Here is a 56,465-nt window from a genome sequence, read left to right on the forward strand (position 1 = left end):
CCGGAACCCGAGCTTCGCAGCTCACGTAGGAAAACAACCCTTCGCTCCGGTAATCGCCGCCCCGCATCTCAAATCCTTCAACCTCAGTTGAAGGCGTCTGAATCACCTCAAGCGGCTCAAGGAAAGAGCCTTTTTCCGCAACCTGTTAGATCAGAAGCGGAAGCCCAGACCCGCCGACCAGCTGCTATAATCCTTCGCCTTGGTCAGGCCCAGATTCAGACGAATGAGGTCGCGGGCATTGCGCGCCGATTCCTCACGCCCACGCAGGCCCAGCGACAGGCCGAATTCGTGGAACTTGTTGAAATACAGGTCGTCACCCGCATAGTTGGTGAAAGTATAGCTGGCGCGCATCGACGTATTGCGGCCAAGGCCCCGGAATTTGAGCGGCAGATCATAGGCCAGCCCGTTGCGGAACGCCCAGTTCTTCAGGCCCGGATTGATGTTGTAGCCGGCAAAACCGGTGCCCAGCGTCTGGGTATAGCCCACCATATTGCCGATGACGATGCGGCCACGACCGACATTGCCGACCACGAAGCGGCTGGCGACCGTGGTGGACAGCATATGGCCCAGCGATCCGATCTGGTCGGACGCGGTGATGCCATAGCCCACGCGCGGTTCCAGCGACCAACGCTGCGCGATCACGGGCACTTCCACCCCGACGCCGAACTGGGCGGTGACGGCGCGCGCGCCGTTCACTTCGGAATAGCTGACCGGCGAATCGATTTTCAGCAGTGCGCGGCCACCTTCGCCCAGGCGGAAGCTGCGGGCGACGCGCGCATCGATCCGCTTGATGTCGTAACGGCCGCCATTGGACGAACCCCAGCCATAATTGGCGCCGACGATCCACGGGTCGCCTGCGGTATTGCTGCCGCCGCTCGCCGCATCCTGTTCGATCGCCGAATCGCCCGACGACAGGTCCATGCTGGCGCGGACCAGCGATCCCTGTACCGACCCCGGATTGCCCGCCAGCGGGTCGATCGGCGACGTGCGCGCCAGCGCGCGCAGCATGGCGCGGACCAGCCGTTCGGCGTCCGGCCCGTCGATATCGTCCAGATAGCTGTCGAACTGCGCATAGGCTTCGTCGCGGGTCCGGCCGGTAAAGACGCTGGTATAGCGCTCGCCCGCCTCATCCAGCGCGGGGATGCGGATGGTGAAGCTGGTGCTGTTGGCGGCGTAGGCGCCCTGGATCAGAAGGCCACGGAAATCCATGACGCCGGACACCGCTGCCCGATCATTATACAGCGACACGCCGTTGCGGACATAGCGTTCGCGCAGCCGGGCCGGGTCCATGAATTCATAGCTGCGCGATGCGATGTTCAGCCCATAGGTATCATAGAGCGGCACGCCGCCTGCGGTGGTCAGTTGGACGCTGATCCGGAACAGGCTGGACAGATGATCGATTTCCGCCTGGGTCGGTGGCGTGACCGTGGTCTGCGCCCCGGCCGCACCGGCAATGACCATCCCCATGGCCGCCGTCGCACCCAGCAAAATTCCCCTGTAAAAACGCATAAGTCGGATTCCCCCCAAAGATGTCCGGAGCCGCAGCCCCCGGCCGGGCTTTAGGAAAAGGGAGAAATCCGCGCATACCCTGTTCGGGTTATGCGGCGCCCCGAATGATCGGCAGCTTGAATGTCGGGGCCGCATCGTCCACATAGTCGCCAAGTGATGCTTTTGTGCAACAGGTAAGAAAATGGCCGATCCCTATTCCCTATTGGGTGTGACCCGCAGCGCGACCGAGGCGGAAATCAAGTCCGCCTATCGCAAGCTCGCCAAGGAGCTGCATCCGGACAAGAACAAGGACAACCCAAAGGCGGCGGATAAATTCTCCGCCGTGACCAACGCCTATGACCTGCTGTCCGACAAGGATAAGCGCGCCCGGTTCGACCGCGGCGAAATCGACGGCGACGGCAATCCGGCCGCGCCCTTCGGCTTTGGCGGCGGTGGCGGTGGGCGGGGTCCGTCCGGCGGCGGCTTCGAATCCGGCGGCGCGGATTTCGGCGATATCTTCGAAGGCCTGTTCGGCGGCGCTGGTCGCCGCGCGGGTGGCGGCTTTGGCGGTGGCGGTTTCGGCCGGCAGGCGCCGCCGCAAAAGGGCGCCAATGTCGCCTATCGCCTGGCCGTCCAGTTCGTCGATGCCGCGACCCTGGCGCCGCAGCGCATCACCTTGCAGGACGGCAAGACGATCGACCTCAAACTGTCCGCCGGCGTTGAGACGGGCACGCAGATGCGCCTGTCCGGCAAGGGGCAGGCCGGCCCCGGCGGCGCGGGCGACGCGATCGTCACGGTCGAGGTGAAATCGCATCCCTTCTTCCGGCGGGATGGCGACAATGTGCTGCTTGACCTGCCCATCACCCTGGATGAGGCGGTGAAGGGCGGCAAGGTCAAGGTGCCGACCGTCGATGGCCCGGTGATGCTGGGCGTGACGGCGGGCGCGACCTCCGGCAAGACGCTGCGCCTGCGCGGGCGGGGCTTTACCGGCAAGGATGGCCAGCGCGGCGACCAGTTGGTCACGCTCCAGATCGACGTGCCGGCGGATGATCCAGCGATCCAGGCGCTGGTCGAAAGCTGGCAGGACCAGCGGGCCGTGCGCGCCCATCTGGGCGTCTGATGCGTTAGGCGGCGCAGATGCCGATGCCTTCGCCCCTGTCGCCCGAGCAACGCCGTGAAATGGCGCAGGAGGCGCGCGCCCGTTTCCATCGGCAGATGGATCGGGTGCGGCCGGGCACGCAGCCGTTCGAAGTCGTCAAGCGCGTCGCGGTCGGCACCTATAGCGACGGCTTCATCCATGCGGGAAACCTCGCCTATCTGTCGCTGATGACGCTGTTTCCCTTCTTCATCGTCGCAGCAGCGGTGGCCAGCATCTTCGGCCGCACCGACGATGGCGTGCAGGCGGTCAACGCCTTTCTCTATACCGTGCCGCGCGGCGTGGCCGATGTGGTGCGCCAGCCGATCAACGATGTGCTGACCGCACGTAGCGGCCCCTTGCTCTGGCTGGGCGGCGTCGTGGGTCTGTGGACCGTGGGCAGCCTGATCGAAACGATCCGCGACATATTGCGCCGCGCCTACGGCACCAAAAGCACCAAGCCCTTCTGGCGCTATCGCCTGGGTGCGATCGGCATCACCTTGGTCAGCGTTTTCCTGGTCATGTTCGCCTTCTCGCTTCAGGTCGCGATCACCGGCGTCGACCAGTTCCTGCATCAGATCCTTCCCTGGGCGGACGATGCGATCGCGCTGGTCGCCTCGGCAAAGCTGGTGCCGATGGGCATATTGTGCCTCGCCCTCTGGTCGCTGTTCGTGGCCCTGACCCCCACCGCCTACAAGTCGCGCCGCTTCCCCAAATGGCCCGGCGCAGTCGCGACGTCGCTCTGGTGGTATGGTACGACCTTGCTGCTGCCGCCCACTTTGTCGCTGCTGGGCGGCTATGGCCGGACCTATGGCAGCTTGGCCGGTGTCATGATCACCCTCATTTTTTTCTTTCTCGTCGGGCTCGGCGTGGTAATTGGCGCGGAATTGAACGCGGCGCTGGCGGAATTCCCCGAAGAGGATGAGCAGCCGATCGCGCAGGACGAAGGGAACGGAATAAGATTATGACAGGCTTGATGGCAGGAAAGCGTGGGCTCATCATGGGGCTGGCGAATGACAAGTCGCTGGCTTGGGGTATCGCCCAGCAACTGCACGCACAGGGCGCGGAACTCGCCTTTTCCTATCAGGGCGATGCCCTTGCCAAGCGCGTCCGTCCGCTGGCGGAGCAGGTCGGGTCGGATTTTCTGATCGATTGCGACGTGTCCGACATGGACAAGCTGGACGCCGCCTTCGCCGAGATCGAAGCGCGCTGGGGCAAGCTGGACTTCGTGGTCCACGCCATCGGTTTCTCCGACAAGAATGAGCTGCGCGGCCTCTATGCCGACACCAGCCTCGACAATTTCCTGCTGACCATGAACATTTCGGTCTACAGCTTCGTCGCCGTCACGGCACGCGCGCGCAAGCTGATGAAGGATGGCGGCAGCCTGCTGACGCTCAGCTATTATGGCGCGGAAAAGGTCATACCCCATTATAACGTCATGGGCGTGGCCAAGGCGGCGCTGGAAACCAGCGTCAAATATCTGGCGATGGACCTGGGGCCTGAAAATATCCGCGTCAACGCCATCTCGGCCGGCCCGATCAAGACGCTGGCCGCCAGCGGCATCGGCGACTTCCGCTATATCCTGAAATGGAACGAGCTGAACTCGCCGCTGCGCCGCAACGTGACGATCGAGGATGTCGGCGGCGCGGGCCTGTATCTGTTGTCGGATCTGGCGTCCGGCGTGACCGGCGAAATCCACCATGTCGACGCGGGCTACAACGTCATCGGCATGAAGGCCGAAGACGCACCGGATATCGCACTGGATAAGTAAGCTATAACCCCTCTCCCCTTTGGGGGAGAGGGAGGGGCCCGCCGCGAAGCGGTGGGAGGGTGAGGGGGCTATGCGACGACCCGATCCTGATAAACCAGACTCGCTGAACCGAGTCCGCGCCATGCGACGCGATCCGACCGAGCCGGAAAAACGGCTCTGGTCGAAACTGTGCGACCGTCAGTTGGGCGGCATCAAATTTCGCCGCCAGGTATGGCTGGCCGGCTACATCGCGGATTTTTACGCCGCTGAGGTCAAGTTGGTGATCGAAGTTGACGGCGACGACCATGCCGTTAGGGAAGCCGGCGACCGACATCGCACCGGAATTCTGGAAAGAGAGGGATTCCGTATTCTGCGTTTCGGCAATGCGGATGTGATGGACACTCTGGAAGGGGTGTTGGAGGCAATTTTGATGACGGTGCGCGAAATCCCCTCACCCTCCCACTCGGCTGCGCCGAGCGGGCCCCTCCCTCTCCCCCGTGGGGAGAGGGGCGCATGAGTTTCAACAGTTTCGGTCGCGTTTTCCGCTTCACCACCTGGGGCGAGAGCCATGGTCCTGCCATCGGCGCGGTGGTGGATGGCTGTCCTCCGGGGCTGGACTTGAGCGAGGCGGATATTCAGCCCTGGCTAGACCTGCGCAAGCCCGGCACCTCCAAATTCACCACCCAGCGGCGCGAGGCGGACGAGGTGCGCATCCTGTCGGGCGTGTTCGAAGGGCGCACCACGGGTACGCCGATCAGCCTGATGATCGAGAATACCGACCAGCGCTCGAAGGATTATTCGGACGTTGCCAAGGCCTATCGCCCCGGCCATGCCGACTATGCCTATGATGCCAAATATGGCTTTCGCGATTATCGCGGGGGCGGGCGCTCCTCGGCGCGCGAAACCGCCAGCCGGGTTGCGGCCGGCGCGGTCGCCCGTGCGGTCATCCCCGAAGTCGATATCTTCGCCTATGTCAGCGAAATCGGCGGCGACGCCATCGACTACGCCAATTTCGACGCCTCGCAGATCGGCCAGAATCCGTTCTTCTGCCCCGATCCCGCTGCCGCTGCGCGTTGGGAGGTGCTGGTCGACGGCGCGCGCAAGGACGGCTCCTCCATCGGCGCGGTCGTGGAATGCGTCGCCAGCGGAGTCCCGGCCGGCTGGGGCGCGCCGCTCTATGCCAAGCTGGACAGCGAACTCGCCGCAGCTATGATGAGCATCAACGCGGTCAAGGGCGTGGAAATCGGCGACGGTTTCGCCGCCGCTCGTCTGCGCGGGGAGCAGAATGCGGACCCGATGCGGCCCGGTAAAGATGGCCCGGTCTTCCTGGCCAACCACGCTGGCGGCATCGCTGGCGGCATTGCCACCGGCCAGCCGATCAAGGTTCGTATCGCCTTCAAGCCGACCAGCTCCATCCTGATCCCGGTCGAAACCGTCACCCGCGAAGGCGAAGCGTCGGAGATCATCACCAAGGGGCGCCACGACCCCTGCGTCGGCATCCGCGGCGTGCCCGTGGTCGAAGCGATGATGGCGCTGGTGCTGGCCGACCAGAAGCTGCTCCACCGCGCCCAATGTGGCGAGCGGGCCGGGGACTGACACGCCGAACCGCGCCAATCGCGCGCCCAATCTCTTCCGGCGGCGAGACGACTCGCCCCTGTTACGCTATGATGACGCTCATCGCCCGCGGGAGGGCGAGCGGCAGAGCGTAAGCCTGGGGAGCGTCACCACGCGTCGCAGCGTTTTTCTTGCAAAAACGCTGCGATTTAAAAGCGCGGATTGACGGTCAAAACGTCCCCTCAAAGCCGCGACACGGGCCAGCCATGGCGACATGGCTGGCCCATTTTATATCTGGCGAACGGGCAGGCCATTGCCACGCCTGCGGCCCTGTCTCCCTGACGACAGGCGGGGCATCACGGGGCATCACAGCCGACAGGATATGCCCATGACCAGCCTGCCCTTTACCCAGGTCGATGCTTTTGCCGACGCGCCCTTCACCGGCAATCCCGCTGCGGTCATTCCGCTGGATGCCTGGCTGGACGATGCCGTGCTGCAATCCATCGCCGAAGAAAACAACCTGTCCGAAACCGCCTTCACCGTGCCGACGCCGGAAGACCCGGAGGCCGATTACGCATTGCGCTGGTTCACGCCCACGGTGGAGGTGAAGCTATGCGGCCATGCCACGCTGGCCAGCGGTCATGTCCTGATCAACGGCGATTCGATCCGCTTCCGCACCCGCCAGTCCGGCATCCTGACCGTAACCCGCGACGGCAATGGCTATGCCCTCTCGCTGCCTGCCTGGCCCATGGCGCCCAAAGCGTTGCCGGATCTTGCCGCCGGCCTTGGTGGTCAGCCGATCGAATCCCACTGGCGCGATGGTGGCTACAGCCTCTTCCTCTTCCCCGACGCCGCAGCGGTCCGCGCCCTGACGCCCAACTTCGCCGCGCTGAAACCGCTGGGCGATGTCATGCTGATCGCCACCGCGCCGGGCGACGACAGCGACATCCTCAGCCGCGTCTTCGTGCCGGGTGGGGGCGTGGATGAAGATCCCGTCACCGGCTCCGCCCATAGCCTGCTCGTCCCCTTCTGGGCAGAGCGCCTCGGCCGCACGCAGATCAGCGCCTATCAGGCCTCGGCCCGTGGCGGACGCCTTGGCTGCACGCTGGCGGGCGACCGCGTCATCCTCACCGGCCAATGCCGCACGGTGATCGAGGGGCGCTTCTTCCTCTGACCCGAAGCATCGTGCAGGATACCATTGTTCCCCGGCGCAGGCCGGGGTCCAGTCCCGCCCGTTGACCTAACCCGGAAACAGCCCGATCAATTTCGCCAGCGCGCCGCGCACGGCGGCGCGCTGTTCCTTGTGCGGCGACATGCCGATCCGCACGACCGTCAGCCGCTGCGAGGGCGAGATCAATATATATTGCCCGTTATGCCCGACGCAGCCAAACAGGCTGGCGGGCGCCTGCCCCGGCATCAGCGCGCTGTCGCTGCTATCGCGGTTCAGCCACAGATGCGCGCCATAGGCCGGATTGCGCGGGGAGGGCGCCCGCATGAAATCGACCCATTTTTCCGGCAAGATCTGATGGCCGTTGGGCGACCGCCCGTCATTGCGCAGCAATTCGCCAAAGCGCCCATAATCGCGCGCGGTCATGTGCAGCATGCTGCCGCCGATCATCGTGCCGGCCGCATCATATTCGGGCGTCAGGCTGGGCAGATTGCCCGGCGCCTTCAACCGCCCGTCGATGAACATCTGCATCGCCCGTCGCCGCACGTCCGGATCGCTGCTGTTGGTCAGCATCCGCGTCATCAGATCGGACAATATGATGCTGCTGCCGGTGGAATAGGAGAAAACGGCGCCGGGCGGATGCGCCAAAGGTTTGGATTCGGCATAGGCGCGCATGTCCTGCGCGCCCGTCGTAAACAGCATCCGCACCGTGTCGCCGTTGGTGATTGGCTCGCCATCCTCGACATGGTCCAGACCTGACCGCATCTGAAGCAATTGCCGCAGTGTGATCTTGCCGCGTGGATCGCCCGGCTGGCTCCAGGCCGCGACCGGCACCGGCATGTCGAGCGCCAGCCGCCCGTCCGACACCATCAGGCCGACCAGCACCGCCGTCACGCTCTTGGCGATCGACCAGGACAGCAGCTTCGTGTCCGGCCCGAAACCGGGCGCATAACGCTCGGCAATCACTTTCCCGTCGCGCATCACCAGCAGGGCGCGGGTCTGCCCCATGGCATCCGCATCGAACAAAGGATCGATCGCCCCGCGCAGGGCGTTTTCGCCCACTACCGCATCGCTGGACACGCGGTAGACGGGGTCGGCCATAGGCGCGGCGCGGCTGGCCAGCGTGCCCGCCACGACGACACCGGCCACCCCCAGCGCCAGCCCAAGGCGCTTTACGATTCGACTGTCGATCTGCATAAGCCGCGCCCTTACAGAAGGGATTCGAAAAGGGCCATGCTGGTTCGACGCAAATGGTGGATATTGGGCGGGCTGCTCGTTCTGGCGCTGCTGGGCGCGCTCGCCTGGCACTGGACGGCGCTGAGCGCCCGCGCCCGGCTCGGCGCCGCCTATGGCGCGCGCCTCGGCTGCTCCTGCCGCTATGTCGAAGGCCGCGCCATGGGCAGCTGCAACGCCGACAAGGAACCGGGCATGGGTCTGGTAAGCCTCACCGACCTCCCGGATGAGCGCGCGGTACAGGCCAGCGTCCCCTTGCTGGCAAGCCGCACCGCGCGGTTCAAACCCGGCTGGGGCTGCCTGCTCGACCCTGTGGGGTGATGGATTGAGGCGGCCGTGATCCTCCCCTGTCAGGGGAGAAGTGACGACGATCCGCTTGCGATCAGAAGCGGACCATCCTTCTCCCCCGGAGGGAGAAGGATACGAAGCCTTACCGCGTAGCGGTTAGGCGAAGTTGGATGAGGGGGACTGGCGCAAGATTGGCGTATGACCGTGAGGCTGTCCCCCTCACCCAGCTCAGACTAGGCAGCAAGCTGCCAAGTCTACGCAGCCCTCTCCCCCTCGGGGAAGAGGGGTAAGAAACGTCCACTTCCCACCCATCCCCACCCTTCGATCACCCTATAGTCCTCAACCCCCTAGCCCCGTCGCCCTGCACCCGCTAAGGCCGCCCGATGGCGCGCGACATCCCCACGCTTCTCCACGATATTTTCGGTTTCACCGCCTTTCGGGGCGTGCAGGAACAGGTGGTGGGCCGCGTCATGGCGGGGCGGCCGACGCTGGCGATCATGCCGACCGGCGCGGGCAAGTCGCTATGCTATCAGCTGCCGTCCGCCGCGCTCGACGGCTGCTGCATCGTCGTGTCGCCGCTGATCGCGCTGATGCACGACCAGTTGCGCGCCGCCAATGCGGTGGGCCTGCGCGCCGCCAGCCTGACCAGCGTGGACGCCGACTGGCGCGAAACGCAGGATCGCCTGCGCAATGGCGATCTCGATCTGCTCTATGTCGCGCCCGAACGCGCCAGTCAGGAAAATTTCCGCAACCTGCTGCGCGCGACGAAGATCGCCCTCTTCGCCATCGACGAAGCCCATTGCGTGTCCGAATGGGGCCATGATTTTCGCCCCGACTATCGCCTGCTGCGCCCGTTGCTGGACGAATTTCCCGATGTCCCGCGCCTGGCGCTCACCGCCACCGCGGACGCGCACACGCGCGAGGATATCCTCGTCCAGCTCGGCATCCCGCGCGACGGCCTCATCATCTCCGGCTTCGACCGGCCCAATATCCGCTATGCCGTCCATCCGCGCGATGGCCTGACCCGCCAGCTGGCGGACCTCGTCGCCGCCAATCCCGGTCCCGGCGTCGTCTATGCCCAGACCCGCGCCGCGACGGAGAAGCTCGCCGAAACGCTGGGGCGGGGCGGGCGGGCCGTGCGCGCCTATCATGCCGGCATGGAGCCAGCGGTGCGCGCCGCCAATCAGGCCGCCTTCATCGCCAGCGAAGATATGGTGATGGTCGCCACCGTCGCCTTCGGCATGGGTATCGACAAGCCCGACGTGCGCTTCGTCGCCCATGCCGGCCTGCCCAAGTCGATCGAGGGCTATTATCAGGAATCGGGCCGCGCCGGCCGCGATGGCGAGCCGGCGGTCGCGCATCTCTTCTGGGGAGCGGAGGATTTCGCCCGTGCCCGCATGCGCATCGCCGAACTGGAGCCGGCCCGCCAGCCGGGCGAACGCACCCGCATCGCGGCGCTGGGCGCCCTCGTCGAAACCGCCACCTGCCGTCGGGCGATTCTGCTGCGCCATTTCGGCGAGAACCCGCCCGCCACCTGCGGCAATTGCGACAATTGCCTGACGCCCCCGGCCAGCGTCGACGCGACCGAGACGGCACGCAAATATCTGTCCGCCGTCTATCGCACCGGGCAGAGTTTCGGCGCCGGCCATATCGAGGCGGTGCTGACCGGCACGCCCAACGACAAGATTCGCGAGCGCGGCCACGACCGTATCTCCGTCCACGGCATCGTCGCGGGGGAGGAGGTCGCCCTGCTGCGCCCGGTGTCGCGCGCGCTGCTGGTGCGCGATGCGCTGGAAACGACGGAACATGGCGGGCTGATGCTCGGTCCCAACGCGCGTCCGATCCTGCGCGGGGAGGAAGAGGTGCGCATCCTTATGCCGCCCAAGCGTGAGCGGCGCAGCAAGCGCAGCGCCCGCAATGGCGCCGATGCCAACCCGGTCGGTGATCCGCTGTTCGACGCCCTGCGCGCCTGCCGCCGCGAGCTGGCGCAGGAGGCAGGGGTGCCGCCCTATGTTATCTTCCACGATTCGACGTTGCGCGAAATGGCGGAGCAGCGTCCGGCCTCCATCCGCGAAATGAGCCATATCAGCGGCATCGGCCAGAAGAAGCTGGACGCCTGGGGCGACGCCTTCCTCGCCGCGATCCGGCCCTTTCTGTGAAAGTTCACGCGGAGGCGCGGAGCCACGGAGAAGAGAGGCGAGGCCTGTAACAAGGCAAATAGTCCTGTTCGCTTGCGGACCATGGCGCCGTTCCGGTGTGACAGTCTCCGCGTCTCCGCGCGAACCAAATATCTTGAAAGCTCGCCTTCCAGAGCGCATGGGGCTGGCAAAAGGAGAAGCCCATGTTCCGCAAGCTGACCGACCGCATCCTCGTATCCCCGCAGATCAGCGTTGAGCAGGTCGGTGAGGCGAAGGCGCAAGGCGTGACCCTCATCATCAACAATCGTCCCGACGATGAAGAGCCGGGTCAGGTCAACGGCGCGGAGATCGAGGCGGCGGCGCAGGCGGCTGGCATCGCCTATCTGGCCGTGCCGGTTGCCCATGGTGGCTTTGCCCCCTGGCAGCTGGACGGCATGGCGCAGGCGCTGGAACAGGCCGGCGACGGCAAGCTGCTCGCCTACTGCCGTTCGGGCACGCGCAGCACGTTGCTTTGGGCGCTGACCCGCGCCCGCGCCGGCGACAATGGCGACGTGCTGGCCGCGCAAGCCGCCGCCGCCGGCTACGACATCGCCCCCGTGCGCCAGATCATGGACGCGCTGGCCGGCCAGTAACGCCGTGAGGCCATCTCACATCATCGCGTTCGCCGGCACAGGCCGGGGTCCAGTCCAATGATGTGAGCTGGCCCCCGGCCTGTGCCGGCGAACGCGTCCTATGGATAGGTCTCATCATGCCTTGATAGGAGACGCACGATAGACGTCATCCCGGACTTGATCCGGGATCCCGCTTTCTTTCATCATGAAAATGGCAGGCGCTCGTCCGGCGCCCCGCCTCAATTCTTGCGCTGCGGAACCGTGAAGGTGCCCGATACGCGCCCGCTCGGGCTGGTCGCGGTGCCGGCGCTGCCGCCGCCCGAAGAGCGGCCGTCCACCGTCGATCGACCGCTGTTCAGGTCCATCACCAGCCGCCCGCCGGTCAGCTTGTTCGACCCCTGCGTCAGCGTGACATTGCCCAACATGGTGATCAGCTTGCTGTTGAGGTCGTAGATGGCGACATTGCCGCGCGCGGTCTGGTCCGCCTTGTTCACCACGACATTGCCCGACGCATCGATCCGGTTGATCTGGATCCCGTCCGTGCCGGTGCCGCCGCCCGGCTGGTTGTTATAGGCCACGGTCATGCGCGCGGCGTTCAGCGTCATGCCGGCCTGCGTCACCACGACATTGCCCGACACGACGACGCGGTCGGCGCGATCCTGCACCTCGATCCGGTCGGCGTTGAAATTGACCGGGGCGTTGCTGTCGTGATTCTTGAACACCTGTGCGCTCGCACCGGCGAACATCAGCGCGGCGGTACCCGCAAAGGCGGACGACAGCAGGATCAGGGTGCGTTTCATCAGTTTCGCCCTTTGAGACCATTTTGCTCGATGCGCAAGCTTGCCCGGCCATTCAATGTCACGGTGCGCGCGTTCATGTCCGCTTCCAGATGGTCGCCGCTGAACGTGCCGATCGGGATTCGTCCATCGACCCGGCCCGCGCTCTTCATCCGCCGGGTCTTGAGGTCGACGCCGACGTCGCGCGTGGTCAGCCGATAGCCGCCCGATGCCTCGAACTGCACCGGTCCCTGGATGCCGACTCGTTCGGTTTCCATGTCGTACCGGCCCTTTTGGGCGGTCAGCACGGCCGGGCCGTCGGTCAGCAGGATGCGCGCGGACAGTGTGTTGAGATCGACGATCGGCTCGCGCGAGCTTTTCTGCACGGCGGATCCGGCGCGCAGGGAGAAGGGCTGGCCCTTGCTGTCCTCGCCCCGATACAGCGCTTCGGTCAGCCGCATCCGGTCCTTCGCCACTTCGACCTTGTTCTTGTCGAGGACGAAGCTGACCTTGTCGCCGCCCGTGAAGGGCGCGGTCGCCAGCAGGGCGGCCAGCACGCCGACCGCGACCGGCAGCCAGTTTTTCAGCAGCCCGACCAGACGGTCATGGGTGCCGCCCGGCCGCGCCCAGTGGCGGCGCACGTCGCGTTGCTGATCGGCCTGGACGGACACGAAGCGTCTGCTCCCTTACATATGCGCGAAAATGTCGATTTCCGGCCAGCCGGCCAGATCGAGTTCGGCCCGGTGCGGCAGGAAATCGAAACAGGCCTGGGCCAGTTCCATCCGGCCTTCGCGGATCAGGCGCTTGTCCAGTTCGGCTTTTAGCGCGTGGAGGTAACGCACGTCCGACGCGGCATAATCCTTCTGCGCGTCCGACAGGACCGGGCCGCCCCAATCGCTCGACTGCTGCTGCTTGCTGATATCCTGGCCCAGCAATTCGCGGACCAGTTCCTTCAGGCCGTGGCGGTCGGTATAGGTGCGGATCAGGCGCGACGCGATTTTGGTGCAATAGACGGGCGCGGCCACCACGCCCAGATAATGTTTGATCGCGGCGATATCGAACCGGCCGAAATGATAGAGTTTCAGCCGTTCCGGATCGGCCAGCACCGCCTTCAGGTTGGGCGCGGCATAATCGCTGCCCGGATTGAAGCGGACGAGATGCTCGTCGCCCTTGCCATCGCTGATCTGGACCACGCACAGGCGGTCGCGTGGGGTGATGAGCCCCATCGTTTCGGTGTCGATGGCGATCGGGCCGGCGGCAAGGACGCCGGCGGGCAAATCTTCTTCATGGAAATACACGGTCATGGCTTCCCCTCTATGGCGAAACCGGTTCGACCGCAATCGGCCCTTTTGTCGTGGCGAAAGCTGCGGCGAAACGCGGCATTGCTGCGCCGAGCGGTGGAATATTCGGCATTTTTCCGTTATTGGAACGGAACATGACCACAACAGTGAAAATCATTCGCGCTGCCCTGAAAAGTTGATATAGTGATTCCCAAACCCGCCTTTGCGGTGGATTCTGCATGTCATTCGCCCGACATGTTTGTCCGATTGTCTTTTGGGGCGAAGCGAAAGTGACTAACAGGGCATGAGTTTTGATAGAGGTCGCCGCGGCGGGCGCGGCAAGGATAAGCGCGACGGTTTCGGCGACGACAACTTCTACGGTGGTGGCGATCGTGGCGGCTTCGGCGGTGATCGCTTCGGCGGCGGCGGCGGTGGCTTCGGCGGCGACCGTGGCGGTTTCGGCGGTGGTGACCGTGGCGGCTTTGGCGGCGGCGGCGGCGGTGGTCGCGGCGGCTTCGGCGGCGGCGGCGGTGGTTTCGGCGGCGGTGGCGGCGGCGGTGGCCGCGGCATGCCTGCTCAGGTCGTCGGCGAAGGCAAGGGCGTTGTTAAGTTCTTCAACGGCCAGAAGGGTTTCGGCTTCATCGTTCGTGACGATGGCGGCGAAGACGTGTTCGTGCACATCAGCGCCGTCGAACAGGCCGGCCTGACCGGTCTGGCCGAAGGTCAGCCGCTCGGCTTCACGCTGGTCGATCGCGGTGGCAAGGTGTCGGCGACCGATCTGGTCATCGACGGCGAACCGCTCCCCGTCACCGATCGCGGCCCGCCGCGCGAAGCTCGCGAACCGCGCGCCGGTGGCTTTGGTGGTGCACCCGATCGTGGTCCGCAGCGTCAGCTGACCGGTGAGCGCTCCAGCGGCACCGTGAAGTTCTTCAACGCCATGAAGGGCTTCGGCTTCATCCAGCGCGACGACGGCCAGCCCGACGCCTTCGTCCACATCAGCGCCGTCGAACGCGCCGGCATGGGCGCCCTGAATGAAGGCGACCGCCTCGACTTCGAACTGGAAGTCGATCGTCGCGGCAAATATGCTGCGGTGAACCTCCAGTCGAAGGCCGAATAAGGCTAGACGGATCATCCCTGTTTTCAGGGAGAGGATGAAAGGGGCTGCCTGAAAAGGCGGCCCCTTTTGCATTTCGGGGTGTTGGGGAGATGGGGCGGATTGGGCGGAAAGCCGGTTGGCTGTCTTATCGTGGCCCTTTCCTGTCTTCACGGGAGAGGGTTGGGTGAGGGTCTTTTTTCTTGCTGTCAGGAAATGATCGTCCAGAAAGAAGAAAGCCCCTCACCGACTGCGACTAGGCAGTAAGCTGCAAAGTCTCCGTTACCTCTCCCGCGAAAGCGGGAAAGGGTAACAGGAGCGTCCCTATCTTGAATGCACCCGACCCGACGGCGCGCATCCGTCCCGCTTCCAATGTAGGATAATCTTTGATCTATCCTGCACAATGCAGCCTTCACTCTCCAACGGCCCGTCAACACTCCCCAGCCCCAAACACACACGCATCTGTGTCGCGCCGATGTGACCCTGCCGATATAGGAGGTGACGCGTCGCGAAGGCCTTGCAAGCGCCTGGCGAAAGCCTCGTGAGCGCTTCCGGCCCAAAAAGCCGTGCAACGGTGTGAACTTCGGCCAGTGACCTTTCCGCCCACCTTCTTCGCCAAATCCGCGTCCCGTTCGCAGCTTCCCCTTCATCTTGCCGCGCGCTTGTTCTATGTCCGCAATCCAATTCCCAAGAGGACGCCATTTTGATCCTGGATATCGCCGCCGCCGCTTCGGGCGCCATTCGCTTTGAAGATCTGGGGCTGAACCCCGTGGCCCTGAACTTGGGCTTCTTCACGCTGAAATGGTACAGCCTCGCCTATCTGGCCGGCATCCTGATCGGCTATTGGTATCTGCTCAAACTGGTCGATCAGCCCGGATCGCCGATGGCGCGGCGTCACGCCGACGACATGATCTTCTACGCGACGCTGGGCATCATCATCGGCGGGCGGCTGGCCTATGTGATCTTCTACCAGCCCGAAATTCTCGCCCATCCACTCGATATCTTCAAATTGTGGAATGGCGGCATGTCCTTCCATGGCGGTGCAATCGGCGTGTCGCTCGGCATTCTCTACATGGCGTGGAAGGAAAAGCTCAGCTGGCTGCGTATCCATGACTATGTCGCCTGCGTCGTGCCTTTCGGCCTCTTCTTCGGCCGCCTCGCCAATTTCGTGAACGGCGAATTGTGGGGCAAGGAAACCGACGTACCCTGGGCGATCATCTTCCCGACCGGCGGCCCCTTCGCCCGCCACCCGAGTCAGCTGTACGAAGCCGCCCTGGAAGGCGTCGTCCTGTTCCTGATCCTCGCCTTCGCTTTCTGGAAGACGAAAGCGCGCTACAAGCCGGGCATGCTCGTGGGCATTTTCGTCTTCGGCTATGGCTGCTTCCGGTTCGCCGTGGAATATTTCCGGGAGGCCGACGCCCAGTTGATGGAGTTTGCCGCGCGCACCGGCCTGCACATGGGCCAGTGGCTCTGCCTGCCGATGATCCTAGGCGGCCTCTATCTGATCGTCACGGCCAAGGGCCGCCGTCTGCGCGTCGAACCGGTGGCCGGCAGCGCCAGTGTCGGCTGACATGCCGCCGCTGGCCCGGCGCCTCGCCGGCCAGATCGCCTCGGGCGGCCCGATCTCGGTCGCCCATTATATCGGCGAAGCGAACCAGCATTATTACGCCACCCGCGATCCGCTGGGCGCCGACGGCGACTTCACCACCGCGCCGGAAATCAGCCAGATGTTCGGCGAACTGGTGGGCCTGGCGCTGGCCGACGTCTGGATGCGATCGGGCCGCCGTGCCGATCCTGCCTATGTCGAACTGGGGCCGGGGCGTGGCACGCTGGCGTCCGATGCGATCCGCGCCATGGATCGCGCTGCGCTGGCGCCCAAGCTGCATCTGGTCGAAACCAGTCCCACTCTGCGCGAGCGGCAACATGCGCTGTTGCCCCATGTCATCCATCACGACACGATCGACAGCCTGCCCGATACCGGCCCGCTGCTGGTCGTCGCCAATGAATTTTTCGATGCGCTCCCCGTGCGGCAGTGCATTCGCGTCGTCGACGAATGGCGCGAACGCGTCGTCATCAGCCGGGAGGAGGAGGGGCGCTTCATCGCCGTTCCGGGCTATCGCCGGATTGAATCGGGCCTCCCCGCCTTCGCCAACGACGCGCCGGAGGGGGCGATCATCGAATCGCCGATCGTGGGCGCGGGCATCGCCTATGCGCTCGCCCATCGCATCGCCAAGCAGGGCGGCGCCGCGATCATCATCGACTATGGCTATGAAGGCCCGGCGCTGGGCGACACGTTGCAGGCGGTGAAGGCGCACCAGTTCGCCGACCCCTTCGCCGATCCGGGCGAGGTGGATTTGACCACTCATGTCGACTTCACCGTGCTCGGCAATATGGCGCGTCAGGCGGGGCTTCGCGTCCATGGGGCCGTGGGGCAGGGCGCCTTCCTGCAACAACTGGGCATAGATGCCCGCGCCGCTCAGCTTGCGACGACCGCCCCGGCGCGCGCGGCGGAGGTGGAGGCTGCCCGCCACCGCCTGACCGACGAGGCGGAAATGGGGACATTGTTCAAGGCGATGGCCTGGACGCACCCGGATTGGGCCGACCCGGCTGGGTTCGAGAAATAGCTGTCCTATTCGTGCGTCTCAGGCGCACGAATGAAGGATGCAGCAGCCCTCAATCTTCCTGATGATAACGGCCCAGCTTGCGGATGAAGCCGATCAGGCCGGTCTGGCGGCTGCGCTTCATCCGTTCGGCGTGCAGGATGGTCCTGACCTGCTGGAAACAGGCCTCCGCATCGACATTGCACAGCACATAGTCATAGCCGTCCCAATGCGCGATCTCTCCGGCGGCACGCGCCATGCGGCCCTCGATCACCTCGTTGCTATCGGTCGCGCGCCCACGCAGGCGGCGTTCCAGCTCCTCCATCGACGGCGGCAGGATGAAGATGCGGACGACATCGCCACCGGCAATCTGGTGCAACTGCTGCGCACCCTGCCAATCGATGTCGAACAAGACGTCCTTGCCCGATTTCAGCATCGCTTCCACGGGCGCGCGTGGCGTGCCGTAGCGCTGGCCGAAGACATGCGCCCATTCCAGAAATTCATGGTCCGTCGTCATCCGGCGAAATTCTTCCAGATCGACGAAATGATAATCCTTGCCGTCGACTTCGCCCGGCCGCATCGGCCGCGTCGTCGCGGATACCGACATGGACAGGTCGGTTTCGGCCGCCAGCAGCTTGCGCGCGATGGTGGATTTGCCCGCGCCAGAGGGCGAGGACAGTACGAAAAGCACGCCGCGGCGCTTGAAGTCGGGAGTCTCGGTGGGGATGCTGTCGGCCATGGCCGCTAGTGCCTCCACCGACGCCTTTTTGCAAGAGGGCTATGCCCCGGCGCTATCCCTAGATCTTGCGCGCGCTTTCGATCGGAATGGGGGCTGCCGGCCCTGGTTCATGGCTCTTGTCGGGCAGCAGCTTGATCGCCTTCTTGCGCTCGGCCTCGCGCTTCGCCTCGTACAATTTGCCGGCCATATAGGCGCCGGTCACGAACAGCGCGCCGGCAGGATAGCGCATGATGATACGCTTGGCCCCGGCGCCGGCGATCAGGCCGAACACGCCCTTCTTGCCCGTCGCTGCGGCGACCCGCGCGGCGACCACAGTGGCCCCCACGCGCGCCGCCTTTCGCAGCAGCCCGGCCTTTTTCGGCGGGCGGATCGTCACCAGCGGTGCGGCTGGCCGAGTGGCGGGGGGCGGGGCTTTCCTCTTCATAGAGGATTAATGTACCGCAGCCCCGCCGGTTCCGCCATGTTGATCTGGATCAGACCATATTTTCCGGGCGTACGAGACGATCGAAGGTCGCCTCGTCCACCAAGCCAAGTTCCAGGCCGGCTTCCTTCAGCGTCTGCCCCTTCTTATGCGCATGCTTGGCGATGGCGGCGGCATTGTCATAGCCGATCTCCGGCGCGAGCGCGGTCACCAGCATCAGCGACCGGTCGACCAGTTCGGCGATCCGCGCTTCATTGGCGACCAGCCCATCGACGCAGCGTTCGGCGAAGCTCTCCATGCCGACGCTGAGCAGATGGATGGAGCGCAGCACATTGGCGCCGATCAACGGCATGAACACATTGAGTTCGAAATGGCCCTGCATGCCGCCGACCGTCACCGCCTGATGATTGCCGATCACCTGCGCGGCCACCATGGTCAGCGATTCGCACTGGGTCGGATTGACCTTGCCCGGCATGATCGAGCTGCCCGGTTCATTGGCCGGCAGGTCCAGCTCGCCCAGACCCGATCGCGGCCCAGACCCCAGGAAGCGGATGTCGTTGGCGATCTTGGTCAGCGACACCGCCAGCGTGTTGAGCGCGCCGGAGAAGAAGACCAGCCCATCCTTGGCCGCCAGCTGCTCGAACTTGTTGGGCGCGCTTTCGAAATCGGTGCCGGCGATATCGCTGATCGCCGCGACCATATCCTCGGCCCAGCCGTCCGGTGCGTTAAGGCCGGTGCCGACTGCCGTGCCGCCGATAGCCAGCTTGCGGATATTGCCATTGAGCGCACCTTCGACCCGCGCCCGGCCGCTGATCAGCTGTGCGGCATAGCCGGAAAATTCCTGCCCCAGCGTCAATGGCGTGGCGTCCTGCGTATGGGTGCGGCCGATCTTGACGATATGGCTCCAGCTTTCCGCCTTCGCGGTGAGTGCGCCGGTCAGCTTTTCCAGCGCCGGGATCAGCCGGTCGCGCGTGGCGATCACGGTCGCGACATGCAGCGCGGTGGGAAAGCTGTCGTTGGACGACTGGCTCATATTCACATGATCGTTGGGATGCACCGGGCTCTTGCCACCCCGCGTGCCGGCCAGTTGATCGTTGGCGAAGCCGGCGATCACTTCATTGACGTTCATGTTGGTCTGCGTGCCCGACCCGGTCTGCCAGATGACGAGCGGGAACTGGTCGTCCAGCTTGCCCGACACGATGGTCTGCGCCGCATCCTCGATCGCGGCGACGATTGTGCCGTCCAGCCCATGTTTGCCGTTCACCCGCGCCGCCGCCTGCTTCACGATCGCCTGCGCATGGACGATGCCGATCGGCATGCGTTCCGTTTCGCCGAAGGGGAAATTCTCGATGCTGCGCTGCGTCTGCGCGCCCCAATAGGCGTCGGCCGGCACGTCGATGGCGCCAATGCTGTCGGTCTCGGTACGGGTAGCGGACATTCAGAAGAACTCCCAGTTAAGAATCGGTCGCAAAACTCAATCCCATGTAAGGAGAAGCGATGGAAATCCAAGGCTTGATTGCACCGATTATCCTTCTGCCCGTGCATCCTCCCGCCCTTTGGCAGCGCGGATGCCGGTGCGGCCGCGCTCCGCCAACATGCGTTTGAGGTCGGTGGGATGGGGCGCCACCAGAAAGCCGAAGCTGACCGTGCCTTCCTTCGTTTCGACCGCATGGTGCAGCCGGTGCGCCTGAACGATCCGCTTCATGTAGCGAGAGCGGGCGACATAGCGATGGGCGACCCGTTGATGCACGATGATGTCGTGGAAACCCAGATAGATGGCGCCATAGGCGGCGACGCCGGCGCCCACTGCGATCGCCCAATCGCCCCACCCCCATTGCACGCCGCCCAGCAGCAGCAAGATGGAGGGCATGGCGAAGATCACGAAATAAAGGTCGTTCGCTTCGAAAAAGCCGGTCCGGGGCCGATGATGGCTGGCATGCAGGAACCAGCCGGGACCGTGCATCACCCAACGGTGCATGACATAGGCGAACCCCTCCATCACAGCGACCGTGGCAATAAAGAGCAGCAGGAGAATGATGGGCGACATGCGCGCCACTATAGGACGGCCGGGGCGGAGTGGCGACCCCGTAATAGTCCGGTGCGCAATACCCACGAGAAGCGTTCCCCGGCGCAGGCCGGGGTCCAGTTGAGAGCATGGGACTGGACCCCGGCCTGCGCCGGGGAACGCTGCATCAGAGTCCGCCTCACGGCATTTGGGTATAAGAGGCGCCGGCGTAAAAAAAAGCCGCGATCTCCTGTAAGATCGCGGCCTGAGCAACTGTTGCAGAATATGGGGATCAGAAGGACGCGGTCAGCGATCCCACTACGCCCGCCTTGCTGATATTATGACCGGCCGCCGTGTAGGAGGATTTGTCGGTGTCGACATAGGACACGCCGAAGGTCAGGTGATTCCAGGTATAGGTCGCGCCGATATTCCAGTCGGTATATTCGTCGCCGATGGTCAGGTAGCTGGGACCGAAGCTGTGACCCAGATGCGCCGACACACCGATCGGGGTGTTGGGGACCGAGGCCGACAGGTCGCCGCCGACATAGAGGCTGTCTTCCTTGCCATTGCCGACGCTCAGCGCCTTCGCCTTGGGCGCATAATTGACGGTTAGCTTGGCGGTGGCGGGGCCGAACGTGCCCTTGACCGATGCGTAAGGCTCGAAGAAATCGGTGTTCTGGCCGGCATTGCCCGGATAGTAATAATAGAGGACGCCGACGTCGATCGTGGCGGCGCCCACGGTGGTTGAATAGCCGCCGATCAGGTCGAGTTCCTGATCCGATCCGGCCGCGACATATTCGTCGATCGAGCTGCCCCAGAGCGAGGCATAGAAGCCCGAAGCGTGGCTGACGGTGATGCCGCCCTGAAGCGCGAATTTCTTGTTGGTCTGCGAAATGCCGCGGAAGCGATAGTCGGTCACGACGGCCGCATTGCCGGTGACGGTGATTTCGGGCGTAGGCTCGTCCTGGGCCATGGCCGGCATGGCGACGAGCGCGCTGACGAGAGCGAGCGCCGAAAAAATGGGGGCCGAGAGGCCGATGATGGACTTACGCATGGGATTCCCCTTGATGGTGGTCTGCGATCGTCCCGCCTGCGTCCAGGCGCCTGCCTCTATATTTCCCCCGCGCGGGATGGGCCGGCTGCCTCAACGCCTTTGGATGTGCCTCCCCGCGCTGCGGTGCACAAGAAATTATTGCTTAACGATGTCTTTTGCTTCTGTAATGTTGCTGGAGTGCAACAAAAGCAGGCTGGCCGGTCCGGCAATGTCTTGCCTGCCATGGACGGCATTCGTCCTACGGCCGTCGTACGGCCATAGGACGGAAGAAGCGGGGATGGGATGGGGCGGCCGGCCCCATCGCCTTAGGCTGTATCGCGGACAGCGCGGAAGCGGGCGAGGCCGGCATCAAGATCGGCGATCAGGTCGGCCGTGTCTTCCAGACCGATATGCAGGCGGACTGCCGGGCCTTCCGCTTCCCATCGGGTTGCGCTGCGATAGCGGGCGGGGTCGATAGGCAGGGCCAGGCTTTCGAAGCCGCCCCAGCTATAGCCGATGCCGAAATGGGCTAGGCCGTCGATCAGCGCGGCGCGCGCCGCTTCGTCGCCGCCCTTCAGGATGAAGCTGAACAGGCCGGTCGATCCGCTGAAATCCCGCTGCCAGAGCGCATGGCCGGGGCAGTCGGGGAGCGCGGGATGGAGGACGCGGGCGACATCGGGCTGATCCTGCAACCAATGAGCGATGGCGAGCGCGCTGTCCTGATGCTGTTTCAGGCGGACGCCCAGGGTCCGCAGGCCGCGCGAGGCGAGCCAGGCATCGTCGGGGCTGGTCATCTGGCCGAACAGATAGGCGGTCTGGCGGATCTTGCCGAACCATTCTGGAGTCGCGGTCGTGCTGCCCATCATCACATCGCTGTGGCCGACGATATATTTGGTGCAGGCCAGGATGGAGATATCCACCCCGTGGCTGAGCGCGGGGAAATAGAGCGGCGTCGCCCAAGTATTGTCAGCTAAGGTGACGACCTCGTTCGCCCTGGCCCATGCGGTGATGGCCGGGATGTCCTGCACCTCGAAGGTCAGGCTGCCCGGGCTTTCGAGGAAGATGGCGCGGATCGGGCCGGCAGCCAGATGGGTGTCCAGCGCGGCGACGTCCGTGGGGTCGTAATAGATGGTGTCCACGCCATAGGGGCGCAGCATCTGCTCGCAGAAATTGCGGGTCGGATCATAGGCGCTGTCGACCATCAGCAGCCGGTCGCCGGGCCTCAGCACCGCCATCAGCGCGCAGGCGATCGCCGCGACGCCCGAGGGGAAGAGCATCGTGCCTTCCGCACCCGGCTCCATTTCGGTGAGCGCATCGGCGAGGGACCAGGCGGTCGGCGTGCCCTTGCGCCCGTAAAAGAGACGCTCATGCGTGCTGCTGCCCGCCGCTTTGCGCAGATGGGCGACATCGTCATAAAGAATGGTGGAGGCGCGCCAGACCGGGGGGCTGACGATGCCGCCGGGTTGCCCCGGCATGCCGGTCCATTCTGTCTTGCGGCCGGCCTGCGCCAATTTGGTCAGCGGCTTGCGGTCGTCGGATCCGCTCATGCCGCGCCCGTCGCTTTCGGGGTGGCGGGGTCCAGGCCCCATTCCGACCAGCTTCCATCATAAAGGGCGACGTCGGTCTTCCCCAGCGATTCCAGCCCGGCGAGGATGATCGCGGCCGTCACGCCGCTGCCGCAGGTGGTGACGATCGGCTGGTCGAAATCGGTCCCGGCGTCCAGCAGCAGGCGGCGCAGTTCATCGCCCTGCTTCATGCTGTTGTCTGTGTTGAAGAAGGCCGAGGAGGGGATGTTGCGGCTGCCGGGAATATGGCCCGATGCCATACCGGGGCGGGGTTCCGCCTCCGCGCCGGTGAAGCGCCCGGCGCCCCGCGCGTCGAGCAGTTGCGCTGCGTTGCTGTCGAGATTGGCGAGAATGTCGGCCTTGTTGCGGACCCGCGCGCGGTCGAGCCGGGCAATGGCATTGCCGGGGGCGGTGGCGGGAACGCCATTGTCCGTCGGGCGGCCTTCCGCGATCCATTTGGGCAGGCCGCCATCGAGGATCGCGGCTGATGCACCCAGGCCATAGACGCGCATCATGAACCAACCGCGCGCGGCGCTGTGGGTCGGGCTGTTGTCATAGACGATGATGCGGCTGTCGGCGTTGACGCCCAGAGCCTGCATCCGCTCCGTCATCAGCGCGTCGGGGGGCAGCTGGCCGGGAACCGGATCCTCGGGATCGTTGAGCGTCGGCAGGTCCAGGAAGGCGGCGCCCGGGATATGGGCGGCCTCAAATTCGGTGCGCGCGTCACGCGGGGTGCCGGGCAGGAACAGGCTGGCGTCCAGGATGACGAGGTCGGTCGCGCCCAGTTGGTCGGAAAGCCAGTCGGTGGAAACGAAGATGGTCATGCGGCTCCTTTCGGCCTTGTCCTGCCCTGTCTTTGGAGAAGGCTGGGCGTTTCGACAAGAGCGGGCAGGCCGCTGATCCTTGAGTATTGCTTCAGGCCGGCGTGAGTTCGGCAGCGGCACGGGCGGCGGGACGGCGATATTGGCGCGGCCCCTGATCCAGGCGCAGCGGCGCGAGCCGGGCGGCCGGCGGTTCCTGTTCCTGCCCGACGATGAAGGCGCGGGCGGTGCGGCCCTGACCCACCGGATCGGCAGCCTCCGCGTCCCAGCGATAGGCCGCGTCGAACGCGGCGAGCGGGATGAGCAGACTGCGCTGGCCCATTTCGACCGGCACGATGTCGTCGGTCGCCAGGCGCAGTTCGCCACTCAGTTGGATCGTCTCGCCGGGCTGGATCGCGACGGCGCTGTGCAGCGGCAGGCCGTCCTGGCCAGTGAAGAAGCCTTGCAGCACCGCCTGCTGCTGCGCGCCGCCATTGCCGATCATGCCGCGGACCAGCACATCCTGCGCCGGGCGATCGCCGCGATTGTGCAGGATCAACGCATAGCTGATCGTCACGCCCATCAGCGAATAGCGGGCCTGACCCACGGCCATGTCCATGTCGAGCCACGGACGGTCGGTCGCGATTGCGCCAGCAGCAACGGAGGCTGCGGCGGGGACATGCAACGTGTCGGCGGATTCAGGTGTCGGCGGCATTGCCGGCGCAGGTGGCGGAGGGGCGGCTGGCTTAGACTGGGCGACGGGCGCGTCTGCCCGCGATGCGGCTGGTCGGCGACGACGCAGCAGGACAAGGCCCGCCAATACCACCAGCGCCGCGACCGCAGCGGCGATGATCCAGGGCAGGCTAATGCCTTCCTCTTCCGGCGTGGCGTCAGCGGCGGGTGCAGGTTCCGGGCCGGCGACCGCATTGGCGGCTGGGGTCGGTAGCGGCTGGGCCGGCTGCGCAGCAGGCGCGCTGTCGTTGGCGGCGGAAGCATCCGTTTCGACCGGGGCCGTTTCGGTCGGAGTCGGGGCTGCTGCCGACGTCGCAGGCGCAGGACGCGTCTGGGCGGGCGGCGGCGTTGGCGTGGTGCGCTCGGCCGGACGCGTGGCGCGCGGTTCGGCCGGGGTCGTGGTCTGCGTCGTGGCAGGCGCCGGGCGTGGACGGCTGGGCTGCGGCGTAGGCTGCACCGTGGCGGGCGGCGGCGTCACTGTCGGAACGACGACCGGCGGCGTGGCAGGCTGGGTGGCTCTGGGCGTTACCGGATCGCGATAGACGTTGAGCTCCGGTCCCTGCTGGCTGATATTGGGCGTCGGCGCGGACCCTGTCGGCGGCAACTGAAAACCACCGGCAGGCGCGTCGCTCTGCTGGGCGTGCACAGGCGCAGCCAGCATCAGCGGCGCGGCGAAAAGCAACGGACGAATATGAAACCCCATGGCCCAGCCAAGGCACAAGCATGGCTGAACCGCAAGTGAACAATGCGAAAGGCTGACATCAGCCGTGCGATGGCGTAGATGGCCGGTCATGACCGACCTTTCCACGACTCCGCTGCATCTGGGCCAGACCAGTGCGCTGCCCGCCAGCCCCGAACAGGCCGTGCTGGACTATGTCCCCAACCCGCGCCCCGGCAAGCCCTATCTGGTGCGCTTCACCGCGCCGGAATTCACCTCGCTTTGCCCGGTGACCGGCCAGCCCGACTTCGCCCATCTGGTGATCGACTATGCCCCGGCCGAGACGATCGTCGAATCAAAATCGTTGAAGCTGTTCCTGGGCAGCTTCCGCAATCACGCCGCCTTCCATGAGGATTGCACCGTGGGCATCGGCCTGCGCCTGTTCGACGAGATGAAGCCGATCTGGCTGCGCATCGGCGGCTATTGGTATCCGCGCGGCGGCATTCCGATCGACGTCTTCTGGCAATCCGATGTGCCGCCGGCCGGCCTGTGGCTGCCGGCGCAGGATGTGCCGGGCTATCGCGGGCGGGGGTAAGCAGGTTCGCCAAAACAAGCGTCGTCATGCCAGACTTGATCCGGCATCCCGCTTTCTTCGGACGTAACTGACAAAGCGGGATCCCGGCTCAAGGCCGGGATGACGACGTGATATTGGGCTGGCGATATCCGCGCCTCTGCCTGACGAACGGCCGACAGGGTTCGACCAACGACATAGGCTATCGGAGAGTTCACTTGACCCGTGCAGCCAAACGGCCGATCCGACGTTCATGTGGCGCGTGATATTATCTCATGTCGCTTTCAAGACGTGTCGGAGTCTGAAACCCTATGTCCTTCAAGAAAATCCTGCCGCTGCTGATCGCGACCGCCCCGGTCGCATTGGCGACGCCCGCGCTGGCCCAGCCGGCCGCGCCCGCAGGCCCCGCCGCCGGGATCACCACCCAGCTGCCGCGTGGTGCCGCGCCCAGCCATTATGCGATCGAAGTGACGCCCGATGCGGCGAACCTGAAGTTCAGCGGCAAGGTGACGATCGACGTCACCGTCGCGACCGCGCTGCCCGCGCTGGTGCTGAACGCCGCAGACCTCAGCGTCTCCACCGTCACGCTGACGCCGGTTAAGGGCAAGGCCATCACTGGCACGGCCAAGGTCGATGCCGATGCGCAGACCGTCAGCTTCGATTTCGGCAAGCCGGTCGCGCCGGGCAGCTACAAGCTGGACATCGTCTATGCCGGCATCATCAACCAGCAGGCCAACGGCCTGTTCGCGCTCGACTATACGGACAATGCCGGCGCGGCGAAGCGCGCGCTCTTCACCCAGTTCGAGGCGCCCGATGCCCGTCGCTTCGTGCCAAGCTTCGACGAGCCGAGCTACAAGGCGACCTTCGACCTCTCCGCCGTCGTCCCGGCGGACCAACTGGCGGTCGGCAACATGCCGGTCAAGGCGAGCAAGGATGTCGGCGGTGGCAAGAAGCTGGTGACGTTCGGCACCAGCCCGAAGATGTCCTCCTACCTGCTCTTCTTCGGCCTCGGCGAACTGGACCGTGCGACCAAGATGGCGGGCAATACCGAAGTCGGCGTCATCACCGGCAAGGGCAATACGGGCAAGGCGCAATTGGCGCTCGACGCGTCGGCGGCGATCCTGCCCTATTATAACGATTATTTCGGCGTGCCCTTCCCGCTGCCAAAGCTCGACAATGTCGCCGGGCCGGGCCAGAGCCAGTTTTTCAGCGCGATGGAAAATTGGGGCGCGATCTTCACGTTCGAACGCACCCTGCTGGTCGATCCGCGCTTCACGTCGGAAGAAACCAAGCGGACCATCTACGAAGTGGCCGCGCATGAAATGGCGCACCAGTGGTTCGGCGATCTCGTCACCATGGCCTGGTGGGACGATCTGTGGCTGAACGAAGGCTTCGCCAGCTGGATGGCGACCAAGGTCACGGACAAGCTGAACCCGGAATGGGAAACCCTGCTGTCGCGCGTCGACGGGCGCGAGCGGGCGATGAGCCTCGACGCACTTAAGACCACCCACCCGGTGGTGCAGAAAATCCATACGGTGGATGAGGTGAATCAGGCGTTCGACGCCATCACCTACCAGAAGGGCGAGGCCGTCATCACCATGCTGGAAGGCTATGCCGGCGAGGATGTGTGGAAGGCGGGCATCCAGTCCTATATGAAGGCCCATGCCTATGGGAACACCGTGACCGACGATCTGTGGAAAGCGGTCGAAGGTGCGGGCGCCAAGGGGCTGGTCGGCATCGCGCACGACTTCACCAGCAAGCCCGGCATTCCGCTGGTCAAGGTGGAGAGCGCCGTCTGTCAGGGCGGGAACACGCTGCTGACGCTGAGCCAGGGCGAATATAGCCGCGATGCCAAGGACAAGGCGCCGCAAAGCTGGAACGTGCCGGTGAAGGCGCAGACGACCGGCGGGGAGGCGCAGCGCCTGATCCTGACCGGTGGCAAAGGGCAGATCACGCTGCCGGGCTGCGGCGCCTATGTCATCAATGCGGGCCAGACGGGCTATTATCGCTCGCTCTATCCGGCGGCCAACGTAAAGGCGCTGGCCAAGGGCTTTGGCCAGTTGGCAAGCATCGACCAGACCGGCCTGCTGGCGGACAATTTCCAGCTGGCGCTGGGCGGATATCAGCCGATCGGGTTGGCGCTCGATCTGGTGGACGCGGTGCCGGCCAATGGCAGCCCCGCCGTGCTGGCCGAGGTGCCGTCCTACCTCAAGAGCAGCTACGACATGCTGGAAGGGGATGCCGCCGGACGGGCGAAGGTTGCGGCCTATACGTCCAAAAAGCTGAACCCGGCGCTGGCCGCGATCGGCTATGATGCCAAGGCCAGCGAAGGGCCGCAGGTGCCGGTGCTGCGCACCAGCCTGGTCGCGACGCTGGGCAGCATGGGCGACAAGGCGGTAGTGGCGGAAGCCAATAAGCGCTTCGCTGCATTGGCGAGCAACCCCGCTGCGCTGGACGGGCCGCTCCGCAATGTGTGGCTGGGCATCATCGCGGAAAATGCCGATCAAGCGACCTGGGACAAGCTGCGGGTGATGGCGAAGGGCGCCAAGAGCGACCTGGAGAAGAGCACCGTCTACGCGCTGCTCGGCAAGGCGAAGAATGAAAAGCTGAGCGCGCAGGCGCTCGACCTCGCTTTGACCGACGAGCCGGGCAAGACGACCAGCGCGGCGATCATCAGTCAGGTGGGCGCAGCGCATCCGATGCAGGCGGTCGACTATGTGCTGGCGCACAAGGCGCAATATGAGGCGTTGATCGACGTGTCTGCGCGCAGTCAGGCGCTGGCCCGTCTTGGCGGCGGATCGGCCGATCCCGCGATGGTGACGAAGCTGGACGCCTATGCGACCCAATATCTGACGCCGGACTCGCGCAAGGTGGTGGATCGCTCCATCGCCGCGATCAAGACGCGGATCGAGACGCGCAGCCGGTTGAAGGCGCCGACCGCCGCCTGGTTCGCCGGCAAGAAGTAAGAGCCAAGGGGCGGCGGCGCGATCTGCCGCCCTTTTTCTAGACGATAGGATGAAGATGCAAAGCGAACCGCGTGTCGGATGTGGGGCGGCTATCTTGCGCGACGGTAAATTGCTGCTGGTCCAGCGGCGGCGAGAGCCGGAAGCCGGACATTGGGGGCTGCCGGGCGGCAAGGTCGATCTGTTCGAAACCATGGCGGCAGCGGCCGAGCGCGAGATTTTCGAGGAACTGGGCCTGACGATCGTGGCGCGCGACTTATTGTGCCTGACGGACCAGATCGACACGGCGCGTGGCACCCATTGGGTGGCGCCAGTCTATCTGGTGGAGGATGCGCAGGGCGATGCCGTGGTCAAGGAACCGCAAGCGCTGGCCGCATGCGGCTGGTTTGCGCTGGACGACTTGCCCGCACCGCTTACCGCATCGACCAATGCGGCACTGACGGCACTGAACGCGCGCTGATCAGGCCAGGATGCGCCGGTCGCGGGCGGCGCGTTCCAGATCCTCGCGAAAATCGGGATGGGCGATGGCGATGAGAGCGCGGGCACGCTCGGCAAGGCTCTTGCCCTTCATGTCGGCCCAGCCATATTCCGTGACGACGATATGCGTGTCGGTGCGCGGCGTCGTCACCGGCCCGTCGAGCCAGGGGACGATGCGCGAAATCCTGCCCTTCGCCGCTGTGGAATGGCAGGCGATGATCGACCGGCCGCCCTTCGACGCATAGGCGCCGCGCACGAAATCCAGCTGGCCACCGGTGCCGCTATATTGGCGCCCGTTCATATATTCGGAGTTGCAGGCGCCGCTCAGGTCCATCTGGATCGTCGCATTGACCGACAGCACCCGGTCGTTCTGCGCGATGATATGGGGGGCGTTCACATGCTCGACCGGGTGGGCGGCGACCGCCACATTATCGTGGATGAAGTCGTAGAGCGACTGGTCGCCCATGGCGAAGGTGAAGACCGATTTACCCGGATGCAGCGCTTTGGCGCTGTTATCGACCACGCCCGCCCGGATCAGGCTGACGAGGCCGGGGGTGAGCAATTCGGTATGGATGCCGAGCCGCTTGTGCCCCATCAGCGCGGCGCAGACCGCGTCCGGCACCGCGCCGATCCCCATTTGCAGGCAGGCGCCATCCTCCACCATGTCCGCGATGATCGCGCCGATCGCATCGTCGGTCGCGTTGCGGGGCAGGGCGGGCACCTGACAGAGCGGAACATGGTTTTCGATGAGGGCCGCGACGTCCGACACATGGATCATGCAGTCGCCATGGACATAGGGCATGGCCGGGTTCACCTCCACGATCAGCCGTGCGCCGCTGCGCGCCACCGCCAGCGCATAATCGGCGTCGGTGCCCAGGCTGAAACAGCCATTGGCGTCCATATTGGAGACGGTGGTGATGAACGTGTCGGCGCCGACATGGTCGGTCAGCATGCGGGGGATCTGGTGGAACTGGACCGGCAGCACGTCGATGAGCAGCCCGTCGCCGTCCAGTCGCGCGCCGTCCGCGGCGCGTTCTATGCCGCCATGGAACAGGCTGACATGGCGGATGCGGCCGGCCAGGTCCGGGGACAGGATTGGCGCGGCCGAGGTGGCGGGCGGGAGCATGGTGTAGATGCTGGCGTCATGCAGACCGCCTGCGCGGACCCGATCGGCGATCGCGGCCACAAGGGCGGGTGGGAAACTGACGGCCAGGCCGGTTGCAATCTTCGCGCCGTCAGGGATCAGGGCGACGGCCTGATCCGCGGTCATCCGCTTTGCGTCATAGGTCGCCTTGATGGTCATGCCCTCTCCATGGCTCTTTCCAGCCTTGTCGCGCGGCGACGCGGAGAGGGCAATCCACCATTAGTGGGACATTATTGCGGCAGGCCCAGCGCCTTCACGATATCCTCCCAGGCGACCAGCTTGAAATTCTGCGCCGCCGCCGCGTTATGGCCGTCCTGCGCGATGAACAGCCCGCCGGGATAGGCCGGGCCGAAATCGCCGAGCATCAATTCGATACCGTCGGTTTCTTCCGATCCGCCGATGGCCCCATCGACCACGCGGAAGCGGCCGACATAGCTATCGTCGCTGATCCGGTAGACGACATAGGCATTGTCGCCCTGGCTGGAGACGAGGACATAGCCGTCCTTCTCGCCCATCGGGGCGATGGCGACGCCTTCGGCATCCATGACGATATTCTTGCCGTCGGCTGCCGCGATCTTCGTGGGCGTGGTGGCACCGGTCGCACGGGCATCGAAACGCCACAGGCCGACATCTTCTTCCGCCACATAGAGGATGCCTGTGCGGTCATCCACGGCGCAGCCTTCCGACTGGGTGCCGAGTTTCATCGTGCGGACGATCTTGCCGGTGGGCGTTGCGCCCGATGCGTCGAGCGCGACCTGATTGACCGTCCCATCCTTCAGTACGATGAAGGCGTAAGTCGCTTCGGGGGCGTTGTACATGCAGATGCCATAGGCTTCGCCCTTGCCGGCATCGACCTTGCCCAGGGCGCTGATCTTGGCGGTGGCGGGGTCGAGGCGGAACAGCGCCAGCTTGGCGTTCAGCACGTCATTGCGGTCGCTGGCAACGACGAGGATGCCGTTGCTGCCGTTGATGCTGACCCCGTCGCGCAGATCGACATTATTGACCCGGCCCGCGTCCAGAAAGTCGCGGGTCTTGCCGTCCAGGCCGTAGACATAGAGGCCGGCCTTCTTGTCAGTGCCCACGATCAGGCTCTGTGCGGGATTGGCCGCGTTGCGCCAGATCGCCGGATCGTCCGCCGCGTCGGCATTGGGCGTGCCGACCGGCGTGGTTTCACCGCGCGCAGTGACGGTCACCGCTGGCGTCGCATTGGCGATGCGCTGAGCCAATGGCGGTTCGGCAGGCACGGTCGCACATCCGGCCAATATCATGGCGGCGCCCAGGCCGGCGATTGTCGAGAATTTCATCATCATCATGTCCCCCTGACTCTGATGCGCGCCTTGGACGCGGCCGGTGACAAATATGTGACGAAAAATCCCGCGCAATCACAAGGCATAGTAATAAAATTGTCACTCGATCTTCATCGTTCTGACCTTTGCGCCCTCTAGGTGGCCCTCGATCGCCTTTCGAGCGAACCACAGGGGGAAATCATGCAGATTATTTCAGCCCGGCGTCCCGCCGGCATAAAGCTTGTTCGTCTTGCGCTGACGTGCGGCATCGCGTTCGGCGCAATGGCGTCGGTCGAAGCGCTGGCACAGCAGCCGTTGGGCGAAGAGGAAAGCGAATCCATCGTCGTGACCGGCAGCCGCCCGATCGCCGAATCGGAAGCCGCCGCGCTGGATATTCAGAAGAACAGCGATTCGCTGGTCGCCGTCGCAGCGTCCGATTCCGTCGGTCGCCTGCCCGACCAGAATATCGCCCAGGCCGCCAGCCGCCTGCCGGGCATCAGCGTCGAGCGCGACCAGGGCCAGGCGCGTTACATCAACCTGCGCGGCGCGCCCAAGAGCTGGACCACCCTGTCGTTCGACGGCATCAACGTGGTCAGCCCGGAAGGCCGCGACGCCCGGTTCGATTCCATTCCGTCGGCCATCGCCGGCAAGATCATCGTGTCGAAGGCGGTGACGCCCGACATGCCGGGTGAAACCGTGGCCGGCAACGTCAATGTCGTGACCCGTTCGGCCTTCGATTACAGCGGCTTCCATCTGGCGGGCAAGGGTGGCCTGGGCTTTGCCGAGTTGGGCGACCGCAAGGAATATGAAGGTTCGGCGGTGATTTCGAACCGCTTCGACACCGGCATCGGCGAATTTGGCGTGCTGCTGGCCGGCAGCTATTACGAACGCAACATGATCACGGACAATTTCGAAATTGATCGTGAACAGGTCGCCCGTGATGCCCGCCCCGGCAACGCCACCCGTTTCTGGGCGCATGAAGTCGAAAACAAACTGTACCGCCTGACCCGCAAGAACTGGTCGGTGTCCGGCCGGCTCGACTGGAAGCCCGACGAGCAGAACATGATTTCGCTGCGGTCGGTCTACACCATCTTCACCGACGACGAAGCGCGCGACAATTATCGTTTCGATCTGGACGATCGCGAATCCGACCTGTCGAACAGCAGCGCCGCCTGCACCACCAACACGGTCAATACCACGTCCAACTATGCCGACATCTGTTCGGGCAACACGCCCGAAAAGGGCACGGTCTATGGCGTGGACATCCGCCAGCGTTCGACGCTGCGCGCGTTCCGCCAGTCGATCTTCACCAACACATTGGCCGGCGATCATGAATTCGGTGACGGCGCATGGAAATTGTCGTGGGTGGGCAACTACACCGAATCGAAGGATGACCGTTCGGTTACCGGCGAAGCGACCTGGGACAGCCCCAGCACGCGTACGCTGCGCCCGACCGTCAGCTACGACTTCACCAACCCCAACCAGTCGCTTATCATACTCAACCGCACGCTTCAGCAGAGCAACCCGACCCGCTATCTGGCCGGGGCCGCGGTGACGTCGGCTGACGATTTCACCAAGCCGTTGTCGTCCTTCACCGTGCTGGACGCGGTCGATACGACCAAGGCCTATACCGGCCGCGTCGTGTTGTCGCGGGAACTGGAACATGCCACGCTCAAGGCGGGCGTGCAGTATGACCGTCGCAACAAGATCGCCAATGAAAACAACATCGTCCTGAACACGGCCGCGCAATTTGCGGCAGTGGGCCTGCCGACCAACTATGCCGATTTTTCGCAGAACACGCCGTTCATGGGTGAACTGCCGATGGGCTACACCTTCCACTATTTCGACCGCGACAAGATGCGGGCCGCATCGACAAAGGCGCAGGACCTCTATGCCTTCGTCCCGGTGAGCGGCAACAACTACAATGTCCGTGAAGAAGTGTTCGCCGGCTTCCTGATGGGCACGTTCCGGTACGACTGGGGTTCGGTCGTGGGCGGCGTGCGCGTCGAGCATATCAAGAATGAAGGCCGCGCCATCGCCACCATCGGCGGGGTCAACGGGCTTCAGGTTGCGCAGGCCAGCCAGACGCTGGCTTTCCCCAGCATGCACATCAACTATAATGTCGATGATACCAAGAAGCTGCGCTTGTCGTTCAACAGCGGCGCGGCGCGGGCCGACTATGATCAGCTTCGCCCCAATGTCGTCATCAACGACACGAACGAAGCCATTTCCGGCGGCAACCCGGCGATCCGTCCTGAGCGCGCCTATGGCGTGGACGCCTATTTCGAATGGTATATGCGTCCGCAGGGCTATCTGATGATCGGCACCTTCTACAAGAAGATCGAGGACGTGCTGTACACCTCCGCGCGCCGGTTCAACTCGGGCGCGCTCAACAGCAATGGCATTGATCGGTCGAACTATATCTTCAGCGGTCTGGTCAATGGCGGTTCGGGTCGGATCTACGGCCTGGAAGCGGCGGCGCAGTTGCAGCTGGAGCCATGGACCGAAAATCTGGGCCTGCCCGACTTCCTGGGTGGCTTCGGTGTTTCGGCCAATATCACGCTGAACAACAGCAAGGTCGATATCGCCGGTCGCAAGATGCGTCTGCCCGGCACGTCAGATTTCGTCTACAATCTCGGCGGCTATTACGAAAAATATGGCCTGTCGCTGCGTCTGCAATATCAGAACCGCAGCAAGTGGCTGGATACGGTCGGCGCTACCGGCGATGGCGGCGACACCTATTGGGCCTCGGATGACGAACTCGATTTCTCGGCCCGCTATGCGATCACCAAGAATTTCGAGATTTATTTCGACGCGTCGAACCTGCTGAACAATCCGGGCCACCGCTTCGCAGACCCGGCCAGCCTGCTGACTGCATCCGGCACGCCGACCAAGAGCATCACCAGCCAAACGATGGAATGGGAACGCTTTGGTCGCCGCTATACCGGGGGCTTCCGCTTCAATTTCTGATCCGGCGTCCTCGCCAAAAGAAAAGGGCCGCGCATTGCGCGGCCCTTTTTCGTTGCGGCCTGTCCTTCAGGCAGGGTGGTTGAGATAAGCCGCCACGGCAGCCACGTCGTCGCCGACGGCGTCGACCGCTTCGGTCAACTCCTCGACCGACAGGTCGAAGCGAGTTGTCCAGTATCGTATGGCCTGCGGGTCATTCAGCACGACCCGGCCCACATCCTGCGGCGCATCACCCATGGATGACCGCACCGGCCCGCCATGGGCTTGAGCCGCGAGGGGGATTTGGTCCCCCCGCTTTTCATCTTCTCTCTCAGGTGCATGGCCGTGCCCGCCGGTCGAAGTCGTGCCGGAGCGCAGCTCTGTGCGTTGCCCGCACGAAGGTGTCTGGTTTTCCTCAGGCATGCGATAGTCCCGTTCCTGATGAACAGGCCTAACGCGCCGCCGGTAGAACCTATCCCTGCCCTTTAGGTCAGGGGATCGGACGACCAGCGCTTCAGCCGGGCATAGAGGCCGGCGATCACGCCGGCGAAGACCAGGATGGCGAGCGGTACCGACCAGTGATTTTCGGCCACCAGCGCCAGCGGCGCATCGCTGTCGGTGCTGGCGACGATGCCGGCGAAGGCGACGCCGAACAGGCTTTCGCCCACGATGAAGCCGGTCGCCATCAGCACGCCCATGCGCTCGGCAAATTCCGGGTTCGCCTGACGCAGGGCCCAGCGATTATAGACATGGCCGACCAGTGCGCCGACCGGGATCAGCAGGGTCAGCGCCATCGGCAGATAGATGCCCATGCCGACCGCGAGTGGGGGCAGGCGCAGCTTGCCGGACTTGCCCAGCAGTTCGTCGATCGCAATCACCACCACGCCGATGCCGGCGCCGATGCCGATCAGCTTCCAGTCGAGGTCGCCGCCCAGCACACCCTTGGCCAGAGCGGAGATCAGGGCGGCCTGCGGCGCGGGCAGGGCGTTGGGGCCGGCACCCGGTGCGCCGGCAAAACCGAAGGCGCTGTTGAGCAGGTCCAGCACCGGCGGGATCACCAGCGCGCCGAACAACACGCCAAGGATCAGGGCGATCTGCTGCTTCCAGGGGGTCGCGCCGACCAACTGGCCGGTCTTGAGATCCTGCAAATTGTCGTTCGAGATGGTGGCGATGCCGAAGATGATGGCGGTGGTGAACAGCGCATAGGCGATCAGCGCCTGCGTCTGCGACGGATCGCTGTTACCCGATCCGTAGATCGCCGCCAGCAGCAGCGACGCGCCCAGCACGGCAAGGATGCCGACGCCCGAAATCGGGCTGTTCGACGCGCCGATCAGGCCCGCCATATAGCCGCAGACCGAGGCGATGACGATGCCGGCGACCAACACATAGGCCAGCGTGAGGCCGATCACCGGCACCGGATTGGCGGCGATCGGGCCACCCTGCGCAAAGACCCAGAGCAGGATGCCGATGGGCAGCAGCGCGGCGACGATGGTGCCGCCGACGATACCGATCGGCAGGTCGCGTTCGGTAATGTCGAGGCTGGCGGCATTGCCGGACTTGCGCGCGGCATTGGCGACCAAAGCGGAACGGATGCCGCTGACGATGGGGCCAAGGATCTTGAGCAGCGTCCAGATCGCCGCGATGCCGATTGTGCCGGCGCCGATGAAGCGGGCCTTCATGCGGAAAGCGGTGCCGACGATGTCGGACAGCTCAGCACCGGTTGGCAGCGGCGACGTGAGATAGGGGACGAGGCCGACCCAACTGATCAGCAGGCCGATGAACATGGCGACGCCCACCGACAGGCCGACCAGATGGCCGACGCCGATCAGCGCCATGGAGAAGCTGGTGGAGACGGAGGTCGCACCCGCGCCGAACTTAAAGAAAGTGGCGGCCTCTTCGGCCAGGATGCGGGTCTTGGCGATGATCGAGAAGCTGGCGGCGGACACCGCGCTGGCGACGATGGCGGCGAGGCCCCGCTTATTTTCCTCGAGCCCCTCGCGCGAACCGGCACCGACCTTCAACACTTCGGCAGCGGCAACGCCTTCGGGATAGGGGAGGTCGGACCCGGTGACGAGCGCCCGGCGCAGCGGCACCGAATACATCACGCCCAATATGCCGCCCAGCGCGATGGTGCAGGCGGAGAGCCAATAAGGGAAACCCTGCCACCAGCCGATGATGACCAGGCCCGGCAGCACGAAAATGATGGCCGACAGCGTGCCGGCGGCGGACGCGATCGTCTGGACGATGTTGTTTTCCAGGATCGTGCCGGTCGCAAACAGACGCAGCACCGCCATGGAGATGACCGCGGCCGGGATCGACGTCGCGAAGGTCAGGCCGATTTTCAGCCCCAGATAGACGTTGGCCGCCGTGAAGACGAGGGTGATGAGCGCGCCGAGTATGACCCCGCGCAGCGTCAGTTCGGCCATGGCGTGGGTTTGCGCGCCCTGGCCCTTTACGTCCGTCATCACCTTATTTCCCTTGGCTTGGCAGCTTGATCAATCGGCTGGTAATAATCTTGCTTGGGCGTGGATCAATCGGAAAGTGGAATCAGGAGGCGTTTCGGGCCGTCGCGACAGGTGGCAAATGATCCAGCCAATTGTCGACCAGGCCGGTCCAGCGCTGATAGCCGCGCGCGTTCATATGCAGTCCGTCCGGTCTGAAGAGCGAGGCGTCGGGCAGGCCGTCGCGGGCCAGCAACACCGTGCCGACGTCCAGATAGTCGAACCCCTCCGCCTTGGCCCGTGCGGCAACGGCGGCGTTGACCTGCGCCATCTTGGGCCGCAACGTCCAGCGGATCGGGCTGGGCTTCAGCGACAGCCAGGCAATGGAAGCACGCGGATAGTCGGCCCGCAATTTCTTGAGCAGCGTCAATATGTCGCGCGATACGGCTTCGGGCGATGTGCCGGCGGCCAGATCATTCTCACCGACATAGACCACCACCGACCGGGGCGGCACGGGGGGCAGCAGCCGTTTGTAATAATGCAGCACATGGGCCGTGGTCGCGCCGCCAAAGCCGCGATTGACCGTACCGATATCGTGGAAGCTGCCGGCTATGTCCCACAGGCGGATGCTGGAACTGCCCAGAAACAGCGTGGCGTCACGCACCGGTAGTCCGGCGCTGTTCGCCCTGGCGAAAGCGTCTATCTCCCTAGAAAAGGGGAAGGCCGGATCGGCATTGGGCGCAAGCGAAGCGGCCGGACCGGGCGGCGGGGCGGCGACGGCGCTCGCCGATGCCGCGCAGGCGATCAGCAGCGCAGACAGCGCCTTCCGCCCGTCAAGCGCGGTCGCCTTAATGGCGGTGGAGCGGGCGCAGATTATATTTGCCGTCCGCATAGCTGCCGAACATGCCGGTGATGGCGGGGTGATCGACCGGTTCGTCGCTGTCGTCCGCCGCCAGATTCTGTTGGCTGACATAGGCGACATAGCTGGATTCACCATTTTCGGCGAGCAGGTGATAGAAGGGCTGCTGCTTGTCGGGCCGGGCCTGTTCGGGGATCGCCTCATACCATTCCTCGCTATTGGCGAAGACCGGATCGATATCGAACACGACCCCGCGAAAGCCGAACATGCGGTGTTTGACCACATCGCCGATGCTGAAACGGGCATGGACGATCGGCGGAGCGGTGATGCCGGTGCCGAAAATCTGAATCGTGTCTCTCATATGACCAATTTAGGAGGCTATTGCGCGGACACAAGAAAAATACCCGAAAGAGCGCTTGGCAAGTGCGAATTCATTCGCTAATGGCCGCCCCTCGACCGGGAATGCGGCGCCTTGAACGGCCTGTTGAACCTTCTGCGGAGAGGTGGCAGAGTGGTCGAATGTACCGCACTCGAAATGCGGCGTGCCCTAGCGGGTACCGTGGGTTCGAATCCCACCCTCTCCGCCATTTGACCCTCCGCAGGGGTCTCCAGAAGTCCACTGATATCGACTTTTTCTCCCTGATTACTGACGCTTGGCTCACCAGCTCGGCCGCAGTCGTCCACAGCCCTCCGCAGGCGTTTTGCGGTGATTGTGGTACTGATTCGTGGTCTCGGCGGTCGAAAAACGTGGTACTTTTTGGAGACGACGACCGATGCTCAGTGACGCCAAAGTCCGGGCGGCCAAGCCCCGCCCCAAATCCTACAAACTGACCGACACCAATCGCCTGTTCCTGCTCGTGACGCCGAGCGGGGGAAAGCTGTGGCGGTGGAATTACAGCTACGACGGCAAGCAGAAAACGATGGCCTTCGGCGCCTGGCCCCAGGTGGGATTGGCGGATGCCCGAGCGAAGCGGGATGAGGCCAGCGGACATCTGATGGAAGGCGACGATCCCACGATCCTGAGGAAACTCAAGGTTGTGGCCAAGCTCGAGGCCGGCAGGCAGACCTTCGAACGGGTCGCGCGGGCGTGGCATGAGAATGCCAGATCGCAATGGGCTATCGTACATGCCGCCGATATTATTCGCAGCCTGGAAAGGGATGTGTTTCCGGCCATCGGTGACATGCCGATCGCCCAGCTGACGCCCCCGCTCGTTCTGAGCGTCTTGCGGGAGATCGAGGCGCGCGGCGCGATCGAGACGGCAAAGCGCGTCCGGCAGCGCATTTCAGCTGTCTTCATCTATGGTATCGCAGAGGGTATCGCGACGAGCGATCCTGCCGAGAAGCTGGGCGCGGTCCTCAAGCCCCTGCGAAAAGGGCGTCAGCCTGCAATCACCGATCTCGTTCCCCTTCGCCGGATGATCCGCACGGCTGAGGAAGACTATGCGCGCCCCGTCACGCGTCTCGCCCTTCGTCTGCTCGCGCTGACCGCGGTGCGACCCAGTGAACTTCGCGGCGCGCAGTGGGATGAGTTCGAGGATCTGAACGGCTCGGAGCCTTTGTGGCGCATTCCGGCCTGGAGGATGAAGGGCGACGCCGATCGGAAGGATGAGCTCCACGGCGATCATCTTGTTCCGATCACGCCACAGGCATTGGCGGTATTGAGGGCAGTGTGGCCGCTTACGGGTGAAGGACCGTTGGTTTTCCCCAGCAACCGCCACGCCCATCGCCCCATGAGCGAAAATGCCATCGGCTATCTTCTCAATCGGGCTGGTTACCACGGCCACCATGTCCCTCATGGGTTCCGCGCTGCCTTCTCTACGATCATGAATGAGTGGGCCGAGCGCGAAGGCAAGGAACATGATCGCAAAGTGATCGACCTCATGCTTGCCCATGTCCCTACGGGCAAGGTTGAAGGGGCGTATAATCGCGCAGCCTACATGCCCCGTCGCAGGGAACTTGCCATGGCCTGGGCTAACATGTTGAGTGACGGCTTGTCCGCACCATCAGTCCTGCTAGATCTGCCCGCCAAGGCAATGGGTCCGCAATCACGTCGACGGGTGCCACCACCTGTCGATATCGAGTTTCGCTTTCCCACCCGAAGGCGCAGCTCCGCTAAGGTCGTTGCTCGCTAGAGTAACGGCAGGTGCAGAATCATTCATGACAGGAGGGGGCTGTCGGCCCCCTCCATTGTGCTCGCCACATTATGGAATGGCCGCTTGGATAGATGTCCTCGCCCAGGTAACACGTGCCACTGGCAAAGCGTCCTGCCATCAGACATCACGCCGATCCGGTAATGTGCTGAGCAGTGCGCTGGCCGAGACGATGTGGATATCATCGCCCGCCAGGCGACGAGTTTCGGCCTTCTTGAATTCGGCGTCATAACGCACATAGCCAAATGGCTCGTCCGCTGCGACCACCAGCATAGTCGTTGTTGCGCCGACTGATGCCATGATCCGACCACCATTGGCGGCAATTTGTTGGGCCAGGCGGCCGTTGCGAGGCTCGCCAAGAATGGCAACGCGCTGACCTTTCAGTATGCCGTCAGGAGCGGGCGTGGGCGGTGCCGCTGCGCGTTTTCTTGGCTGAGGTGCCAGCCAGTCTGATAGTTGCAAACCGGTATGATCGATCGCTTTCACGACGATCATGCCTGCCGCGCGGGCGTCGCTAAGCGCATCATGATGCTTGAGCGGGATATCCAGATGTTTCGCCACGATATTGAGCCGATGGCTGGGCAGCTCGGGCCAGGCGCGCTTGGCAACTCGGACGCTATCCAGCCATGTGGTCTCGAGCATCGCGCGATCATTTATACGGCATGCTGCTGCGAGGGCGCCCTTGTCAAAATAGGAATGGGCCACGGTCGTGCGGCCATTCAGACGGGCTTGAAGGATGCCGTGAACGTCAGCGAAACAGGGTTGGGCTAGCACGTGGCTGGCAGCAATCCCGTGGATCCGCGTATTGAAGCTGCTGAAATGATCCTGCGGATCGACAAGGGTCTCATACTCAAACGCGACAGCGCCATTGCGAAAGCCGACAATGCCGATCTGGCAGATGCTGCTGACACGCGAGCACGCCGTCTCGACATCGATGACCACGAAGTCTGGTTCTTCGGTATCGCCACTTCGCGCATTTGCCGCGGCGTTGGCAGAGAGGTTGGCGCGAAGGGGCTGGAACATATCAGGATCATAGGCAGCGCTTAAAGCGTTGCACAAGGCCCTTGGCGCGGACAATCTTCGATGGGCATTGGGTTTTGTGAGCCATGCCGACATCGAGGATGATCTGCTGTCCAACACCACACTAACGCTTTGGGAGGCGAGAAGCAGGTCGGTGGCAGCAAGATCAGCGGGTTCGTCCCTGCAGAATGATCAAACGGGTTTCGGATCGCCGGAGAAATCGCACGGCATATGGCACGAAACATGGAATCCGATAAAGCCCCGCATACATCAGGCACATGAATATCGGTTCATACTTCCGCCTTGAAGGTATGCTGATTGCGGGCGCGACGAGCCTGTACGTGCAGGCTCGCGATGGCGCTTTCTGGGAGATCGGAAAGCTGAAGGATGTCGGGCATCTGCTACAAAGCAATGTTGTCGTCGAGGGCATTCGCACAGGCGCTCAAAGCGTGGCAGTAAATTGGATCGAGGCCATGAGGCCGATCCAGCATGCGATGAGTAGCATCGGCATGTAGCGTCAGGAATTCGCGCTTTGAGGTGCTCCTAGCCGGTTGGGTTGGGTCGCGAGCGGCCAAGGGAACAATGCGACTGTGTCGAAGTCGATTGCATCGAAGGAGCGGGGCAAGAAGACAGCTGTAAAAGCAGGGACCGCGTAAACAACAAAGGCCCGCCCGGCAAAGCCGAGCGGGCCAGTCAAAAGGCTTGAAGCCTTCGGGTCGCGCTATCCTGCTATCTTCATGCAATCGATTCGCATTGTATGAATCGGACATAAAGGAGCATAGTTCCGTTACGGAAAGCGTGAAAACAAACTGCCGAGATTGGCAGCTCCATCAAGCGACACAAGTCTGACCGGTGGTGTCGATATGGAGCGCAATCTTCAGTCGGGCATCATTGCCGAGCGCACCGTGATTGAAGGGAAGGCTAGATACGCCCGGCCGGGCTAGTCGCCCCTATGACGTCACCGCGCGAGCGCCTTGCCTCACCCCATACCGGCCGCAGATTGTCGCTCCAAAGCTTGTTGGTCTGCGGCCACGTACACCTGTTAAGCCTCACCGGTAGTCGGCATAACATTTCTGCTGACGATAGCTTCCAGCTCAGAGCAGGTTATTGAAGTTCTCCATCGATGATTTCGGGAATAAGCGGCACAAGTTCGCGCGCCAGAAAACCCACTTCGCCAATGACCTTCGTCAAGGTTCTTCCTGCTCTTCCATGGACCCAGGCACCCCAGGCAGCAGCACGAAGTGCGGGTGCACCCCGCGCTGCCAAGCCCCCGATGAGGCCAGCCAGGACGTCGCCCGAGCCGCCCGTGCCGAGCCCGACACAGCCATCGCTATAGACAAGACTTTCTCCGTCGGGCGACGCCACATAGCTTTTATCCCCTTTCAGGAGAATGACTGCGCTCCATCGCGATGCCATTTCGATGGCTACCGCCAAGGGCCTCGCCTTAATTTCCTCGACTGAAAGGCCGCTAAGAGCAGCCATCTCCCCATAATGGGGCGTAAAAATCACATTCTCTTTTACTCGCCACCGTGATGGGTCGAAGTCACGCAGTGAAACCAGAGCCGCGGCGTCGAGAATGAGACTGCCAGGAAAATCGAGGCTATCGAGGAGATTGGCGACAAATGTCCGCGCTCCCTTGCCCGAGCTCATGCCTGGTCCCAGGACAAGCGTGTCGCAGGACGTGATTCGAGCCTTCAATATTTCCGCTGCTGCAGGAGCGATTTCTCCCTCTTCGTCGGCGGGCAGCGCGATCATGGCGGCCTCCGGGACGAGCACGCCCAGTGACAAGGCCGAAGATCGCACGGTCGCCATCTGCAGCTTTCCGGCGCCTGCGCGTAGCGCGGCTTCGCCGGTGAGGCGAAGCGCACCGGGCACGAATTCGGCACCTCCAACCACCAGGACGCGGCCGCGACTGTTCTTGTCGGCGCCTTGCGCGATCGCCGGGAGCGGATGTCGCTTCAGCCACGCCTCGTCGAGCTGTTGGCAACTCATCCGCGTGCACCAGCTATGACATCGGGCGCACGGGTCACGGGCATGTCTTCCTGCTCGACCGGAGCCGTCACATTATATCGACCAAGCAATAGCCCTCCATCCTTGCCCTTCTCCGCATCGAATGCATATTCGGTGATAGCGCAGTTGGCGACATCGCCTTCACGGTCGACTTCCAATATCTCGGCCTCGGTCATGCCTTCGATGATGTACCGCAAGCACAACACCACCACCTGATGGGTGAAGATCATCACATGCCGGTCCGCATGATGAAGCGCGATCGTATCCATGACGGAGCGCAGTCGCAGAATGACATCGCACCAGCTTTCGCCCCCTGGAGGGCGATGATAGAATTTGCCTAGCAGCCTGCGAAATTCTGCTTGCTGCGGTTCGATGCTGCTTATCCCCATGGATGTCAGCCCATCAAGGATGCCGAATTCCTTTTCCCGCAGCCTCTCGTCAAAGCAGATGGGCACATTGTCTGCGCAACCTCCGGCCTGACGGAATAGATCTGCGGTCTCGCAGGCGCGCCGATAGGGAGATGCAAGGAGAACATCCGGACGCTCATGCGGTGCCTCGCCGGCATACCAGCGTCCCAGCGCTCCAGCCTGGTCGCGGCCCAGGTCGCTCAGGGGCACGTCAGCATCTCGCTCTGACAAATCTATGCGATCGACATTGGCCTGCATGGCTACATCCCGCGCGACGTTGCCTGCGCTCTGGCCATGCCGAACGACCGTCAGTTTCCTTGGCCAATGCATCTGCTTCACCGCTTTTCTCCTTTTTGGAGAAATGGATGGGCTGGCCAAATGATCCCCTTTGCGTGCGCGGGCGTGCAGCCCGATCAAGGATATTTCTCTGCTCCGTTGAGTTCACCGGAATGAGAGGAACATATTAGCCGGGAATCACGCATGCGCGATGATGTCGAAGCGCTGACGCTCATGGCGGAGGAAATTTCGCTGCTCCGCGACCTATCCACACAGGATAAAAGCGATCCGAGCTGGATCCTGGTCCGAGCCTGCGCTGATCATATGTGTGAGATCATGGATCATTTTGCCGGAACCCAATGGCATTTGAGTGGCGAAATGCCATGGTGGCGCGCATTCCAGAAAAAGCCCTGACCTTGTCCTGATCTGGAGCCGCGGAGCAGGGAAGCCTGGTTTGTAAGGTCAGGGATATAATGTCCGCGCATGGGGTTGTTGCAAGACTGCGCTCGGCAGCCGCTCCAAGATCCGTGAGGCCCAATGGCTCGCTCGCATCAGACCCATTTTGTGAAGATCCATCCCACCCAATCCATTGCCCTGAACAATGAACATGACAAGGCCTCACGGAGCGAGCTTGCCCGCAGGATTGCCCGGCTCGGCGAGGCAAGATTTGTCGATCATGACATGTCAGGTGACCAACAGCTTTCAAGCGGCCAGCCGGACACACTCTTCATTCCGACCGGCACGATCGATCTCTCGGCGGCAAGAAAACTGGGCATCCAGACTGAGAGCCAGATCTACGGTGGCGTCGTGCCGTTTCCCTTTGTCGGGAGCAAGGTCATCACGCATCCGGCCTACGGGTACGACCCTGCAATCCCGGCCGGATGGCGCGCTGAACTGGGCTCGGCTCTTGCTCCTCACGTTCTTGCGGGCTGGTCGGCCTTCACTCTCGATGCGGTCCGCGCTGCCGCTCTTGATATGCTCGAGCATACGGCGATCCGCCTGAAGGAGGTCGAGGCCACTGCCGGACTAGGCCAGTTCGTCGCGACGTCGGTCAAGGAACTGGACGAAGCGATGGCCCAGCTCGACGAGGCTGCCATATCGAGGCATGGCGTGGTGATCGAGGAGAATCTCGATGACGTTGTCACCTACAGCGTCGGTACGATGCGCCTTTTTGGCGAGGTGATTTCCTATTGGGGCACGCAGCGGCTCACCACCAACAACAGTGGCGCGACTGTCTATGGCGGTTCCACCCTTCATGTCGTCAAGGGCGGTCTGGAGCGGCTTGCGAACCTGGGTCTGGCTGACGAACTGCAGCAGGGGATCGATAAAGCGATCGGCTATGACGCTATCGTCTCACGATTCTATCCGGATTTGCTGGCGTCTCGCCGCAATTACGATGTCGCCGCCGGCGTCAATTCCTACGGGGAACGTCGCATCGGCGTGCTCGAGCAGAGTTGGCGTGCCGGCGGCGCGAGCGGCGCCGAGATCGCGGCGTTCGAAGCCCTGGCGCGTGATCCTGGCCGCTCGGCTGTGACATGCATGACGGTGGAGATTTATGGCGAGGTCGATGCCGCTCCGGACGGCAGCATTGTCTATTATAGCGGTGTCGACCCCGTGGCAGGACCCATGACAAAATATGCGATGGAGCTGGAATGACAGGCAGTCAGCTATCCTTTGACGTCGAGGGCGAAAGCCTGGAGGCAACCTTGTTGTCGCCCGACAAGCTGGTCCCTGGCATTCTCTTCATTCATGGATGGGGCGGTTCGCGCGAACAGGACATGGTGAGAGCCGAAGAGATCGCCCAATTGGGCTGCATCTGCTTCACCTTCGACCTGCGAGGCCATGCCAGACATGCCGAAGAGCGCAATATCGTGACCCGGTCGCACGGTCTTGCAGATGTGACGGCGGCCTATGATTATCTCGTCAGGCAGGAGCAGGTCGATCCGTCGGCAATTGCGGTCGTTGGCACCAGCTATGGCGGCTATCTCGCGGCATTGCTGACTGCGGCTCGCCCGGTCAACTGGTTGGCGCTTCGTGTTCCTGCGCTCTATCCTGACGAACATTGGGATGTGCCCAAGGCGAAGCTCGACCGCGATCTCATCAATGCCTATCGGGCACACTTTCGAACGGGTCGGGAAGACAAGGCTTTGGCCGCTTGCGAGCGCTTTGCCGGCGATGTTCTGATCGTTGAATCGGAACATGACGATTATGTGCCGCACGCGACCATCAGCTCCTATATGTCCGCGTTCCACAACAGCAATTCGCTGAGCTATCGTATTCTAAAAGGCGCTGATCATTCGCTGCGGGATGAAGGCGGCCGACGGGCCTACAATCATTTGCTGCTCACCTGGATCGAGGAGATGGTCCGGGGCGGCCGCCGCCCGTCACCGTCCGGCGCCCAGGCAGTGGAAAATTTGCCATCGCAGGCGAGGAAGCTCGCACAAGGCTGATCCCGTCCAGGCGGATGCGTTCTTGTAGCGACGCTTTCGCTGGGGTGGCCCGTTATTCCTGTTCGTGCGTTGAAGCCGCAACAATAGGAGTAGACGGTCATGTCCATGTCGCTTGAAGATCTGTCGCGCAAGATGAAGGAGATCGATTTTGCGATGCTTGCCACCCATACGGGCGGCGGCGCGATCGGATCGCGTCCGATGAGCAACAACCGCGAGGTCGACTATGACGGTAGCGCCTGGTTTTTCACGGAAGAGACCACGCTCATGGTGTCCGATATCAAGGCCGATCCCGCAGTCAATCTAAGCTATCAGGGTAAATCGGGCTTGTTGGGACAACGCCCCTTCTTTCTGGCGGTGGAAGGGACAGCCATGCTCATCCGCGACAAGGACCAGTTTGAAGCGCATTGGACGAAAGGCCTGGAACGGTGGTGGCCGCAGGGCACGCAGACGCCTGGCCTTGTCCTGATCCAGGTGATCGGCGAGCGCGCGCATTATTGGGATGGCGAAGAGGAAGGCGAGCTATTGCTGGAGGGCGCTCACTGATGGCATCGGATGAGAAGCCCTCGCCGCGCCGGCTAGGAAAGGCCGGCGCATTCATTTGCGGCGTCATCATCGCCCTGTTCATCATCATATTCGTCGCGAGGAATGTCTGGCATGGCGAGGAACTTGAGCAGGATCAGGCCACTGGCAACAACGTCGCGACCGAGCATACCGGCCCATCCTATAACCAGCAGCCTTGAACCGCGCAGGTTTCAGCGGAGCCTGGAAGCTGGGCCATGTTCAGGGGAGCCTAGCCTCTGCCAGCCCGCAGCGACATGAGAGCCTGAATGATCGCAAGATGGGTCAGTCCTTGCGGCATGTTGCCCAGATAGCGCCCGGACACAGGTTCGATCATTTCAGGATATACGCCAATGGACGGTGCCAGCCCTTCAATGGCTTCGGTAAATGCCCTGGACGCCGCTTCAGGCTGATCAAGCAGAATTTTGGCTTCGACCATCCAGAAGGTGCAGGCGAGGAAGCAGCCTTCTTCCTTGTCGGCTCCGGAATAGCGATAATGATAGGGTCCACAGCCGAGCTCCCGATCGATCGCCTCGACCGTTCGACGAAGGCGATCCCGTCCATCGAACCCAAAGCGCACAGCAAGGGCGAGGGACGCATCGAGGCGATCCGAGCCCGGATAGAAACTATAGGCGCCGAGGCTCTCGGACCAGCAATGCTCCGTTATCCAGGCCTTGATCCTGTCTCGTTCGCGTGACCAGCGATCGCGGCACGTCGTCGGCAATTGTCCTGCGTCGGCCAGCTCGACCGCGCGGGCCAGGGCCTGCCAGCAACCGATTTTCGACATGGTATAATGCTGTTCTTCGGCAAGCTCCCAGATGCCGCTATCCTTCTGGCGCCAGATGTCCGCACATTGATCGGCAAGATGGGCCAATATCTCTGCGCTGCGCGCGTCCAGGATATTGCCATGGTCTACGAAGCATGCCGCGGTCTCGAAGATATCGCCATAAATTCCATGCTGCCGCTGATCCGTGGCGCGGTTTCCAGCAACAACCGGCTCTGAACGGCGATAGCCCGGCAGGTCGACTGTCCGGACGTCTGAAGCCGCGCCGCCCCAGATCGAATAGCAGACGCGCGGCCCCACTTTCTCGATTTGCTTGAGCAACCAGGTCAGAGCAGCCTTCGCCTCCGCCTGGGCACCAACGCGCAGGAAGGCGTTGATGGTATAACCTGCGTCGCGGACCCAGGCGAAGCGATAGTCGTAATTTTTCGACCCGCCAATTCGTTCCGGAAGAGAGGTGGTCGCCGCCGCTGCGATCGCTCCACTGGGTGAAAAGAGCAGGAGCTTGAGGGCCAGGGCACTTCTGACCAATGTGTCCCGATAAGGTCCGTCACATTGGACCGTCTGCGCCCATGTGCGCCATTCGTCATCCGAGCCGTCTATCCGGGCGTCTATTTCATCAAGCGAAGGCGCCACCAGTGGCTCGTCTTCGCCTGCCACGATCGCGAGCAGTTCGCTCTGACCCGCCTCGATCGTCAAACTTGCGGTCGCGCCATTATCGCCCAGATGCTCTATGATCACGCCCGATCCCCGCAGAAAGAGACCCAGCACGCTGCCGACATGGAAGACATCATGGCCTGCGACATTCTGCATATAGGGCGAAGCGGTCCCGGCCCGATGCCCGAGCCTCAACGCGATGTCGAAATGTACCGAGCCTTCCAGCCCCTCGATCCGCCGCGCCAATTCGCACCAGGGCAAGCGTCCCGCAGAACCGCTGTTGAGCGATTCGACCATTCGCGCCTTGCCGCCAGCGGTCGTGAATATAGTCTCGAGGACATTACTCTCGGGACGATAAGCCCGCTCGACCTCGAACGCTTCACGAGGCGTGATGGCGAAATAGCCGCCCTCCTGCGGATCAAGCAACCGATCGAACAGGGGCGGAGAATCGAGATTGGGGACACACCACCAGTCGAGCGACCCATCGCTAACGCTCAGGGCCATGGTCCGGCCATCGCCCAGGGCCGCATAATGTTCGAGATGAAGATAGTTTTCCGCGTCGCGCCGGGGGCGAGCGTTGTCGAGCCGAGTCCTGTTGATGACGACATTCCCTTGAACTGATTTCAGGCGAGAACGCACGAGAGACGGCCTGTTTTCCTGATCCAGATCAGAGCTTTGAATAAGATTGCCATCCTGCTGAGTCCGGTGTGGAACTCGATGGCTCTGCGGCTCGTAGTTTGCCGTGTCGCCTAGAACGGCAAACTGGACTGTCGTCCATCATCCCCATCAGCAAGGAGCGAACATGGCAGAGCGTCTCACCATGCAGGACCCGCGCGCACAATATCCCAAGCCCCCATTTCCAGAGCAGCCGCAGCCGGTTCCCGGCATCGCCGCGGATATGGATCCCAGGCCTGATCACGGGGAGGAAAGCTATGTCGGCTCGGGCAAGCTCGAGGGCCGCAAGGCGCTGGTCACTGGCGGCGACAGCGGCATCGGCAGAGCGGCAGCGATAGCCTATGCACGCGAGGGCGCCGATGTCGCCATCTCCTATCTTCCAAGCGAAGAGGAAGACGCAAAGGCGGTCATCGCCCTGATCGAGGCAGAGGGGCGAAAGGCGGTCGCGCTGCCTGGCGACATCACGGACGAGAACTGGTGTCGCAAGCTCGTCGATGAGGCGGTAAATGGCCTTGGCGGGCTCGACATTCTTGTCATCAACGCCGGCCGCCAGCAATTTCGCGATGACGTGGAAGCCGTGAGCTCGGAAGATTTCGACCGCACGCTCAAGACCAATCTCTACGCCATGCACTGGATCACACAGGCCGCCGTGCCCCATCTTCCCGCCGGCGCGTCGGTGATCACCACCGCCTCCGTCCAGGCCTATGAGCCATCGGCCATATTGCTCGATTATGCCACGACCAAGGCGGGCATCGTCGCCTATACCAAAGCGCTGGCCAAACAGCTGATCGAAAAGGGCATCCGGGCAAATGTCGTTGCCCCCGGTCCATTCTGGACGGTCCTGCAATCCAGTGGCGGTCAGCCGCAGGACAAGGTCACCAAGTTCGGTGAGCAGAGCCAGTTCGGCCGTCCCGGTCAGCCGGTCGAGATCGCGCCCGTCTATGTACTGTTGGCCTCGCAGGAGGGCAGCTATATCACCGGTGAAGTCTATGGCGTGACCGGCGGCGCAGGGATCGCCTGACGCAAGGATGGCCCCGCGTCACCGCGGGGCCACCGTCCCAACAGATATGATTCTGACAGGATAACGCCGCGCCGCCACCTCAAGAAGGAGCGGCACGGCCAGAGGCCTTAGTCGCGCAGGCTATCGGGAACCACGCCGCCATTTTCCGCGAGTTTCGTCATCACCGCCCTGTGCAGAGCGATATTCTGCTCTGCGCTGCCGTCAGCGCCCTCATGAACAGCCAGTTCTTCGGCCAGCGCCTTGCGCGCCGCAAGGCTGGAATCGAGATCGAGCAGTTTCAGCAGATCGACGATCGAACTTTGATAATTTCCCCCACCTCCCTTGGCGTCGGCCATGGCCGAAAGGACCGCGCCAACATCGACCTGCGGCAGCGAGGCTGCCTCAGGTGATGCGGTGGCCGTGGCGGGCGACGCAGGGGGCGTAGTGGCCGGCGGGGGCGGGCTGGCGGTCTGGACATTCGGGGCGGGTGCAGGGGTGCCATTGCCTGCCTTCTGGTCGTCATGACCGAAAATCTTGTCTCTGATCTTGCTGAAGATGCCCATGTGCCTGTCCTCCATGTGATGGCTCAATCATCACCAAACGGCGGGTGGCAAAAAAGGCTCCCATGGGAACGAGCCTGGACGCGGCGGGTTGACGTTCCGAGATATGATGATCCGGGAGACAATCGATGAAGATGCAGTTCGCGACGGTGGCGATATCATTGGCAGCGCTGACACTTGGCGGATGCGGCAAGAAGGTCGACACGACGTCCAACAACGCCGCGGCGGCGCCGATGAACAGCATCAATGCCATCGAACCGGCGCCGGTTGCGGAGAGCGCAGGCCAGATGTTCGCCAATGCGGCAGCGGCGAGCGATACATTCGAAATCGAAAGCTCGAGATTGGCGGCAGCCAACAGCCAGTCGACGTCCGTCAAGAAATTCGCGGAGTCGATGATCAAGGCGCATACCGATTCAACGGCAAAGCTCGGCCAAGCTGCGAGCGCTGCATCCCCAGCCATCGTGCCCAAGCCAATCCTGACTTCCGAGCAGCAACAGTCGCTCGACGCGCTCAAGGGCAAGAAAGGGGCCGACTTCGATGCCGCCTATATCGAAGCGCAGACCAGGGGACATCAGGAGACGCTCGACACGCTTAAAGCCTATTCGGCCAGTGGCGAGGTTCCCTCATTGAAGGAGTTCGCAACCAAGCTTGTTCCCATCGTGACCGCACATCTCAACATGGCGAAGGGCCTCAAGTCCTGAGCGAAAGTTCCTTTTTTCAGAAACTCTGCGAGTACGGACGGGCCATGGCAGTGATCGCCAATGACCCGGCTCCCTGCCCCTTCGATCTTGCATAAGGCAGATCGAAGGGGCTTTTAACCCTGCCAGCAAACGCAGCGTCGAGACGATATCGCGCGTTCATCCGTCGACCGGCCTGTATTGAAGGCACCCGCCACGCAACGCTGCTGCGCCTTCATATTCTCACTTCAAGAGCACCAGGCCAGTCTCAGGCGGCAGCCTCGCGGAGGATGCGAGATAATTCCTCTACCGAATAGGGTTTATGGAGAAGCGGAAATCCGTGCCCGCTGTCTTGGGCCAGGGCATGGCTATAGCCGCTGGTGAGCACCACCGTCTTGTCGGGCCAGCGCGCCCGGATTTGCCTACCCAGTTCGACGCCATTCATCCCCGGCATGACGACATCCGAGAATATGATATCCACATTGTCGTGATCCATTTCCAAAATGGTGATCGCCTCGAGCGCATTGGCCGCCCGCTGGGTTACAAACCCCAGGTCGCCAAGCAGTTGAGACGCAAATTCGCCGACCTGGTCATTATCCTCCACGATGAGAATGCTTGCAGCAGCCGCATCGATCCGCGATTCCGCAACCTTTGCGCCCTTTTCGTCCAATGCGGTGACACGGCGAAGATACAGGCTGAACATCGTGCCTTGACCGACGTCGGTGACCACGTCGATCTCACCACCCGATTGCTTGGTAAAACCATAAACCTGGGAAAGGCCGAGGCCCGTGCCCTTGCCCACTTCCTTGGTCGTGAAAAATGGCTCGAAGATACGCTCCAGCTCCTCCGGGGGGATCCCGGATCCAGCATCGATCACCGAGACCTTCACATAGTCGCCCTTGGCAGCGGCATCTCCCCGACGCGCCGGAACACCATCGGCAGGGACGATCGCGATTTCGATGCGCCCTTCTCCATTCATCGCATCGCGCGCATTTACCGCTAGATTTACAAGTGCGGTTTCGAACTGGCTCGCATCGACTTCGACGCAGCAGCCTTCCCCTTCAGATGTAACGACGAGTTCGACGCGCGCGCCCACCACGGTCCTCAGCATGTCGGCCACCGCTTCCACCCGGGCGACAGCGTTGAAAATCTCGGGCCGCAGAGCCTGCCGACGGGCGAAGGCGAGGAGCTGCCCTGTCAGCTTTGCTGCCCTGTCGGCGGTTTCTGAAATGGCGTCGATATATTTTTGCTGCCGGTCACGCGGCAGTTCGCGCCGACCAAGCAATTCAGCCGAAGAACGAATGATCGTCAGCAGATTGTTGAAGTCATGGGCAACGCCGCCGGTCAGCTGGCCGATCGCCTCCATCTTCTGCATCTGGCGGACCTGGTTTTCAGCCGCCAGCAATTCGCGGGAACGCTCCTCGATCCTGACTTCCAGCGTTTCATTCAGCTTACGCAGTTCTTCGTCCGCGATAGTTCGGTCCAACAGGTCCGCTGCCAGGCGAGCAAGAATATCGAGGAGACGAAGGTCGCGCGGGGATGGTTCGTGCGGAACCGCCCAGTGGGTCGATATCATGCCGAGCAACTTGCCACTGCGAGATAGCAAGGGGGTGGTTTGCGCGGATCGGATTCCAGCCTGGCGGAAGGCTTCCAGATCCGGGGTGCCGCTAATCTCATCCCACAGTTCGTAATCGGGGATCACGGCCCGCTGCCCGAAGCGAAGGGCCATGGTGCAACTGCTATGCGCCCCAGGGCTTACCCATTGCCAGAAGACTACGGCTTCAGGAGGAAGGTTACAGTGGGCCAGGAGCTGCAACTCACCGCCATGGCCAGACGGGTCTCCGCAGGGGCACAGCCGCTGCCTCGTTCCAAATTGCGACTGGGTAATCGTGACGGCTGCTGCCACGATCTTGCTGTATAGTTCACTCAGATTCTGCTCACCGATAAGCTCTACGCTGATGCGATGGAGTAACGCCACATCCGAGGTCTCTTCCTCCACATCGTCTGGAGCGGCCAGGGAGAATAGGGGTGCAACTTGGATGGGTGCCATGGGCGTTACCCACTTTATGATGGACTCGTGTCAGGCATAGCATTTGCCCTGCGGATGCACGACGGCTTTCGTCTTGATCGAGATCAGCGCCCTTTGCTTGTTCAGTTGTTCGACCTGCTTTTCGCGGCTCGAATCTCGACCGGGGCGATACCCACTTGCGAGATAGCCTGCGAAAGCGCCTTGCCGTCATAGGGCTTGGCGAGCAGCACCGTTTTTGGCGCGGACCGATCATAGTCGAGCTGCGTGTCACCTGTTGCAAAGATGATGCCGATATGAGGCAACATCTGACGAGCTATCGCCGCTAGATCGGGGCCTGTCATTCCCGGCAGGTTCGCATCGGTGATCAGCACATCGACATGGGTCGTCTGGAGCGCTGAAACAGCATCCTCAGCGCTCAGCGCCTCGATGACAGTCAGGCCGAGATCCTTTACCAGCTCGGCGGTGTTTGCCAGGATGATCGCATCATCTTCCACGATCAGCGCAAGCGCATTGCGGCGCTCCGGCTCTTCATTCGGCGTCGGGCTTGCTATCGTCCGGGCAAGGTTGCGCTGGCGCTGGTTGGCCAGCACATGGCGGAACTTTCGTGCGAGCGCATCGCGCGAATAGGGCTTTGAGAGCAATTCCACGCCCGCGTCGAGGCGGCCGCCATGGACAATGGAATTTTCCGTATAGCCCGAGGTGAACAGCACGGCGATGTCCGGCTGCCGTTCGCGCGCCATGCGGGCGAGTTCCGCGCTCTTGAGCCGGCCCGGCATGACGACGTCCGTGAACAGCATGTCGATCTGGATGCCGCTCTCGATCACGCTGAGCGCGCTCGAAGCATCGACTGCTTTGAGGACGCCATAGCCAAGATCATTCAGCATCTCGACGACCGTGGCGCGGACGGCGTCGTCATCCTCGACGACCAGAACTGTCTCGCTGCCGCCGCGGATCGGACCGCTGTCCAGTTCGACCTCGAGATCCTCATTTTCGACGGAACGAGGGAAATAGAGCTTTATGGTCGTGCCTTCGCCGACCTCCGAGTAGAGTTTGACATGTCCGCCCGACTGTTTGACGAAGCCATAGACCATAGAGAGGCCAAGGCCCGAACCCTTGCCCTCGCTTTTGGTGGAGAAGAATGGATCGAACACTTTTTCGATGATTTCCGGCGGTATCCCGCTGCCGGTATCGGTGACAGCCAGCATCACATATTGGCCGGGCGCGACCTCGCTATGGCTGCGGGCATATTCATCATCGAGGCTGGCATTGCCCAATTCTATCGTAAGCTTGCCCTGGCCTTCCATCGCATCGCGGGCGTTGATGGCAAGGTTGAGCAAGGCATTTTCGACCTGCGCAGGGTCGACGAACGTGTTCCAGAGCCCGCCGCCCACGATCGTCTCGACTTCGATGCCCTCGCCGATCGCACGGCGGAGCATGTCATCCATGTCGCGCACGAAGCGCGTTACATTGACGACCTTGGGTTCAAGTGCCTGCCGCCGTCCAAAAGCCAGCAATTGGGCGGCGAGCTTGGCGCCGCGGGTGACGCCAGCCATGGCGTTGGCAACGCGGGTTTCGGCTTTTTCGTTGCCGGCAATGTCGCGCGCCAGCAGCTGAAGATTGCCCGAGACGACCTGGAGAAGGTTGTTGAAATCGTGGGCGACGCCGCCGGTTAGCTGGCCGATCGTCTCCATCTTCTGCGATTGCGCCAGGATCGCCTCGGCCTGGCGCCGCTCTGCCATCTCTTCGACCACACGGGTTTCGAGCGTCTCGTTGAGATGGCGCAGCTGCTCCTCCGCCCTTTCACGATGCTGGACCTGACGTTCAAGAGCGGCTTCGCGCCGGACGCGATCCTCGATATCGAAGACCAGCACATGGAAGCCCGCAACCGAGCCGTCTGTCTCAATCCGGGGGATATAACGCACTTCGGCGGCGCGGTCCTCTCCCGAACGATGCGGCATGGTCGTATCGGCCACCACCCATTCGCCCGCCATCGCCCGCTCGATTAGCGGCAGGCGGGCCACATATGTCTTTTCGCCAACGACGTCCCTGACATGGCGACCAATCACCTCCGAAGGCGGCTTGCCTACCCAATCCTCGTAGAAGCTGTTGGCGAAGCGATAGACATGGCCCGCATCGACATAGGAAATCAGGACCGGCAGCGAATCCGTGATGATGCGCAACTCGGACTCGCTCTTGGCCAGCGCCCGCTGCGCTTCGACCTTTTCGGTATTCTCGATGACGGTGCACATCACCCCGCCGACCTTGCCGTCCTCATCATAGATCGGCGTGTAGAAGAGATCGAAAATCACTTCTTCAGGCGTGCCGTAGCGATTGAGAACCATGGGCTGGTCGAGATGGGAAACCACCTCGCCGCCAAAGCCGGACGCCAGAATCTGTCTATTAAAGTCCCAGATTTCCGGCCAGATCCCCGGAACGGTCCCGCCCATCGCCTTAGGGTGATAATCGCCTGCAATGGCGACATAGCCGTCATTGTAGATCATGACATGCTCGGGTCCCCACATGAGGACCTTTGGCACAGGCGAGTTCAGCACATTGTTGACCGTAGCGCGCAACTGCGCCGACCAGCGCGAGGGAGTGCCAAGCTGCGTCGACGCCCAGTCCACCCGACGCATCAGGTCGATTGATTCTCCGCGGCCCTTCAGCCACCAGAATGGGTCGCCGGATGCAACCTCTTCCCGCTCTCGCAGGAGCTTGAGCGCAGTGCGAACTACTTCACTGGCATTGCCATATTCGCCAGCTTCAAGCCGAGCTTCGATGAAGCGATCAAGCTCGGCGGTAAGGGAGACATTCCGGGAAAGACGATTGGCCATGGTGCCGGAGATGACAACGGCACAGGACTGTGTCAACAGATGGCACATTGATCGAAATCAGGGGGAAATTGCCTCGCCTCATGATGCCTCCAGTTGTGCCGACAAACCTACGGAGGCGTTTTCGTCATGTCGGCTATTACGGCGGTGAGCGTCTAAATGGTGAAAGGCTATTGATGGCCTGCTTGAGCTTGGAAATGCCAAAGCGCGCCGCTTGGCTCGGCTCAATGTGGGGCATCGCGGGTATCTCATCAGGATCGACGATGGCATGAAGGATGGCCGGCCCCTCTGCTGCCAGCCAGCGGTCGACCGCAGCCGGAAGCTCGGCAGGCTTTTCAACGCGAAATCCTTGGACGCCACACGCCTGCGCAAAGGCGGCGAAATCCATGTTTGGGAAAACGGAGCCAGGCGCTGGGGGCACGCCAGCCCCCTCCATTTCCAGATGGACAAGGCCCCAGCCGCTATTGTCATAGACGACGATCTTGACTGGAAGCGCATGCTCTACCGCGGTCATGAATTCGCCGAGCAGCATGGTGAAACCGCCATCGCCCACATGCAATATCACCTGGCGTTGCAGATCCAGTGCCTGCGCGCCATTGGCAATGCCAAGGCCTGTGCCGACCGCCGCATTGT

Annotated in this window: 53 protein-coding genes and 1 tRNA gene (1 of these 54 running past the window's edge); 26 read left to right on the top strand and 28 right to left on the bottom strand. The window is 63.1% G+C overall.

From position 1 onward, the window contains the following. Positions 1-150: 150 nt before the first annotated feature. The gene (locus tag F4U95_RS15815) at positions 151-1,509 is read right to left on the bottom strand and encodes a hypothetical protein (RefSeq protein WP_150426348.1); all 1,359 of its coding nucleotides are present in this window, start codon (positions 1,507-1,509) and stop codon (positions 151-153) included. Positions 1,510-1,690: 181 nt separating this feature from the next. Here F4U95_RS15815 and F4U95_RS15820 point away from each other — a divergent pair, with 181 nt between their 5' ends. The 6 genes from F4U95_RS15820 to F4U95_RS15845 all read left to right on the top strand — a co-directional run bounded on the left by F4U95_RS15820 (position 1,691) and on the right by F4U95_RS15845 (position 7,101). Continuing rightward, entirely contained in the window at positions 1,691-2,608 is a 918-nt protein-coding gene (locus tag F4U95_RS15820) for a DnaJ C-terminal domain-containing protein (RefSeq protein WP_150426349.1), read from the top strand. A gap of 17 nt (positions 2,609-2,625) precedes the next feature. Further along, on the top strand, positions 2,626-3,591 hold the full coding sequence (locus F4U95_RS15825) for a YihY/virulence factor BrkB family protein (RefSeq protein WP_172598809.1): 966 nt from the start codon (positions 2,626-2,628) through the stop codon (positions 3,589-3,591). Beyond that, positions 3,588-4,394, top strand: a complete 807-nt coding sequence (gene fabI / locus F4U95_RS15830) for an enoyl-ACP reductase FabI (protein WP_093016935.1) — start codon at positions 3,588-3,590, stop codon at positions 4,392-4,394. The genes F4U95_RS15825 and fabI overlap by 4 nt, the downstream gene beginning before the upstream one ends. Before the next feature lie 70 nt (positions 4,395-4,464). After that, positions 4,465-4,890, top strand: a complete 426-nt coding sequence (locus tag F4U95_RS15835) for an endonuclease domain-containing protein (protein WP_150426350.1) — start codon at positions 4,465-4,467, stop codon at positions 4,888-4,890. Beyond that, positions 4,887-5,969, top strand: coding sequence for a chorismate synthase (gene aroC, locus F4U95_RS15840; protein ID WP_150426351.1), 1,083 nt, complete (start codon positions 4,887-4,889; stop codon positions 5,967-5,969). The genes F4U95_RS15835 and aroC overlap by 4 nt, the downstream gene beginning before the upstream one ends. Positions 5,970-6,315: 346 nt before the next feature. After that, positions 6,316-7,101, top strand: coding sequence for a PhzF family phenazine biosynthesis protein (locus F4U95_RS15845; RefSeq protein ID WP_150426352.1), 786 nt, complete (start codon positions 6,316-6,318; stop codon positions 7,099-7,101). A gap of 66 nt (positions 7,102-7,167) precedes the next feature. On the opposite strand, the gene F4U95_RS15850 is transcribed toward F4U95_RS15845, so the two are convergent. Continuing rightward, positions 7,168-8,292, bottom strand: a complete 1,125-nt coding sequence (locus F4U95_RS15850) for a serine hydrolase domain-containing protein (protein WP_150426353.1) — start codon at positions 8,290-8,292, stop codon at positions 7,168-7,170. Between the two features lie 36 nt (positions 8,293-8,328). Between F4U95_RS15850 and F4U95_RS15855 the strand changes: the two genes are divergently transcribed. From F4U95_RS15855 to F4U95_RS15865, 3 genes are all read left to right on the top strand, one after another. Further along, a complete protein-coding gene (locus tag F4U95_RS15855; protein ID WP_150426354.1) occupies positions 8,329-8,649 on the top strand; it encodes a hypothetical protein in 321 nt (106 codons plus the stop codon). Positions 8,650-8,999: 350 nt separating this feature from the next. After that, positions 9,000-10,775 carry a DNA helicase RecQ gene (recQ, locus tag F4U95_RS15860; protein WP_150426355.1) on the top strand — a complete coding sequence of 592 codons (1,776 nt, stop codon included), beginning with the start codon at positions 9,000-9,002 and terminating at the stop codon, positions 10,773-10,775. Between the two features lie 182 nt (positions 10,776-10,957). After that, the gene (locus tag F4U95_RS15865) at positions 10,958-11,386 is read left to right on the top strand and encodes a protein tyrosine phosphatase family protein (RefSeq protein ID WP_150426356.1); all 429 of its coding nucleotides are present in this window, start codon (positions 10,958-10,960) and stop codon (positions 11,384-11,386) included. Between the two features lie 218 nt (positions 11,387-11,604). Here F4U95_RS15865 and F4U95_RS15870 read toward each other — a convergent pair whose 3' ends face one another. The 4 genes from F4U95_RS15870 to F4U95_RS25395 are packed head-to-tail and all read right to left on the bottom strand — an operon-like array spanning position 11,605 to position 13,599. Then, the gene (locus F4U95_RS15870; protein ID WP_120251711.1) at positions 11,605-12,165 is read right to left on the bottom strand and encodes an LptA/OstA family protein; all 561 of its coding nucleotides are present in this window, start codon (positions 12,163-12,165) and stop codon (positions 11,605-11,607) included. Beyond that, on the bottom strand, positions 12,165-12,812 hold the full coding sequence (locus F4U95_RS15875; RefSeq protein ID WP_150426357.1) for an LPS export ABC transporter periplasmic protein LptC: 648 nt from the start codon (positions 12,810-12,812) through the stop codon (positions 12,165-12,167). The genes F4U95_RS15870 and F4U95_RS15875 overlap by 1 nt, the downstream gene beginning before the upstream one ends. A gap of 15 nt (positions 12,813-12,827) precedes the next feature. Further along, positions 12,828-13,445 carry a ribonuclease D gene (locus tag F4U95_RS15880; RefSeq protein ID WP_120251713.1) on the bottom strand — a complete coding sequence of 206 codons (618 nt, stop codon included), beginning with the start codon at positions 13,443-13,445 and terminating at the stop codon, positions 12,828-12,830. A gap of 10 nt (positions 13,446-13,455) precedes the next feature. Continuing rightward, positions 13,456-13,599, bottom strand: coding sequence for a hypothetical protein (locus tag F4U95_RS25395; protein ID WP_161600399.1), 144 nt, complete (start codon positions 13,597-13,599; stop codon positions 13,456-13,458). Positions 13,600-13,725: 126 nt separating this feature from the next. Between F4U95_RS25395 and F4U95_RS25400 the strand changes: the two genes are divergently transcribed. The 3 genes from F4U95_RS25400 (at position 13,726) to F4U95_RS15895 (ending at position 17,138) form a co-directional block, all read left to right on the top strand. Continuing rightward, complete coding sequence (locus tag F4U95_RS25400; RefSeq protein ID WP_150426358.1) at positions 13,726-14,538, top strand: cold-shock protein; 813 nt, start codon at positions 13,726-13,728, stop codon at positions 14,536-14,538. Positions 14,539-15,217: 679 nt separating this feature from the next. After that, entirely contained in the window at positions 15,218-16,084 is an 867-nt protein-coding gene (gene lgt / locus F4U95_RS15890; protein WP_150426359.1) for a prolipoprotein diacylglyceryl transferase, read from the top strand. Position 16,085: 1 nt separating this feature from the next. Continuing rightward, positions 16,086-17,138 (top strand): class I SAM-dependent methyltransferase, encoded by a 1,053-nt coding sequence (locus F4U95_RS15895; RefSeq protein WP_150426438.1) that lies wholly within the window; start codon positions 16,086-16,088, stop codon positions 17,136-17,138. A 49-nt stretch (positions 17,139-17,187) separates the two neighbouring features. Here F4U95_RS15895 and gmk read toward each other — a convergent pair whose 3' ends face one another. From gmk to F4U95_RS15935, 8 genes are all read right to left on the bottom strand, one after another. Continuing rightward, the gene (gene gmk, locus F4U95_RS15900) at positions 17,188-17,853 is read right to left on the bottom strand and encodes a guanylate kinase (RefSeq protein WP_120251717.1); all 666 of its coding nucleotides are present in this window, start codon (positions 17,851-17,853) and stop codon (positions 17,188-17,190) included. Positions 17,854-17,911: 58 nt separating this feature from the next. Next, positions 17,912-18,178, bottom strand: coding sequence for a hypothetical protein (locus tag F4U95_RS15905; protein WP_246171615.1), 267 nt, complete (start codon positions 18,176-18,178; stop codon positions 17,912-17,914). 148 nt (positions 18,179-18,326) lie between these two features. Continuing rightward, on the bottom strand, positions 18,327-19,712 hold the full coding sequence (gene fumC / locus F4U95_RS15910) for a class II fumarate hydratase (RefSeq protein ID WP_120251719.1): 1,386 nt from the start codon (positions 19,710-19,712) through the stop codon (positions 18,327-18,329). 87 nt (positions 19,713-19,799) lie between these two features. After that, complete coding sequence (locus F4U95_RS15915) at positions 19,800-20,321, bottom strand: sterol desaturase family protein (protein ID WP_150426361.1); 522 nt, start codon at positions 20,319-20,321, stop codon at positions 19,800-19,802. 250 nt (positions 20,322-20,571) lie between these two features. After that, positions 20,572-21,333, bottom strand: coding sequence for a TorF family putative porin (locus tag F4U95_RS15920; RefSeq protein WP_150426362.1), 762 nt, complete (start codon positions 21,331-21,333; stop codon positions 20,572-20,574). A gap of 305 nt (positions 21,334-21,638) precedes the next feature. Beyond that, positions 21,639-22,901, bottom strand: coding sequence for a cystathionine beta-lyase (gene metC / locus F4U95_RS15925; RefSeq protein WP_150426363.1), 1,263 nt, complete (start codon positions 22,899-22,901; stop codon positions 21,639-21,641). Next, positions 22,856-23,701, bottom strand: a complete 846-nt coding sequence (locus F4U95_RS15930; protein ID WP_150426364.1) for a sulfurtransferase — start codon at positions 23,699-23,701, stop codon at positions 22,856-22,858. Before F4U95_RS15930 ends, metC begins: the two co-directional genes overlap by 46 nt. Positions 23,702-23,792: 91 nt before the next feature. Continuing rightward, a complete protein-coding gene (locus F4U95_RS15935) occupies positions 23,793-25,112 on the bottom strand; it encodes a hypothetical protein (protein WP_150426365.1) in 1,320 nt (439 codons plus the stop codon). A gap of 88 nt (positions 25,113-25,200) precedes the next feature. Here F4U95_RS15935 and queF point away from each other — a divergent pair, with 88 nt between their 5' ends. The 3 genes from queF (at position 25,201) to F4U95_RS15950 (ending at position 29,061) form a co-directional block, all read left to right on the top strand. Continuing rightward, a complete protein-coding gene (queF, locus tag F4U95_RS15940) occupies positions 25,201-25,662 on the top strand; it encodes a preQ(1) synthase (RefSeq protein WP_150426366.1) in 462 nt (153 codons plus the stop codon). Between the two features lie 287 nt (positions 25,663-25,949). After that, entirely contained in the window at positions 25,950-28,604 is a 2,655-nt protein-coding gene (locus tag F4U95_RS15945) for a M1 family metallopeptidase (protein ID WP_150426367.1), read from the top strand. Positions 28,605-28,659: 55 nt separating this feature from the next. Further along, positions 28,660-29,061: an NUDIX domain-containing protein gene (locus F4U95_RS15950; RefSeq protein WP_150426439.1), complete on the top strand. Its 402-nt coding sequence runs from the start codon at positions 28,660-28,662 to the stop codon at positions 29,059-29,061. On the opposite strand, the gene F4U95_RS15955 is transcribed toward F4U95_RS15950, so the two are convergent. Beyond that, positions 29,062-30,381, bottom strand: a complete 1,320-nt coding sequence (locus F4U95_RS15955) for an acetyl-CoA hydrolase/transferase family protein (RefSeq protein WP_150426368.1) — start codon at positions 30,379-30,381, stop codon at positions 29,062-29,064. It lies immediately after the preceding gene. Between the two features lie 71 nt (positions 30,382-30,452). Next, positions 30,453-31,529, bottom strand: coding sequence for a phytase (locus F4U95_RS15960; protein WP_150426440.1), 1,077 nt, complete (start codon positions 31,527-31,529; stop codon positions 30,453-30,455). Positions 31,530-31,709: 180 nt separating this feature from the next. On the opposite strand from F4U95_RS15960, the gene F4U95_RS15965 reads away from it, so the two are divergent. After that, entirely contained in the window at positions 31,710-34,478 is a 2,769-nt protein-coding gene (locus tag F4U95_RS15965; RefSeq protein ID WP_150426369.1) for a TonB-dependent receptor, read from the top strand. A 66-nt stretch (positions 34,479-34,544) separates the two neighbouring features. Here F4U95_RS15965 and F4U95_RS15970 read toward each other — a convergent pair whose 3' ends face one another. From F4U95_RS15970 to hspQ, 4 genes are all read right to left on the bottom strand, one after another. Then, positions 34,545-34,712 (bottom strand): DUF3606 domain-containing protein, encoded by a 168-nt coding sequence (locus tag F4U95_RS15970; protein WP_150426441.1) that lies wholly within the window; start codon positions 34,710-34,712, stop codon positions 34,545-34,547. A gap of 227 nt (positions 34,713-34,939) precedes the next feature. Beyond that, positions 34,940-36,880 carry an OPT family oligopeptide transporter gene (locus tag F4U95_RS15975; RefSeq protein WP_150426442.1) on the bottom strand — a complete coding sequence of 647 codons (1,941 nt, stop codon included), beginning with the start codon at positions 36,878-36,880 and terminating at the stop codon, positions 34,940-34,942. A 121-nt stretch (positions 36,881-37,001) separates the two neighbouring features. Beyond that, entirely contained in the window at positions 37,002-37,787 is a 786-nt protein-coding gene (locus F4U95_RS15980; RefSeq protein WP_150426370.1) for a GDSL-type esterase/lipase family protein, read from the bottom strand. Beyond that, positions 37,744-38,115 (bottom strand): heat shock protein HspQ, encoded by a 372-nt coding sequence (hspQ, locus tag F4U95_RS15985; protein WP_120251731.1) that lies wholly within the window; start codon positions 38,113-38,115, stop codon positions 37,744-37,746. The genes F4U95_RS15980 and hspQ overlap by 44 nt, the downstream gene beginning before the upstream one ends. Positions 38,116-38,251: 136 nt before the next feature. Here hspQ and F4U95_RS15990 point away from each other — a divergent pair. Both F4U95_RS15990 and F4U95_RS15995 read left to right on the top strand, forming a co-directional pair. Then, a tRNA-Ser gene (locus F4U95_RS15990) sits at positions 38,252-38,341 on the top strand. A 186-nt stretch (positions 38,342-38,527) separates the two neighbouring features. Next, complete coding sequence (locus F4U95_RS15995; RefSeq protein WP_150426371.1) at positions 38,528-39,886, top strand: tyrosine-type recombinase/integrase; 1,359 nt, start codon at positions 38,528-38,530, stop codon at positions 39,884-39,886. Between the two features lie 138 nt (positions 39,887-40,024). Here F4U95_RS15995 and F4U95_RS16000 read toward each other — a convergent pair whose 3' ends face one another. Beyond that, complete coding sequence (locus tag F4U95_RS16000) at positions 40,025-40,927, bottom strand: exonuclease domain-containing protein (RefSeq protein ID WP_246171618.1); 903 nt, start codon at positions 40,925-40,927, stop codon at positions 40,025-40,027. A 275-nt stretch (positions 40,928-41,202) separates the two neighbouring features. Here F4U95_RS16000 and F4U95_RS16005 point away from each other — a divergent pair, with 275 nt between their 5' ends. Then, complete coding sequence (locus F4U95_RS16005; protein WP_150426372.1) at positions 41,203-41,439, top strand: DUF5818 domain-containing protein; 237 nt, start codon at positions 41,203-41,205, stop codon at positions 41,437-41,439. A gap of 589 nt (positions 41,440-42,028) precedes the next feature. Here F4U95_RS16005 and F4U95_RS16010 read toward each other — a convergent pair. Continuing rightward, positions 42,029-42,916, bottom strand: coding sequence for an NAD(P)H-hydrate dehydratase (locus F4U95_RS16010; RefSeq protein ID WP_150426373.1), 888 nt, complete (start codon positions 42,914-42,916; stop codon positions 42,029-42,031). Then, a complete protein-coding gene (locus tag F4U95_RS16015; protein ID WP_150426444.1) occupies positions 42,913-43,671 on the bottom strand; it encodes a histidine phosphatase family protein in 759 nt (252 codons plus the stop codon). The genes F4U95_RS16010 and F4U95_RS16015 overlap by 4 nt, the downstream gene beginning before the upstream one ends. A gap of 150 nt (positions 43,672-43,821) precedes the next feature. On the opposite strand from F4U95_RS16015, the gene F4U95_RS16020 reads away from it, so the two are divergent. The 5 genes from F4U95_RS16020 (at position 43,822) to F4U95_RS24925 (ending at position 46,807) form a co-directional block, all read left to right on the top strand. After that, on the top strand, positions 43,822-44,031 hold the full coding sequence (locus F4U95_RS16020; protein WP_095686777.1) for a hypothetical protein: 210 nt from the start codon (positions 43,822-43,824) through the stop codon (positions 44,029-44,031). Positions 44,032-44,154: 123 nt separating this feature from the next. Then, on the top strand, positions 44,155-45,273 hold the full coding sequence (locus F4U95_RS16025; protein ID WP_150426374.1) for a DUF3182 family protein: 1,119 nt from the start codon (positions 44,155-44,157) through the stop codon (positions 45,271-45,273). Then, positions 45,270-46,067, top strand: coding sequence for an alpha/beta hydrolase family protein (locus F4U95_RS16030; protein ID WP_150426375.1), 798 nt, complete (start codon positions 45,270-45,272; stop codon positions 46,065-46,067). Before F4U95_RS16025 ends, F4U95_RS16030 begins: the two co-directional genes overlap by 4 nt. Before the next feature lie 99 nt (positions 46,068-46,166). Beyond that, positions 46,167-46,610 carry a pyridoxamine 5'-phosphate oxidase family protein gene (locus tag F4U95_RS16035; RefSeq protein ID WP_150426376.1) on the top strand — a complete coding sequence of 148 codons (444 nt, stop codon included), beginning with the start codon at positions 46,167-46,169 and terminating at the stop codon, positions 46,608-46,610. Further along, a complete protein-coding gene (locus F4U95_RS24925; protein ID WP_010339415.1) occupies positions 46,610-46,807 on the top strand; it encodes a hypothetical protein in 198 nt (65 codons plus the stop codon). The genes F4U95_RS16035 and F4U95_RS24925 overlap by 1 nt, the downstream gene beginning before the upstream one ends. Before the next feature lie 50 nt (positions 46,808-46,857). Here the strand turns inward: F4U95_RS24925 and F4U95_RS16045 are convergent, their stop codons facing one another. Beyond that, the gene (locus tag F4U95_RS16045; RefSeq protein ID WP_150426445.1) at positions 46,858-48,663 is read right to left on the bottom strand and encodes a glycoside hydrolase family 15 protein; all 1,806 of its coding nucleotides are present in this window, start codon (positions 48,661-48,663) and stop codon (positions 46,858-46,860) included. Between the two features lie 202 nt (positions 48,664-48,865). Between F4U95_RS16045 and F4U95_RS16050 the strand changes: the two genes are divergently transcribed. Further along, positions 48,866-49,759 carry an SDR family oxidoreductase gene (locus F4U95_RS16050; RefSeq protein WP_037506441.1) on the top strand — a complete coding sequence of 298 codons (894 nt, stop codon included), beginning with the start codon at positions 48,866-48,868 and terminating at the stop codon, positions 49,757-49,759. A gap of 107 nt (positions 49,760-49,866) precedes the next feature. On the opposite strand, the gene F4U95_RS16055 is transcribed toward F4U95_RS16050, so the two are convergent. Beyond that, on the bottom strand, positions 49,867-50,301 hold the full coding sequence (locus tag F4U95_RS16055) for a DUF3597 domain-containing protein (protein ID WP_150426377.1): 435 nt from the start codon (positions 50,299-50,301) through the stop codon (positions 49,867-49,869). A 125-nt stretch (positions 50,302-50,426) separates the two neighbouring features. Between F4U95_RS16055 and F4U95_RS16060 the strand changes: the two genes are divergently transcribed. Next, positions 50,427-50,999 (top strand): DUF4142 domain-containing protein, encoded by a 573-nt coding sequence (locus tag F4U95_RS16060; RefSeq protein ID WP_150426378.1) that lies wholly within the window; start codon positions 50,427-50,429, stop codon positions 50,997-50,999. A 244-nt stretch (positions 51,000-51,243) separates the two neighbouring features. Here the strand turns inward: F4U95_RS16060 and F4U95_RS16065 are convergent, their stop codons facing one another. From F4U95_RS16065 to F4U95_RS16075, 3 genes are all read right to left on the bottom strand, one after another. Next, positions 51,244-53,025, bottom strand: coding sequence for an ATP-binding protein (locus F4U95_RS16065; RefSeq protein WP_150426379.1), 1,782 nt, complete (start codon positions 53,023-53,025; stop codon positions 51,244-51,246). A 101-nt stretch (positions 53,026-53,126) separates the two neighbouring features. Beyond that, positions 53,127-55,835: a type II toxin-antitoxin system ParD family antitoxin gene (locus F4U95_RS16070; protein WP_150426380.1), complete on the bottom strand. Its 2,709-nt coding sequence runs from the start codon at positions 55,833-55,835 to the stop codon at positions 53,127-53,129. Positions 55,836-55,971: 136 nt separating this feature from the next. Further along, a protein-coding gene (locus tag F4U95_RS16075) for a thiamine pyrophosphate-binding protein (protein ID WP_246171620.1) crosses the window boundary here: on the bottom strand, positions 55,972-56,465 show its end. The gene runs 1,219 nt beyond the window's last position; only the last 494 of its 1,713 coding nucleotides appear in the window; its start codon lies off the right edge, out of view; it ends in the stop codon at positions 55,972-55,974.

This window comes from Sphingobium limneticum (genome assembly GCF_008710165.1).
In the GTDB taxonomy this organism is placed as follows: domain Bacteria; phylum Pseudomonadota; class Alphaproteobacteria; order Sphingomonadales; family Sphingomonadaceae; genus Sphingobium; species Sphingobium limneticum.

Bases quoted from the DNA above. Each gene is read 5' to 3' on its own strand.
- F4U95_RS15850 (WP_150426353.1), bottom strand. From the start codon at position 8,292: ATGCAGATCGACAGTCGAATCGTAAAGCGCCTTGGGCTGGCGCTGGGG.
- F4U95_RS16010 (WP_150426373.1), bottom strand. From the start codon at position 42,916: ATGAGTTGCCAACAGCTCGACGAGGCGTGGCTGAAGCGACATCCGCTC.
- F4U95_RS15825 (WP_172598809.1), top strand. From the start codon at position 2,626: ATGCCGATGCCTTCGCCCCTGTCGCCCGAGCAACGCCGTGAAATGGCG.
- F4U95_RS15870 (WP_120251711.1), bottom strand. From the start codon at position 12,165: ATGAAACGCACCCTGATCCTGCTGTCGTCCGCCTTTGCGGGTACCGCC.
- F4U95_RS15980 (WP_150426370.1), bottom strand. From the start codon at position 37,787: ATGCGGACGGCAAATATAATCTGCGCCCGCTCCACCGCCATTAAGGCG.
- F4U95_RS15955 (WP_150426368.1), bottom strand. From the start codon at position 30,381: ATGACCATCAAGGCGACCTATGACGCAAAGCGGATGACCGCGGATCAG.
- F4U95_RS16025 (WP_150426374.1), top strand. From the start codon at position 44,155: ATGGCTCGCTCGCATCAGACCCATTTTGTGAAGATCCATCCCACCCAA.
- F4U95_RS24925 (WP_010339415.1), top strand. From the start codon at position 46,610: ATGGCATCGGATGAGAAGCCCTCGCCGCGCCGGCTAGGAAAGGCCGGC.
- F4U95_RS15815 (WP_150426348.1), bottom strand. From the start codon at position 1,509: ATGCGTTTTTACAGGGGAATTTTGCTGGGTGCGACGGCGGCCATGGGG.
- F4U95_RS15950 (WP_150426439.1), top strand. From the start codon at position 28,660: ATGCAAAGCGAACCGCGTGTCGGATGTGGGGCGGCTATCTTGCGCGAC.
- F4U95_RS16060 (WP_150426378.1), top strand. From the start codon at position 50,427: ATGAAGATGCAGTTCGCGACGGTGGCGATATCATTGGCAGCGCTGACA.
- F4U95_RS16035 (WP_150426376.1), top strand. From the start codon at position 46,167: ATGTCCATGTCGCTTGAAGATCTGTCGCGCAAGATGAAGGAGATCGAT.
- F4U95_RS16005 (WP_150426372.1), top strand. From the start codon at position 41,203: ATGAATATCGGTTCATACTTCCGCCTTGAAGGTATGCTGATTGCGGGC.
- F4U95_RS16070 (WP_150426380.1), bottom strand. From the start codon at position 55,835: ATGGCCAATCGTCTTTCCCGGAATGTCTCCCTTACCGCCGAGCTTGAT.
- F4U95_RS15935 (WP_150426365.1), bottom strand. From the start codon at position 25,112: ATGGGGTTTCATATTCGTCCGTTGCTTTTCGCCGCGCCGCTGATGCTG.
- F4U95_RS15945 (WP_150426367.1), top strand. From the start codon at position 25,950: ATGTCCTTCAAGAAAATCCTGCCGCTGCTGATCGCGACCGCCCCGGTC.
- fabI (WP_093016935.1), top strand. From the start codon at position 3,588: ATGACAGGCTTGATGGCAGGAAAGCGTGGGCTCATCATGGGGCTGGCG.
- F4U95_RS16000 (WP_246171618.1), bottom strand. From the start codon at position 40,927: ATGTTCCAGCCCCTTCGCGCCAACCTCTCTGCCAACGCCGCGGCAAAT.
- F4U95_RS16030 (WP_150426375.1), top strand. From the start codon at position 45,270: ATGACAGGCAGTCAGCTATCCTTTGACGTCGAGGGCGAAAGCCTGGAG.
- F4U95_RS15845 (WP_150426352.1), top strand. From the start codon at position 6,316: ATGACCAGCCTGCCCTTTACCCAGGTCGATGCTTTTGCCGACGCGCCC.
- queF (WP_150426366.1), top strand. From the start codon at position 25,201: ATGACCGACCTTTCCACGACTCCGCTGCATCTGGGCCAGACCAGTGCG.
- F4U95_RS15855 (WP_150426354.1), top strand. From the start codon at position 8,329: ATGCTGGTTCGACGCAAATGGTGGATATTGGGCGGGCTGCTCGTTCTG.
- F4U95_RS15920 (WP_150426362.1), bottom strand. From the start codon at position 21,333: ATGCGTAAGTCCATCATCGGCCTCTCGGCCCCCATTTTTTCGGCGCTC.
- F4U95_RS25400 (WP_150426358.1), top strand. From the start codon at position 13,726: ATGAGTTTTGATAGAGGTCGCCGCGGCGGGCGCGGCAAGGATAAGCGC.
- F4U95_RS15915 (WP_150426361.1), bottom strand. From the start codon at position 20,321: ATGTCGCCCATCATTCTCCTGCTGCTCTTTATTGCCACGGTCGCTGTG.
- fumC (WP_120251719.1), bottom strand. From the start codon at position 19,712: ATGTCCGCTACCCGTACCGAGACCGACAGCATTGGCGCCATCGACGTG.
- F4U95_RS25395 (WP_161600399.1), bottom strand. From the start codon at position 13,599: ATGATTTTCACTGTTGTGGTCATGTTCCGTTCCAATAACGGAAAAATG.
- F4U95_RS16050 (WP_037506441.1), top strand. From the start codon at position 48,866: ATGGCAGAGCGTCTCACCATGCAGGACCCGCGCGCACAATATCCCAAG.
- F4U95_RS15995 (WP_150426371.1), top strand. From the start codon at position 38,528: ATGCTCAGTGACGCCAAAGTCCGGGCGGCCAAGCCCCGCCCCAAATCC.
- F4U95_RS15970 (WP_150426441.1), bottom strand. From the start codon at position 34,712: ATGGGTGATGCGCCGCAGGATGTGGGCCGGGTCGTGCTGAATGACCCG.
- F4U95_RS15820 (WP_150426349.1), top strand. From the start codon at position 1,691: ATGGCCGATCCCTATTCCCTATTGGGTGTGACCCGCAGCGCGACCGAG.
- F4U95_RS15880 (WP_120251713.1), bottom strand. From the start codon at position 13,445: ATGACCGTGTATTTCCATGAAGAAGATTTGCCCGCCGGCGTCCTTGCC.
- F4U95_RS15835 (WP_150426350.1), top strand. From the start codon at position 4,465: ATGCGACGACCCGATCCTGATAAACCAGACTCGCTGAACCGAGTCCGC.
- F4U95_RS15975 (WP_150426442.1), bottom strand. From the start codon at position 36,880: ATGGCCGAACTGACGCTGCGCGGGGTCATACTCGGCGCGCTCATCACC.
- F4U95_RS15965 (WP_150426369.1), top strand. From the start codon at position 31,710: ATGCAGATTATTTCAGCCCGGCGTCCCGCCGGCATAAAGCTTGTTCGT.
- F4U95_RS15960 (WP_150426440.1), bottom strand. From the start codon at position 31,529: ATGATGAAATTCTCGACAATCGCCGGCCTGGGCGCCGCCATGATATTG.
- gmk (WP_120251717.1), bottom strand. From the start codon at position 17,853: ATGGCCGACAGCATCCCCACCGAGACTCCCGACTTCAAGCGCCGCGGC.
- F4U95_RS15865 (WP_150426356.1), top strand. From the start codon at position 10,958: ATGTTCCGCAAGCTGACCGACCGCATCCTCGTATCCCCGCAGATCAGC.
- metC (WP_150426363.1), bottom strand. From the start codon at position 22,901: ATGGGGCCTGGACCCCGCCACCCCGAAAGCGACGGGCGCGGCATGAGC.
- F4U95_RS16020 (WP_095686777.1), top strand. From the start codon at position 43,822: ATGCGCGATGATGTCGAAGCGCTGACGCTCATGGCGGAGGAAATTTCG.
- F4U95_RS15930 (WP_150426364.1), bottom strand. From the start codon at position 23,701: ATGACCATCTTCGTTTCCACCGACTGGCTTTCCGACCAACTGGGCGCG.
- F4U95_RS16055 (WP_150426377.1), bottom strand. From the start codon at position 50,301: ATGGGCATCTTCAGCAAGATCAGAGACAAGATTTTCGGTCATGACGAC.
- hspQ (WP_120251731.1), bottom strand. From the start codon at position 38,115: ATGAGAGACACGATTCAGATTTTCGGCACCGGCATCACCGCTCCGCCG.
- F4U95_RS16065 (WP_150426379.1), bottom strand. From the start codon at position 53,025: ATGGCACCCATCCAAGTTGCACCCCTATTCTCCCTGGCCGCTCCAGAC.
- F4U95_RS15895 (WP_150426438.1), top strand. From the start codon at position 16,086: ATGCCGCCGCTGGCCCGGCGCCTCGCCGGCCAGATCGCCTCGGGCGGC.
- aroC (WP_150426351.1), top strand. From the start codon at position 4,887: ATGAGTTTCAACAGTTTCGGTCGCGTTTTCCGCTTCACCACCTGGGGC.
- F4U95_RS16015 (WP_150426444.1), bottom strand. From the start codon at position 43,671: ATGCATTGGCCAAGGAAACTGACGGTCGTTCGGCATGGCCAGAGCGCA.
- recQ (WP_150426355.1), top strand. From the start codon at position 9,000: ATGGCGCGCGACATCCCCACGCTTCTCCACGATATTTTCGGTTTCACC.